Origin of the sequence: Streptomyces sp. NPDC052043 (assembly GCF_044548235.1) — a bacterium.
Classification (GTDB): domain Bacteria; phylum Actinomycetota; class Actinomycetes; order Streptomycetales; family Streptomycetaceae; genus Streptomyces.
Window position 1 is genome coordinate 115,344 of sequence record NZ_JBIUBT010000007.1, and the last position, 57,671, is coordinate 173,014.

The 57,671-nt window shown below is 74.0% G+C and carries 10 protein-coding genes and 1 pseudogene (2 of these 11 cut by a window edge); 6 read left to right on the forward strand and 5 right to left on the reverse strand.

The genetic code is table 11. The annotated features are described in order from the left end of the window. The 5 genes from ACIHCX_RS19580 to ACIHCX_RS19600 form a co-directional block, all read left to right on the forward strand. Positions 1–24,070: the 3' portion of a type I polyketide synthase gene (locus tag ACIHCX_RS19580; RefSeq protein ID WP_400031006.1), read on the forward strand. It extends 4,502 nt beyond the left edge of the window; the window shows 24,070 of its 28,572 coding nt (coding positions 4,503–28,572); the start codon falls outside the window, past its left edge; it ends in the stop codon at positions 24,068–24,070. Between the two features lie 21 nt (positions 24,071–24,091). Next, complete coding sequence (locus tag ACIHCX_RS19585) at positions 24,092–41,176, forward strand: SDR family NAD(P)-dependent oxidoreductase (protein WP_400031008.1); 17,085 nt, start codon at positions 24,092–24,094, stop codon at positions 41,174–41,176. Positions 41,177–41,229: 53 nt separating this feature from the next. After that, positions 41,230–47,346 carry a type I polyketide synthase gene (locus tag ACIHCX_RS19590; RefSeq protein WP_400031010.1) on the forward strand — a complete coding sequence of 2,039 codons (6,117 nt, stop codon included), beginning with the start codon at positions 41,230–41,232 and terminating at the stop codon, positions 47,344–47,346. 162 nt (positions 47,347–47,508) lie between these two features. Beyond that, on the forward strand, positions 47,509–48,699 hold the full coding sequence (locus ACIHCX_RS19595; protein ID WP_400031012.1) for a cytochrome P450: 1,191 nt from the start codon (positions 47,509–47,511) through the stop codon (positions 48,697–48,699). 117 nt (positions 48,700–48,816) lie between these two features. Next, on the forward strand, positions 48,817–49,326 hold the full coding sequence (locus tag ACIHCX_RS19600) for a DinB family protein (RefSeq protein ID WP_400031014.1): 510 nt from the start codon (positions 48,817–48,819) through the stop codon (positions 49,324–49,326). A 91-nt stretch (positions 49,327–49,417) separates the two neighbouring features. On the opposite strand, the gene ACIHCX_RS19605 is transcribed toward ACIHCX_RS19600, so the two are convergent. The 5 genes from ACIHCX_RS19605 to ACIHCX_RS19625 form a co-directional block, all read right to left on the reverse strand. Next, the gene (locus ACIHCX_RS19605) at positions 49,418–50,272 is read right to left on the reverse strand and encodes an aminotransferase class IV family protein (RefSeq protein WP_400031016.1); all 855 of its coding nucleotides are present in this window, start codon (positions 50,270–50,272) and stop codon (positions 49,418–49,420) included. Positions 50,273–50,479: 207 nt separating this feature from the next. After that, on the reverse strand, positions 50,480–50,680 hold the full coding sequence (locus ACIHCX_RS19610; RefSeq protein WP_400031018.1) for a ferredoxin: 201 nt from the start codon (positions 50,678–50,680) through the stop codon (positions 50,480–50,482). A 51-nt stretch (positions 50,681–50,731) separates the two neighbouring features. Beyond that, complete coding sequence (locus tag ACIHCX_RS19615) at positions 50,732–51,931, reverse strand: cytochrome P450 (protein WP_400031020.1); 1,200 nt, start codon at positions 51,929–51,931, stop codon at positions 50,732–50,734. After that, positions 51,928–52,989, reverse strand: coding sequence for a DegT/DnrJ/EryC1/StrS family aminotransferase (locus ACIHCX_RS19620; protein ID WP_400031022.1), 1,062 nt, complete (start codon positions 52,987–52,989; stop codon positions 51,928–51,930). Before ACIHCX_RS19620 ends, ACIHCX_RS19615 begins: the two co-directional genes overlap by 4 nt. Before the next feature lie 24 nt (positions 52,990–53,013). Beyond that, positions 53,014–54,405: a glycosyltransferase gene (locus ACIHCX_RS19625; protein WP_400031024.1), complete on the reverse strand. Its 1,392-nt coding sequence runs from the start codon at positions 54,403–54,405 to the stop codon at positions 53,014–53,016. A 378-nt stretch (positions 54,406–54,783) separates the two neighbouring features. Between ACIHCX_RS19625 and ACIHCX_RS19630 the strand changes: the two are divergent. After that, a pseudogene (locus ACIHCX_RS19630) lies at positions 54,784–57,671 on the forward strand (type I polyketide synthase) (its annotated part continues 1,225 nt past the right edge of the window); the annotation flags it as partial.

Sequence of the window (57,671 nt, forward strand, 5' to 3'; positions counted from 1 at the left end):
GGACGACGGCATGGTCGGCACGCTGACCCCCGAACGCCTCACCACGGTGCTCCGTCCCAAGGTGGACGCGGCCTGGAACCTCCATGAGGCCACCCGCGACCTGGACCTGAAGGCCTTTGTGCTGTTCTCGTCGGTCGCCGGCGTCCTGGGCAGCCCCGGTCAGGCCAACTACGCCGCAGGCAACGCCTTCCTGGACGCCCTCGCGGCCCACCGCCGGGCCGCGGGCCTGCCGGGTCTGTCGCTGGCCTGGGGCCCCTGGGAGCAGACCGGCGGCATGACCGGCGGCATCTCCGAGGACGACCTGCGCCGCATGGCCCGCGCCGGAACCCCGGCCCTCACCGTCGAGCAGGGCCTCGCCCTCCTCGACGCCGCCCTCGACGGCGACGACGCCGCCCTCGCCCCCGTCCGCCTGGACCTCTCCGTCCTGCGGGCCCAGGGCGAAGCGCCGCCGCTGCTGCGCTCCCTGATCCGCGGCCGCTCCCGCCGTGCCGCCGTCGCCGGGTCCGCCACCGCCGGCGGGCTCGCCCAGCGCCTGGCCCGACTGGACGCCGAGAGCCGCGACGAACTGGTCCTGGACCTCGTCCGCGGCCAGGTCGCCCTCGTCCTCGGTCACGCCACCGGCGCCGAGATCGACGCCGGCCGCGCCTTCCGTGAGCTGGGCTTCGACTCCCTCACCGCGGTCGAGCTGCGCAACCGCCTGAACACGGTCACCGGACTGCGCCTGCCCGCCACCCTGGTCTTCGACTACCCGACGGTCAGCCACCTCGCCTCCTATGTCCTGGACGAGCTCCTCGGCACCGAGGTCGAGGCGGAGGTCGTGCAGCGCGGCACGGCGGCCGTGGCGGACGACCCGATCGTGATCGTCGGCATGGCCTGCCGCTACCCGGGCGGGGTCACCTCGCCGGAGGACCTGTGGCGCCTGGTCACCGAGGGCACGGACGCCGTCTCCGGCTTCCCGGTCAACCGTGGCTGGGACGTGGAGAACCTCTACCACCCGGACCCCGACCACCCCGGCACCGCCTACACGCGCTCCGGTGGCTTCCTGCACGAGGCGGGGGAGTTCGACCCCGGCTTCTTCGGGATGAGCCCGCGTGAGGCGCTGGCGACGGACTCGCAGCAGCGTCTGCTGCTCGAGTCGTCGTGGGAGGCGATCGAGCGGGCCGGTATCGATCCGGTCGGTCTGCGTGGCAGTGCGACCGGTGTGTTCGCCGGTGTGATGTACAGCGACTACAGCGCGATGCTGGGAAGCCCCGAGTTCGAGGGCTTCCAGGGCAGCGGCAGCTCTCCGAGTCTCGCCTCGGGCCGAGTCTCCTACACGCTGGGCCTGGAGGGTCCGGCGGTCACGGTGGACACCGCGTGCTCCTCGTCGCTGGTGGCGATGCACTGGGCGATGCAGGCCCTGCGCTCGGGTGAGATCTCGCTCGCCCTGGCCGGCGGTGTGACCGTGATGTCCACACCCGCCGTGTTCGTGGACTTCGCGCGGCAGCGCGGTCTGTCGCCCGACGGCCGGTGCAAGGCGTTCTCGGACTCGGCCGATGGTGTGGGCTGGTCCGAGGGTGTCGGCATGCTGGTCCTGGAGCGCCAGTCCGACGCCATCCGCAACGGCCACCAGATCCTCGCGGTCGTCCGCGGTTCGGCCGTCAACCAGGACGGTGCCTCCAACGGCCTGACGGCTCCGAACGGTCCGTCCCAGCAGCGGGTCATCCGCCAGGCGCTCGCCAGCGGCGGGCTCTCGGCGAGCGATGTGGATGTCGTCGAGGCGCACGGCACCGGTACGACGCTTGGTGACCCGATCGAGGCGCAGGCGCTCCTGGCGACCTACGGCCGGGACCGTGACCCGGAGCAGCCGCTGCTGCTGGGTTCGGTGAAGTCGAACATCGGTCACACGCAGGCCGCGGCGGGTGTTGCCGGTGTGATCAAGATGGTCATGGCGATGCGCCACGGTGTGCTCCCGCAGACCCTGCACGTCGATGCCCCGTCCTCGCACGTCGACTGGACCGAAGGCGCGGTCGAGCTGCTCACCGAGCAGACCGCCTGGCCCGAGACCGGCCGTCCGCGTCGCGCCGCCGTGTCCTCCTTCGGCATCAGCGGCACCAATGTCCACACCGTCCTGGAGCAGGCGCCGGGCACCACCGTGCCCGCCCCGGCCGCCCCCGAGCGCACCGTCGGCGCCGTCCCGCTGCTGCTGTCCGGCCGCACCCGCGACGCCCTGCGCGCCCAGGCCGCCCGTCTGCTCACCCACCTCCGGAACCACCCCGAGCCGTCCCTCGCCGACCTCGGCCACTCCCTGGCCACCACCCGCTCCCGCTTCGAGCGCCGCGCCGCGGTGATCGCGCAGGACCGCGACGGACTGCTCGCCTCCCTCGGCGCCCTCGCCGCCGGCCGTCCCGACCCGGCCGTCGTCGAGGGTGAGGCCGCCGGGCGTGCCCGGGTCGCCGTGATGTTCTCCGGCCAGGGCAGCCAGCGCGCCGCCATGGGCCGCGAACTGTACGAGACCCAGCCCCGGTTCGCCGCCGCGTTCGACGAGGTGTGCGCCGCCCTCGACCCGCTGCTCGACCGGCCGCTGCGCGAGGTCGTGTTCGCCGCCGAGGGCAGCGAAGAGGCCGCGCTGCTCGACCGCACCGGCTGGACCCAGCCCGCGCTGTTCGCCGTCGAGGTCGCCCTCTACCGCCTCGTGGAGAGCTGGGGCGTCCGCGCCGACTCCGTCACCGGTCACTCCATCGGTGAGATCGCCGCCGCGCACATCGCCGGGGTGTTCACCCTCCAGGACGCCGCCCGCCTGGTCGCCGCCCGCGCCACCCTGATGGAGGCGCTGCCGTCCGGCGGCGCCATGATCGCCGTCCAGGCCACCGAGGACGAGGTCGCCCCGCTGCTCGGCGAGGGCCTGTCCGTCGCCGCCGTCAACGGCCCGACTTCCGTGGTCGTATCCGGCGACGAGGACGCCGCCGTGGAGCTCGCCGCCGAGTTCTCCGGGCGAGGGCGCCGCACCAAGCGTCTACGGGTGAGCCATGCCTTCCACTCGCCGCACATGGACGCCATGCTCGACGCGTTCCGCACGGTCGCCGAGACGCTGTCCTACGCCGCCCCCCGCATCCCGCTGGTCTCCGACCTGACGGGCCGCAGGGCCGACGACGCCGAGGTGCGCACCGGCGACTACTGGGTGCGCCATGTCCGCGAGGCCGTACGGTTCGCCGACTGCGTCCGCACCCTGCGCGACGCCGGCGCCACCCTCTTCCTCGAACTCGGCCCCGACGGACTGCTGACCGCCATGGCCGAGGACACCCTCGGCGACGAGCGTTACGATCACAACACTGCACTTGTCCCGCTGCTGCGCGCCGACCGCCCCGAGGAGAGCGCCGCCGCCACCGCCGCAGCCCGCCTCCAGATGCACGGCGTCGACCTCGACTGGACCGCGTACCTGGCCGGCACCGGCGCCCGCCGCGTCGACCTGCCGACCTATGCCTTCCAGCACGCCCACTACTGGCCGCAGCTGCCCTCCGCCGCGCCCTCCTCGGCCGGCGACCCGGCCGACCAGAAGCTGTGGGCCGCCGTCGAGCGCGGCGACGCCGCCGAACTCGCCGCCGTCCTCGGCCTCGACGAGGACAGCCTCACCCCGCTGGACTCCCTGCTGCCCGCGCTCAGCTCCTGGCGCCGCGGCAACCAGGAGAAGGCGCTCCTCGACACGCTGCGCTACCGCGTCGAGTGGACCCGGCTGAGCAAGCCCGCCGCACCCGTCCTCGACGGCACCTGGCTGCTCGTCTCCTCCGACGCCACCGCCGACGACGAGACCGAGCTGCTCGACGGCCTGGCCGAGGCGCTCGGCGCGCACGGTGCCCGGGTCCGCCGCCTCGTCCTGGACGCCGACTGCGCCGACCGGGCCGTGCTCGGCGCCCGCCTCGCCGACACCGAGAACGCCGACACCACCGCCACCACCGCTCAGGTGCTGTCCGTGCTGCCGCTCGACGAGCGTCCCACCGACGGCCCCGCCGGCTTCACCCAGGGCCTCGCCCTGACCATCGCCCTCGTCCAGGCCTTCGCCGACACCGGCGCCCGCGGCCGGCTGTGGACCGCCACCCGCGGCGCCGTCTCCACCGGACCCGCCGACCCGGTCACCCACCCCGCCCAGGCCACCGCCTGGGGCATGGGCCGCGGTGTCGCCCTGGAGCACCCCCGCCTGTGGGGCGGCCTCGTCGACCTCCCGGCCGACTTCGACCGCGGTGCCGGACAGCGCCTCGCCGAGGTCCTCGCGGTCAAGGACGCCCCCGACGGCGAGGACCAGGTCGCCCTGCGCGCCACCGGTGTGCACGGCCGCCGCCTGGTCCGCCACATCGTCGACGAGCTGCCCTCCGCCGACCAGTTCACCGCCTCCGGAAGCGTCCTGATCACCGGCGGTACCGGCGGCCTCGGCGCCGAGACCGCCCGCTGGCTGGCCCGCTCCGGCGCCGCCCATCTGGTTCTCACCAGCCGCCGTGGCCCCGACGCTCCCGGCGCCGCCGAACTCCGCGCCGAACTCGAGCAGTCGGGCGCAAGCGTCTCGATCGTGGCCTGCGACGTCGCCGACCGTGACGCCCTCGCCGCCGTCCTCGACGGACTGCCCGCCGACCAGCCCCTCACCGGTGTGGTGCACACCGCGGGCGTCGGCCACTACGGCCCGCTGGACGCGCTGACGCCCGCCGAGTTCGCCGGCCTCACCGCCGCCAAGCTGGCCGGCGCCGCCCACCTCGACGACCTCCTCGGCGACCGCGAACTGGACTTCTTCATCCTGTTCGGCTCCATCGCCGGCGTCTGGGGCAGCGGCGACCAGAGCGCCTACGGCGCCGCCAACGCCTACCTCGACGCCCTCGCCCTGGCCCGCCGCGCCCGCGGCCTCGCCGCGACCTCCATCGCCTGGGGTCCCTGGGGCGGCACCGGTATGGCCGCCGACGACGCCGTCTCCGGCACCCTGCGACGCCAGGGCCTCGGCCTGCTAGACCCCGCGCCCGCCCTCACCGAGATGCGCCGCGCCGTGGTCCGCCAGGACGTCACCGTCACCGTCGCGGACGTCGACTGGACCCGCTACGCCCCGCTGTTCACCTCCGCCCGGCCCAGCGCCCTCATCGGCGACCTGCCCGAGGTCCGCGCGCTGGCCGCCGAGAACACCCCCGCCGACACCGGCGACGCCTCCGAGATCGTCCAGCGGGTCCGCTCGCTGTCGGAGCCGGAGCAACTGCGCCTGCTCACCGACCTGGTGCGCACCGAGGCCGCGACCGTGCTCGGTCACTCCTCCGCCGGCGCCGTACCGGAGGACCGTGCCTTCCGCGAGATCGGCTTCGACTCGCTGACCGCCGTCGAACTGCGCAAGCACCTCGGCGCCGCCACCGGCCTCTCGCTGCCGAGCACCATGGTGTTCGACTACCCGACCCCGCTGGAGCTGGCCCAGTACCTGCGGGCCGAGATGGTCGGCTCCGTCCTGGAGGTCGCGGGCCCCGTCGCCACCGGCGGTACCGACGACGAACCCATCGCCATCATCGGCATGAGCTGCCGCTACCCCGGCGGAGTCAGCTCCCCCGAGCAGCTGTGGGACCTGGTGCTCTCCGGCACCGACGCGATCACCGACTTCCCGGTCAACCGCGGCTGGAACACCGCCGGGCTCTACGACCCCGACCCCGACCACCCCGGCACCACCTACTCCACGCAGGGCGGCTTCCTGCACGAGGCCGACGAGTTCGACCCCATGTTCTTCGGCATCTCGCCCCGCGAGGCGCTGGTCATGGACCCGCAGCAGCGGCTCCTCCTGGAGACCACCTGGGAGGCCTTCGAACGCGCCGGACTCACCCCCGACACCCTCCGGGGCAGCCTGACCGGCACCTTCATCGGCTCCAGCTACCAGGAGTACGGGATGGGCGCCGGCGACGGCGCCGAGGGCCACCTGGTCACCGGCACCAGCCCCAGCGTGCTCTCCGGCCGCCTCGCCTATGTCTTCGGCCTGGAGGGCCCGGCGGTCACCGTCGACACCGCCTGCTCGTCCTCGCTGGTCGCCCTGCACCTGGCCTGCCAGGCGCTGCGCAACGGCGAGAGCAACCTCGCGGTCGCGGGCGGCGCCACCGTCATGACCACCCCCAACGCGTTCGTGGCGTTCAGCCGGCAGCGCGCCCTCGCGCAGGACGGCCGGTGCAAGGCGTTCTCCGAGAGCGCCGACGGCATGACCCTCGCCGAAGGTGTCGGCATCGTCCTCGTCGAGCGGCTGTCCGACGCCCGCCGCAACGGCCACCCGGTGCTCGCCGTGATCCGCGGCTCCGCCATCAACCAGGACGGCGCCTCCAACGGCCTCAGCGCCCCCAACGGCCCCTCCCAGCAGCGCGTCATCCGCCAGGCCCTGGCCAACGCCCGGGTCGCCCCCGGCGAGATCGACCTCCTGGAGGCCCACGGCACCGGCACCCCGCTCGGCGACCCCATCGAGGCGCAGGCCCTGTTCGCCACCTACGGCCGCACCCGTACCCCCGAGACCGCGCTGCTGCTCGGCTCGGTGAAGTCGAACATCGGGCACTCCCAGTCCGCCGCCGGTGTCGCGAGCATCATCAAGATGGTCATGGCGCTGCGCCACGGGGTGATGCCCCAGACCCTGCACGCCGACGAGCCCTCCAGCCACGTCGACTGGAGCCCGGGCACCGTACGGCTGCTCGGCGAGAACACCGACTGGCCGCAGACGGGCCGTCCGCGCCGGGCCGCGGTGTCCTCGTTCGGCATCAGCGGTACCAACGCCCACGTCATCCTGGAGCAGGAGACCGAGGCGCCCGCCGCCGAGGACGAGCGGCTCGCCCCGGCGCCCGTGCCGGTCGCCGCGGGTGTGGTGCCGTGGCTGCTGTCCGCCCGTGGCGCCGCCGCGCTGCGCGAGCAGGCCGACCGCCTCCTCACTCACCTAGCGCCGCGTCAGGCGACGTTCGCCCCGTCGCGACGCCCAGCACGCACTCTCGCCGCACCGGGCGAAACCCCAAGTACGTCCAGTACGAGGGCTTCCGCCCGGCACGCCGAGAGCACGCACCGGACGCCACTCCTTCACGGGCAAACGTCACCAGACGCGGCGCTCGTGACCGCCGACCCGGCGGCCCGCCCGATCGACATCGGTCTGTCCCTCGCCACCTCCCGCGCGCTCTTCGAGCACCGCGCCGTGGTCGTGCCGCCCGCGGGCACCGACCCGCTGGAGGCGCTGCGCGCCGTCGCCGCCGACGGGCCCTCGGGCGTCGTCGCCCGCGGTGTCGCGGACGTCGCGGGCCGCACCGTCTTCGTCTTCCCCGGCCAGGGCTCCCAGTGGGCAGGGATGGGCGCCCAACTCCTCGACGAGTCGCCGGTGTTCGCCGAGCGGATCGCCGAATGCGCCGCCGCCCTCGCCGAGTTCACCGACTGGAACCTCCTCGACGTCCTGCGGGGCGCCGAGGGCGCCCCGACGCTGGAGCGCGTCGACGTCGTCCAGCCCGCCTCGTTCGCCGTGATGGTGTCCCTGGCCGCCGTGTGGCGGGCTCAGGGTGTCGAGCCCGACGCGGTGGTCGGCCACTCGCAGGGCGAGATCGCCGCCGCGGTGGTCTCCGGCGCCCTGTCGCTGCGCGACGGCGCCCGGGTCGTGGCGCTGCGCAGCCAGGCCATCGGCCGCAGCCTCGCCGGGCGCGGCGGCATGATGTCGGTGGCGCTTCCGGTCGCCGAGGTGGAGGCCCGTCTGGAGGCGTTCGAGGGACGGGTGTCCGTCGCCGCCGAGAACGGCCCCCGCTCCTCCGTCGTCGCGGGCGAGCCGGAGGCCCTGGACGAACTGCACGCACAGCTCACCGCCGAGGAGATCCGGGCCCGCCGGGTCGCCGTGGACTACGCCTCGCACTCCCCCCATGTCGAGGACCTGCACGACGAGATCCTCGAACTGCTGGCCGAGGTCGCGCCGCGGACGTCCGAGATCCCGTTCTTCTCGACCGTCACCGGCGACTGGCTCGACACCACCGTCATGGACGCCGGCTACTGGTACCGCAGCCTGCGCGGACGGGTGCTGTTCGCGGACGCCGTCCGCGACCTGATCGCCGCCGACCACCGTGCCTTCATCGAGGTCAGCTCCCACCCCGTGCTCGCCATGTCCGTCCAGGACATGATCGACGACGCCGGAGTGGCGGGTGTCGCCTCCGGCACCCTGCGCCGCGACAACGGTGGCCTGGACCGCTTCCTGCTGTCCGCCGCCGAGGTGTTCGTCCGCGGTGTCCAGGTCGACTGGGCCGCCGTGTTCGAGGGGACCGGTGCGTCCCGGGTCGACCTGCCCACCTATGCCTTCCAGCACGAGAACCTGTGGGCCATGGCCGCCGCCCCGGAGGCCGTCACCGCGGCCGACCCCGAGGACGCCGCGTTCTGGACCGCCGTCGAGGACGGGGACGTCTCCGCCCTGACCGCGGCCCTCGGCACGGACGAGGACTCCGTCGCCGCCGTGCTGCCCGCGCTGTCCTCCTGGCGCCGGGCCCGCAAGGAGCGCTCCACCGTCGACTCCTGGCGCTACCGCCCCACCTGGAAGCCCGTCACCAAGCTCCCGCAGCGCACCCTGGACGGCACCTGGCTGCTGGTGTCCGCCGACGGCGTCGACGACACCGACGTCGCCGAGGCGCTGGAGACGGGCGGCGTCCAGGTACGCCGGCTCCTCCTCGACGAGAGCTGCACCGACCGCGCCGTGCTGCGCGAGCGCCTCACCGACGCCGACGGTCTCACCGGCATCGTCTCAGTCCTCGCGGGCGCCGAGCGGACCGGTGCCGTCCCCGGCACCGGACTCGTCCTCGGGGTCGCCCTCACCGTCGCCCTCGTCCAGGCACTCGGCGACGCCGGCATCGACACCCCGCTGTGGGCCCTGACCCGCGGCGCCGTCTCCACCGGCCGCTCCGACAAGGTCACCGCGCCCGTCCAGGCCCAGGTCACCGGCATCGGCTGGACCGCCGCGCTGGAGTGCCCGGGACGCTGGGGCGGTGTCGTCGACCTGCCCGAGACACTGGACGCCCGCGCCGGCCAGCGGCTCGCGGCCGTCCTCGCCGGCGCGCTCGGCGACGACGACCAGATCGCCCTGCGCTCCTCCGGCGTCTTCACCCGCCGTATCGTCCGCGCCGACGCCGCCCCCGAGGGCTCCGCCCGCGACTGGAAGCCACGCGGCACCACCCTGGTCACCGGTGGCTCCGGCACCCTCGCCCCGCACCTGGCGCGCTGGCTCGCCGAGCAGGGCGCCGAACACCTGGTCCTGGTCAGCCGGCGCGGCCCCGAGGCGCCCGGCGCCGCCGAACTCCGCGCCGAGCTGGAGGAACGCGGCACCGAGACGACCCTCGCCGCCTGCGACATTACCGACCGCGACGCCGTTGCCGCCCTCCTCGAAACCCTGAAGGCCGAGGGCCGCACCGTCCGCACGGTGGTGCACACCGCGGCCACCATCGAACTGCACACCCTCGACGCCACCACGCTCGACGACTTCGACCGCGTCCTCGCGGCCAAGGTCACCGGCGCGCAGATCCTCGACGAACTCCTCGACGACGAGGAACTGGACGACTTCGTCCTGTACTCCTCCACCGCCGGCATGTGGGGCAGCGGCGCGCACGCCGCGTATGTCGCGGGCAACGCCTATCTGGCGGCCCTCGCCGAGCACCGGCGCGCCCGCGGCCTGACCGCCCTGTCGCTGTCCTGGGGCATCTGGGCCGACGACCTCCAGCTCGGCCGAGTCGACCCGCAGATGATCCGCCGCAGCGGCCTGGAGTTCATGGACCCGCAGCTCGCGCTGAGCGGCCTCAAGCGGGCCCTCGACGACGACGAGCAGGTCATCGCGGTCGCCGACGTCGACTGGGAGACGTACCACCCCGTCTACACCTCGGCCCGGCCCACCCCGCTGTTCGACGAGGTCCCCGAGGTGCAGCGGCTCACCGCCGCTGCTGCGCAGAGCGCCGGGGACCCCGCCCGGGGCGAGTTCGCCGCCGCGCTGCTGGCCCTGCCCGCCGCCGAACAGCACCGCAAGCTGCTGGAGACCGTCCGCACCGAGGCCGCCTCCGTGCTCGGCCTGTCCTCCGCGGAGGACCTCACCGACCAGCGCGCCTTCCGCGACGTCGGCTTCGACTCGCTGACCGCCGTCGGGCTGCGCAACCGGCTCGCGTCCGTCACCGGGCTGACGCTGCCGTCCACGATGGTCTTCGACTACCCGAACCCGGCCGCCCTGGCCGGCTTCCTCCACTCCGAACTGGCCGACGTCCACTCCGCGGGTGCCGTCGCCGTCACCGCCGGAGCGCCCGTCGACGACGACCCGATCGCCATCGTCGGCATGAGCTGCCGCTACCCCGGCGGCGTCACCTCCGCCGAGCAGCTGTGGCGGGTCTCGCTGGAGGAGGTCGACGCGGTCTCCGTCTTCCCGGCCGACCGCGGCTGGGACGCCGAGGCCCTCTACGACCCCGACCCGGACGCGTCCGGCCGCACCTACTCGGTCCAGGGCGGCTTCCTGCGCGACGTCGCCGACTTCGACCCCGGCTTCTTCGGCATCTCGCCCCGCGAGGCCCTCTCGATGGACCCGCAGCAGCGCCTGCTCCTCGAGACGGCCTGGGAGGTCTTCGAGAACGCCGGCCTCGACCCGGTCGGCCGGCGCGGCAGCCTCACCGGCACCTTCATCGGCGCCAGCTACCAGGACTACGGCGCCGCCGTGCCCGGCAGCGAGGGCTCCGAGGGCCATATGATCACCGGCTCGCTGCCCAGCGTGCTGTCCGGCCGAGTCTCCTACCTCTTCGGCCTCGAGGGCCCGGCCGTCACCCTCGACACCGCGTGCTCGTCCTCGCTGGTCGCGATCCACCTGGCCTGCCAGTCGCTGCGCAACGGCGAGAGCACCCTCGCCCTCGCCGGCGGTGCCAGCATCATGTCCACCCCCATGTCGTTCATCGGCTTCAGCCGGCAGCGGGCCCTCGCCGAGGACGGCCGCTGCAAGGCGTACGCCGAGGGGGCCGACGGCATGACTCTCGCCGAGGGTGTCGGCCTGATCCTGCTGGAGCGGCTGTCCGACGCCCGCCGCAACGGCCACGAGGTCCTCGCCGTCATCCGCGGCTCCGCCGTCAACCAGGACGGCGCCTCCAACGGTCTGACCGCCCCCAACGGCCCCTCCCAGCAGCGCGTCATCCGCCAGGCCCTCGCCAACGCGGGCGTCGAGGCGAACGACATCGACGTCCTGGAGGGCCACGGCACCGGCACCGCCCTCGGCGACCCGATCGAGGCGCAGGCCCTGTTCGCCACCTACGGCAAGGACCGCGACCCCGAGCGACCCGTGCTGCTCGGCTCGGTGAAGTCCAACATCGGCCACACCCAGATGGCCTCCGGCGTCGCCAGCATCATCAAGCTGGTCCACGCCCTTCGGGAGGGCGTCGCCCCCAAGTCGCTCCACATCGACCAGCCGTCCACCCATGTCGACTGGTCCTCCGGCACCATCCAGCTGCTCACCGAGCGCACCGAGTGGCCCGAGACCGGCCGTCCGCGCCGTGCCGCCGTGTCGTCCTTCGGACTCAGCGGCACCAATGTCCACACCGTCCTGGAGCAGGCCCCCGCCGCCGACGCCCCGGCCGCCGAGGACACCCCCGCACCGCGGGACGCCCTGGTGCCCGTCCTCGTCTCCGGACGCGGCGAGGCGGCCCTGCGCGCCCAGGCCGGAGCCCTGCTCGACCTGCTGGCCGAGCGCCCCGGCATCCACCCCACCGATCTGGCGTTCTCCCTCGCCACCTCCCGTGCCGCCCTCGAGCACCGCGCCGCGGTCGTCGCCGACGACCACGAGGCACTGGTGCGCGGTCTGACCGCACTGCGCGACGGACTGCCCGGCGCCGGACTCGTCCAGGGCCGAACCGGCCGCGGACGCACCGCCTTCCTGTTCACCGGACAGGGCAGCCAGCGCCTCGGCATGGGCCGCGAACTCTACGAGCGCCACCCGGTGTTCGCCGACGCCCTGGACGCGGTCCTCGCCCGGATCGACGGCACCACCGAACGCCCCCTGCGCGACGTGCTGTTCGCCGCCGAGGGCTCCGAGGACGCCGCCCTGCTCGACCGCACCGGCTACGCACAGCCCGCGCTGTTCGCCCTCGAAGTGGCGCTGTTCCGGCTGCTGGAGTCGTGGGGCGTCACCCCCGACTACCTGGCCGGGCACTCCGTCGGCGAGATCGCCGCCGCGCATGTCGCCGGCGTCCTCGACCTCGACGACGCGTGCGCCCTGGTGGCCGCCCGCGGCCGGCTGATGCAGGCACTGCCCGAGGGCGGCGCGATGGTCGCCCTGGAGGCCGCCGAGGACGAGGTGCTGCCGCACCTGGAGGGCCTCGCCGACCAGGTCTCCGTGGCCGCCGTCAACGGGCCCCGGTCCGTCGTCGTCGCCGGCGAGGAGGAGCCCGTGCTCGCCCTCGCCGCGCACTTCGCCGAACAGGGACGCCGCACCAAGCGTCTGCGGGTGAGCCATGCCTTCCACTCGCCGCTCATGGACCCGATGCTGGACGACTTCGCCGCCGTGGCCCGTGCTCTGACGTACCACGCGCCGTCGATCCCGTTCGTCTCCCATGTGACCGGCACCCTGGCCGCCCCCGAGCAGGTGTGCACCGCCGACTACTGGGTCTCCCACGTCCGCTCCGCCGTGCGCTTCGCCGACGGCATCGGCTGGCTGTCCACCCAGGGCGGCGTCCAGACCTTCCTGGAGCTCGGCCCCGACGGTGTGCTGAGCGGCATGGCCCGCGAGAGCCTCACCGACGCCTCCCGCACCGCGCTGCTGCCCACTCTGCGCGGCGACCGCCCGGAGGAGCAGGCCCTGGTCACCGCCGTCGCCGCGGCCCACGCCCATGGCTTCGACGTCGACTGGACCGCCTGGTTCCAGGGCAGCGGCGCCCGCCGGGTGGCCCTGCCCACCTACGCCTTCCAGCGTGAGCGGTACTGGCCCGACACCACCGCGGCCGGCATCACCGCCCCCGCCCCCGGCTCCGCACTGGACTCCGAGTTCTGGGCCGCGGTGGAACACGCCGACGTCGCCTCGCTCACCGCCTCCCTCGGCCTGGACGACGCGACCGTCACCGCGATGGTCCCGGCGCTCACCGCCTGGCGGCAGCGCCGCGGCGAACAGTCCGCGCTCGACTCCTGGCGCTACCGCGTCACCTGGAAGCCGCGCGGCGGCGCCCCCGGCGCCGCACCCACCGGACGCTGGCTCGTCCTGGTCCCGGCCGAGCACCGCGACGACGCCGCCGCCTGGGCCGCCGATGTCGAGGCCGCCCTCGCCACCGCCACCGTCCGCGTGGAGGTCACCGGCACCGACCGCGCCGCCCTCGCCGCCCGGCTCACCGAGGCCGCCGACGGCGACACCTTCCAGGGCGTGCTGTCGCTGCTGGCGCTCGCGCCCGGCGACGCCGGACACCCCGGCGCCCCGGCCGCGCTCACCCTCACCGCCACCGCCCTCCAGGCGCTCGGCGACGCCCGCATCGACGCCCCGCTGTGGAACATCACCCGCGGAGCCGTCGCCGTCGGCCGCTCCGAGCAGATCACGGCACCCGAACAGGCCGCCGTATGGGGCCTGTTCCGCGCCGCCGCCCTCGAACTGCCCGGCCGCGTCGGCGGCAGTGTCGACCTCCCCGAGGACCTCGACACCCAGGCCGCCCGACGGCTGCGCGGGATCCTGGCCGCCGGTGACGGCGAGGACGCCGTCGCCGTCCGCGCCAGCGGCGTCTTCCTGCGCCGGCTCGCCCACAGCCCCGCCGCCGACACCGTCGGCTCCGCCTTCGACCCGGCGGCCGGCACCGTCCTGATCACCGGCGGCACCGGCGGCATCGGCGGACACCTCGCCCGCCGCCTCGCCCGCGACGGCGCCGCCCATCTGCTGCTCACCAGCCGCCGCGGCCCCGACGCCCCCGGCGCCGACGAACTCCGCGCCGAACTGGAGGAGTCGGGCGCCCGCGTCACGATCGCCGCCTGCGACGCGGCCGACCGCGACGCGCTCGCCGCGCTCCTCGCGACGGTGCCCGAGGACGCGCCCCTCACCGCCGTCTTCCACACCGCGGGCGTCGTCGACGACCATGTGGTGGACGAGCTGACCCCGGAGAGCTTCGCCACCGTCCTGCATGCCAAGACGGTCGCCGCCCGCCATCTGCACGACCTCACCGCCGGCCACGACCTCGCCGCGTTCGTCCTGTTCTCCTCGACCGCCGGCCTGATCGGCGCCGCCGGACAGGGCAACTACGCCGCCGCCAACGCCCAGCTCGACGCCCTCGCCGAACAGCGCCGCGCCCAGGGCCTGCCCGCCCTGTCCGTGGCCTGGGGACCCTGGGCCGGCTCCGGCATGGTCGCCGACGCCGCCGAGATCGCCGCCCGGGTCCGCCGCGGCGGATTCGAACCGCTCGACCCCGCCTCCGGTGTCGCCGCGCTGCTGCGCGCCGTCGACAACGGCGACACCTCTGTCGCCGTCGCCGACATCGGCTGGGAACGCTTCCTGCGCGCCTTCGCGTCGGCCCGCCCGCTGCCGCTCGTCGCCGACCTCCCGGAGACGGCGGGCGCCAACGCCCCGGCGGCGGCCGCCGGCACCGGCTCAGGCCTGCGGGAGCAGCTCGCCGGCCTGCCCGCCGAGGAGCGCCCCGCACATGTCCTCGATCTTCTGCGCACCCAGGTGGCGGCCGTCCTCGGCCACTCCGACGCCCGCACCGTCGACGACGACCTGGCCTTCCGGGACCTCGGCTTCGACTCGCTCACCGTCCTGGAGCTGCGCAACGCGCTCAACGCCCTCACCGGCCTGAGCCTGCCCGCCTCCCTCGTCTACGACCACCCGACGCCGCGCGAGATGGCGGACTTCCTGCTCGCCGAACTCCTCGGCTCGCTCCAGGAGTCCACCGCCCAGGCGGTCGCCACCCGGGCCGTCGACGAGGACCCGATCGCGGTCGTCGGCCTCGCCTGCCGCTTCCCCGGCGGCGTGAGCACGCCCGAGGAGCTGTGGCAGCTGCTGGCGGAGGGCCGCGACGGCATCACCGGCTTCCCCGACGACCGCAACTGGGACATCGCGGCCCTCGGCGCCGGCGCCTCCGACACCCTGCACGGCGGATTCCTCGCCCAGGTCGCCGACTTCGACGCCCGCTTCTTCGGCATCTCGCCCCGCGAGGCGCTCGCCATGGACCCGCAGCAGCGACTGCTGCTCGAGACCACCTGGGAGGCCCTGGAGCGGGCCGGCATCGACCCGGCCGCGCTGCGCGGCTCCACCACCGGTGTGTTCGTCGGCACCAACGGCCAGGACTACCCGAACCTGCTGCGCCGCTCCACCTCGGACGTCTCCGGCTATGTCGCCACCGGCAACACCGCCAGCGTGATGTCCGGCCGCCTCTCCTACGCCCTCGGCCTGGAGGGACCCGCGGTCACCATCGACACCGCCTGCTCCTCCTCGCTGGTCGCCCTGCACTGGGCGGGCCGCGCGCTGAGCGCCGGCGAGTGCGACCTCGTCGTCGCGGGCGGCGTCTCGGTGATGTCGACCCCCGACTCCTTCGTCGAGTTCAGCACCCAGGGCGGCCTGGCCCCCGACGGCCACTGCAAGCCGTTCTCCGACGACGCCGACGGCACCGCCTGGTCCGAGGGCGTCGGCATCCTGGTCCTGGAGCGGCTCTCCGACGCGATCCGCAACGGCCACGAGGTCCGCGGCATCATCCGCGGCACCGCCGTCAACCAGGACGGCGCCTCCAACGGTCTGACCGCGCCCAACGGCCCGTCCCAGCAGCGCGTCATCCGCCAGGCCCTCGCGGACGCCCGTCTCGCGCCGTCCGAGATCGACGCGGTCGAGGCGCACGGCACCGGCACCACCCTCGGCGACCCGATCGAGGCGCAGGCCCTCCTCAACACCTACGGCCCGGGCCGGGACACCGACCAGCCGCTGCTGCTCGGCACCGTCAAGTCCAACATCGGCCACACCCAGGCCGCCGCGGGCGTCGCCGGCGTCATCAAGATGCTGCTGGCGATGCAGCACGGCACCCTGCCGCGCACCCTGCACGTCACCAGCCCCACCAGCCATGTCGACTGGAGCAGCGGCGCGGTGTCGCTGCTCACCGAGGAGCGCGACTGGCCCGAGACCGGACGGCCGAGGCGCGCCGGTGTCTCCGCCTTCGGCGTCAGCGGCACCAATGCGCATGTCATCGTGGAGCAGGCTCCCATCGACGAGCCCGTGGTCGCGCCCACCGACGAGCCCGCCCCCGCCGCCGAGGTCACCACCGTCCCGTGGATCGTCTCCGGCCGCAGCCGCGAGGCCCTTCAGGACCAGGTCGACCGGCTCACCGCGTACGCCGCCGCCCAGCCGGAGCTCTCCCCGCTGGACGTCGGCCGCTCCCTGGCCACCGACCGCACCCTCTTCCCGCACCGCGCCGTACTCCTCGCCGGCCCCGACGGGGTGCGCGAGACGGCCCGTTCGCTCGCGTCCCGCACCCGGGGCCGTACCGCCTTCCTGTTCTCCGGCCAGGGCGCCCAGCGCGCCCTGATGGGCCGCGAACTCTACGAGCGGTACCCGGCGTTCGCCGACGCCCTGGACACGGTCCTCGCGCAGTTCGACACCGCGCTGGCCTTCTCGCTGCGGGACGTTCTGTTCGCCGAGCCGGGCACGCCCGAGGCCGAGCGGCTGAACGAGACCGGCTGGACCCAGCCCGCGCTGTTCGCCGTCGAGGTCGCCCTCCACCGCCTCCTGGAGTCCTGGGGCCTGACCCCCGACCAGGTCGCCGGTCACTCCATCGGTGAGATCGCCGCCGCGCATGTGGCGGGGGTGTTCTCGCTGGAGGACGCCTGCCGACTGGTCGCCGCCCGCGCCTCCCTGATGCAGGAGCTGCCGCGGGGCGGTGCGATGCTCGCGGTGCGCGCCACCGAGGAGGAGGTGCTCCCGCATCTGACGGAGCGGGTGTCGATCGCGGCGGTCAACGGTCCTTCGGCGGTGGTCGTCGCCGGTGACGAGGACGAAGTCGCCGCGTTCGCCGCGCACTTCGAGGCGCAGGACCGCAAGACCACCCGGCTGCGGGTGAGCCATGCCTTCCACTCGCCGCTCATGGACCCGATGCTCGCCGACTTCGCCCGGGTCGCGGAGTCCCTCACCTACCACGAGCCCGTCATCCCGCTGGTCTCCACGGTGACCGGCGCCCCCGCCGGAGCCGAACTCCTCACCCCCGGCTACTGGGTGCGGCACGTCCGCGAGACCGTACGGTTCGCCGACGGCGTCCGGGCGCTGCACGAGGACGGTGTCACCACCTTCGTCGAGATCGGCCCGGACGGACAGCTCACCGCCGCCGCCCAGCAGACCCTGGACGCGTCCGCCGACGAGGCACCCGCCACCGTCGTCGCGCTCCAGCGCCGCGACCGCTCCGAGGAGACCACCCTCCTGGAGGGCCTGGCCACCCTGCACACCCAGGGCGCCGGACCCGACTGGACCGCCTGGTTCGCCGGCACCGGCGGGCACCGCGTGGAACTGCCGACGTACGCCTTCCAGCGCGAGCGCTACTGGCCCGAGCCCGCCGCGCCCGGCGCCACCGGCGTCCAGGACCCCGTCGACGCCGCCTTCTGGGCCGCCGTCGAGCGGGAGGACCTGGAGAGCCTCACGGCCTCCCTGGGCCTGGACGGCGACACCGTCACCACGATGGTGCCCGCGCTGTCCGCCTGGCGCCGCCGCACCGACGCCCGCTCCACCGCCCGCGACTGGCGCTACCACGAGAGCTGGACCGTGCTCGGCACCCCGGCGCACCCCGCGGGGGCCGGCCGCGTCCTGGCCCTGGTGCCCGCCGAACACGCCGGCACGGACTGGGCGGAGACCCTGGTCGCCGCCCTGGGCGCCGACCCGCTCGTCGTCGACGGGACCTCCGGCTCCCTCGCCAGGGAACTCGCCGCTCTCGACCCGGCCGGCTGGACCCTGGTGGTCTCGCTGCTCGCCGCGGGCACCGGCACCCTGCCGGCCCCCGACGCCGCACCGGCCGCCGTCCTGGAGGCCCTCGAGGCCGCCGGCGTCGACGCCCCGCTGTGGTGCGTCACCCGCGGCGCCGTCTCCGTCGCCGGAGAGGCACCCGCCGCCGTCGGTCAGGCCGCCCTCTGGGGCATGGGCCGGGTCGCCGCCCTTGAGCACCCCGAGCGCTTCGGCGGCCTCGCCGACCTCGCGCCCGACGCCGACGCCGCCACCGCGGCCCTGCTCGTCGCCCACCTGGCCGAGCCCGGCAGCGAGGACCAGATCGCCGTCCGCGCCGCCGGTCTCTTCGGCCGCCGCCTGGTGCGCACCGCCGTCGCCCCCGGCGACTCCGGATGGCGCCCGCACGGCACCGTCCTGGTCGTCGGCGGCACCCGCACCATGGGCGCCCGCGCCGCCCGCTGGCTCGCCCGCGAGGGCGCCGCCCGCCTGGTGCTGACCACCTCCCCGGCCGACAGTGCCACCGACACCGAGGAGCTGAGGGCCGAACTCGGCCGGCTCGGCGCCGAGGTCACCGTCGCCCCGTACGACGGCGGCGACCGGGACGCGGCCCGCGCCCTCCTGGACGGACTGACCGGCCTCACCGCGGTCGTGTACGCCGACGACACCCCGGCGGACGGCCCGGCCGCCGCCCTCGCCCCGGTGGACACCCTCGCCGAGGCCGTCACTGGCCGCTCCCTGGACGCGTTCGTGCTCTTCGGCTCCGTCGCCGGGGTCTGGGGCGTGCGCGGCCGGACCGACGAGGCCGCGGGCGGCGCCTATGTGGACGCCCTCGCCCGCGCCCTGCGCGCCGAGGGGACGCCCGCGCTGGCCGTCTCCTGGAACGCCTGGGCCGAGCTGACCGACCCGTCGACCACCGCCCATCTGCGGATGAACGGCCTTCCGGTGATGGACGCCGACGCCGCCCTGACCGCCCTCGCCGGTGCCGTCGCCGACGGCTCCGCCGCGGTCACCGTCGCCGACGTCCGCTGGGACACCTTCGCCCCGGCGCACCACGAGACCCGGCCGACCGCGCTCTTCGACGGCCTGCCCGAGGCCAGGACCGCCCTCGCCGGCGCGGCCCGCGACCGTGCCGAAGGGGCCACCGCCTCCGACGGCTACGGCCGGTGGCTCCTGGAGCAGCCCGCCGCCGACCGGGACGACATCCTGCTCGCCCTGGTCAGCGAGAAGGCCGCCCTGGTCCTCGGCCACGCGGACACCACGCTCGTCGAACCCGACCTGCCCTTCCGGGACCTCGGCTTCGACTCGCTGACCGCCGTGGACCTGCGCAACCAGCTCACCGCCGCCACCGGCATCACACTGCCCGCGACCCTGGTCTTCGACCACGCCAACCCCGCGGCGCTCGCCGCACACCTGCGCACCGAACTCCTCGGCGGCGCCACGGACACCGCCGCCCCGGTGGCCGCGCCCGCCGCCACCGGCGACGACCCGATCGTCATCGTCGGCATGGCCTGCCGCTTCCCCGGCGGCGTCAACTCGCCCGAGGACCTGTGGCAGCTCGTCCTCGACGAGGTGGACGCCGTCGGCGACTTCCCGGCCGACCGCGGCTGGGACCTCGACGCCCTGGCCGGCGACGGACCGGGCCGCAGCGCCACCGACCAGGGCGGATTCCTCTACGACGCCACCGACTTCGACCCCGGTCTGTTCGGTGTCTCGCCACGCGAGGCCATGGTGATGGACCCGCAGCAGCGGATCTTGCTCGAGGCGTCCTGGGAGGCCCTGGAGCGGGCCGGCATCGACCCCGGCACCCTGCGCGGCAGCGGCACCACCGGCGTCTTCGTCGGCGGCGGCTCCGGCGACTACCGGCCGCCCGCCGAGTACGGCCAGTGGCAGACCGCCCAGTCCGCCAGCCTGCTGTCCGGCCGCCTCGCCTACACCTTCGGCATCCAGGGCCCCACGGTGTCCGTCGACACCGCCTGCTCCTCCTCCCTGGTCGCCCTGCACCTGGCCGCCCAGGCCCTGCGCTCCGGCGAGTGCTCGATCGCCCTGGCCGGCGGTGTCACCGTGATGGCCACCCCGGTCGGCTTCGTGGAGTTCAGCGCCCAGGGCGCGCTGTCGCCCGACGGCCGCTGCCGCGCCTTCTCCGAGGACGCGGGCGGCACCGGCTGGTCGGAGGGTGTCGGCATGCTCGTCGTCGAGCGCCTGTCCGACGCCCGCCGCAACGGCCACCGGGTGCTCGCCGTGCTGCGCGGCTCCGCCATCAACCAGGACGGCGCCTCCAACGGACTGACCGCGCCCAGCGGCCCCGCCCAGCAGCGCGTCATCCGCCAGGCCCTCGCCAACGCCCGCCTGGAGGCCGCCGACGTCGACGCCGTCGAGGCGCACGGCACCGGCACCAAGCTCGGCGACCCGATCGAGGCACAGGCCCTGCTCGCCACCTACGGACAGGACCGCGAGCGGCCCGTGCTCGTCGGCTCGCTGAAGGCCAACATCGGTCACACGCAGGCCGCGTCCGGTGTCGGCGGCGTCATCAAGATGGTGCTCGCCATGCAGCACGGTCTGCTGCCGCGCTCGCTGTACACCGAGAACCCCTCCTCGCACGTCGACTGGACCGCGGGCAACGCCCGCCTGCTCACCGAGCTGACCCCCTGGCCCGAGTCGGAGCGGGTGCGCCGAGCCGCCGTCTCCTCCTTCGGGGCCAGCGGCACCAACGCCCACCTGATCCTGGAGCAGCCGGAGCCCGTCAAGCAGCCCGTGGAGAGCGCCCGGCCCGCCGAGGACGGCACGCCCGTCCCGGTCCTGCTGTCCGGCCGCTCGCAGAACGCGCTGCGCGCCCAGGCCCGCAAGCTCCTGGCCCATGTGGCGGGACACCCCGAGGAGACGGTCACCGATCTGGCCCGCACCCTGGCCACCACCCGCGCCGTCTTCGAGCACCGGGCCGCGGTGACCGCCGCCGACCGGGACGCCCTGATCGCCGGACTCACCGCCGTCGCGGAGGGCACCACCGCCGCGCACATCGTCGAGCACCAGGTGGAGCGCACCGGCAAGCACGCCGTGCTCTTCTCCGGACAGGGCTCCCAGCAACTCGGCATGGGCCGGGACCTGTACGAGCGGTTCCCGGCGTTCGCCGAGGCGTTCGACGCGGTCCTCGCCCGGCTCGACGGCCACCTCGGCGCCTCGCTGCGGGACGTCGTCTGGCACGGCGACCAGGAGACCCTGAACGAGACCGGGCACACCCAGCCCGCGCTGTTCGCCTTCGAGGTCGCCCTGTACCGCCTGATGGAGTCCTGGGGAGTGACGCCGGACTTCGTCGCAGGACACTCCGTCGGCGAGATCGCCGCCGCCCATGTCGCGGGCGTCCTCTCCCTGGACGACGCCTGCCGGCTGGTCGCCGCCCGGGCCCGCCTGATGCAGGACCTGCCGCGCGGCGGCGCCATGGTCGCGGTCGAGGCCACCGAGCAGGAGGTCGCCGCCGAACTCACCGAGGCGGTGTCGATCGCCGCGGTCAACGGCCCCACCTCCGTGGTGCTCGCCGGTGCGGAGGACGCGGTGCTCGCCGTGGCCGCCGTCCTCGCCGAGCGGGGCCGCCGCACCTCCCGCCTCAAGGTCAGCCACGCCTTCCACTCGGTGCTGATGGACCCGATGCTCGCCGAGTTCCGCAAGGTCGCCGAGAGCCTGCGCTACGAGGCACCCCGCATCGCCGTCGTGTCCAACGTGAGCGGCGACGTGGCGGGCGCCGACGAACTGTGCGACGCCGACTACTGGGTGCGCCATGTGCGCGGCACCGTCCGGTTCGCCGACGGCGTCACCGCACTGGCCGGCCGTGGCGTCCGGGTCTTCCTCGAACTCGGCCCCGACGCGGTGCTGTCCGCGCTGGCCGAGCAGAGCGCCCCGGACACCGTGAGCATCCCCGCGCAGCGCCGCAACCGCGACGAGGTGGAGACCCTGGTCGCCGCCCTCGGCCGGCTGCACGTGCACGCCGCCGGACCCCGCTGGGACGCCTTCTTCGACGCCGCCCCCGGCTTCTGGCTGGACCTGCCGACCTACGCCTTCCAGCGCGGCCGGTTCTGGCCGGACACCCTGCCCACCGCCCCGCAGGGCGGCGCGACCGCCGGGGAGGCCGACGGCACCGACAGCGCCTTCTGGGACGCCGTCGCGCAGGAGGACTTCGGCTCGCTGGAGTCCGTCCTCGACGTCGAGGGCGACGCCCTGTCCAAGGTGCTGCCGGCGCTGCTCGACTGGCGTCGCCGCACCTCCGAGGAGACCCGGCTCGACCGCTGGCGCCACCGCATCGTGTGGAAGCGTCTGACCGGCGCGGCGATGGCCCACCGCAAGCCGCTCACCGGCACCTGGCTGGCCGTCGTCCCCGAGGGCCTCGGCGAGGACCCGTGGGTGACGACCGCGCTGGATGCCCTGGGCACCCGGGTGGTGCGCGCCGAGGTCGGCGCCGACGGCCGGGAGGCCATGGCCGCCACCCTGCGGGAGGCCGCCGGGGAGGGCACCGGCTTCGGCGGCGTCGTCTCCCTGCTGGCCCTGCGCGAGACCGTGCACGGCGACGTGCCGGAGGGCGTCGCCCTCACCGGCACGCTGCTCCAGGCGCTCGGCGACGCCGGGATCGAGGCCCCGCTGTGGTGCGTCACCCGCAGCGCCGTGTCCGCCAACCGCTCCGACCGTCCGCGCCGGCCGCTGCAGGCCGCCGTGTGGGGCCTGGGCCGGGTGGCCGCGCTGGAGTACCCGAACCGCTGGGGCGGTCTGGTGGACCTGCCGGAGCGCGCCGACGAACGGGCCGCCGCCGGACTGGCCGCCGTCCTCGCCGGACTCGACGGGGAGGACCAGGTCGCCGTGCGCGGCTCCGCCGTCCTCGCCCGCCGCCTGGTGCCGGCCCCGGACCGCGGACAGAGCGGCGCCTGGGACCCGACCGGGACCGTGCTGATCACCGGCGGCACCGGAGCCATCGGCGCCCATGTGGCCCGCCGACTGGCCAAGGACGGCGTCCAGCACCTGGTGCTGCTGAGCCGCCGCGGAGCCGAGGCGCCCGGCGCCACCGCCCTGCGTGACGAACTCCAGGCGCTCGGCACCGGCGTCACCCTCACCGCCTGCGACGCCTCCGACCGGGGCCAGCTGGCCGCGGTGCTCGACGCGATCCCGGCCGACCGGCCGCTGACCGCGGTGCTGCACGCGGCGGGCGTGCTCGACGACGGTGTCATCGACCGGCTCACCCCGGAGCGGTACCAGAAGGTGTTCCGCGCGAAGGTGACCTCGGCGCTGCTGCTCGACGAGCTGACCCGCGACCTCGACCTGACCGCGTTCGTCCTGTTCTCGTCCGCCTCCTCCGCGGTCGGCAACCCCGGCCAGGCCAACTACGCGGCGGCCAACGCGGTCCTGGACGCCCTCGCCGAGGCCCGCCGGGTGCGGAAACTGCCCGCGACCTCCGTGTCCTGGGGCGCCTGGGGCGGCGGCGGCATGGCCGACGGCCACGGCGCGGACGACGCGGCCCGCCGGGCCGGCGTCGCCGCCATGGACCCGGACCTCGCCGTGGAGTCGCTGCTGCGGCTGGTCACCGGCAAGGAGCCGACCGCGGTGGTCGCCGAGGTCGACCTCGACCGGTTCGCCTCCGCCTTCGGCGGCGCCCGGCCGAGCGCCCTGCTGCGGGAGTTCCCCGGCTACCGGGAGACCGTCGCCGCCGCGGCGCCCGCGTCCCCGGAGGGCGCCCTCGCCGACCGGCTGGCGGGCATGGCGCCGGCCCGCCGCCTGGACACCGTCGTGGACCTGGTGCGCACCCGTGCCGCGCAGGTCCTCGGCTATCCGGACATCGACGCCGTCGGAGCCGAACGGTCCTTCCGGGACCTCGGGGTGGACTCGCTCGGCGCGGTCGAGCTGCGCAACCAGCTCGGCGCCGAGACCGGTCTGAGCCTGCCCGCGACGCTGGTCTTCGACCACCCGACGCCGCTGGCGCTGGGCGAGTTCGTCCTCGCCCGGCTCGCCCCCGACGAGGCCGGGCCGGCCGTGTCCGACGAGGAGACCGAGATCAGGGCCGTACTGGCCTCCGTCCCGCTCGACCAACTGCGTGAGATCGGGGTCCTGGAGCCGCTGCTCCAGCTCGCCGGACGCGGCGGTGGGGGCGGCGACGAAGACGGCGAGTCCGTCGACTCGATGACAGTGGCAGACCTGGTGCGGGCCGCGCTCGGCGGCCAGTCCGACCTGTAGCGCGAAGTGATGGAGCAGACGATGAACGCCCCCGCTGAGAACGTGGTCGCGGCACTGCGCGCCGCGGTCAAGGAGACCGAGCGGCTGCGACGCCGCAACCGGACGATCGTGGCCGCGGCCCGGGAGCCGATCGCCGTGGTCGGCATGGGCTGCCGCTTCCCCGGCGGCGTCGACTCCCCGCAGGCCCTGTGGGAGATGGTCGCCGACGGCACCGATGTGATCTCCGAGTTCCCGGACGACCGCGGCTGGGACCTGGAGGCGCTGCGCACCAGCGGCATCGACGACCGGGACACCTCCGTCAGCCAGCGGGGCGGATTCCTGGACTCCATCGCCGACTTCGACCCCGGCTTCTTCGGGATCTCGCCGCGCGAGGCCGTCACCATGGACCCGCAGCAGCGACTGCTCCTGGAGACCTCCTGGGAGGCGATCGAGCGCGCCCGCATCGACGCCACCCGGCTGCGCGGCACCCGCACCGGCACGTTCATCGGCACCAACGGGCAGGACTACGCCTATCTGCTGGTGCGGTCCCTGGACGACGCCACCGGAGACGTCGGCACCGGCATCGCCGCCAGTGCCGTCTCCGGCCGGCTGTCGTACACCTTCGGCCTGGAGGGGCCGGCGATCACTGTCGACACCGCCTGCTCCTCCTCGCTCGTGGCGCTGCACCTCGCTGTGCAGTCGCTGCGCAACGGCGAGTGCAGCCTGGCACTGGCCGGCGGCGTCAATGTGATGTCGACGCCGGGCTCCCTGGTCGAGTTCAGCCGGCAGGGCGGTCTCGCCGGCGACGGCCGGTGCAAGGCGTTCTCCGACTCCGCCGACGGCACCGGCTGGTCCGAGGGCGCGGCCGTGCTCGCCCTGGAGCGTCTCTCCGACGCCCAGCGCAACGGCCACCCCGTGCTCGCCGTCATCCGCGGCTCCGCCGTCAACCAGGACGGCGCCTCCAACGGCTTCACCGCCCCCAACGGCCCCTCCCAGCAGCGCGTCATCCGGCAGGCCCTCTCCAACGCGGGCCTGAACCCCGCCGATGTCGACGTGGTCGAGGCGCACGGCACCGGCACCCCGCTCGGCGACCCCATCGAGGCCCAGAGCATCCTCGCCACCTACGGCCAGGACCGTGAACAGCCCCTGCTGCTCGGCTCGATCAAGTCGAACATGGGCCACACCCAGGCCGCGTCCGGCGTCGCCGGGATCACGAAGATGATCATGGCGATGCGCAACGGGGTGCTGCCGAAGACCCTGCACGTCGACCGGCCCTCCACCCATGTCGACTGGACGGCGGGCAAGGTCGAGCTGCTCACCGAGAACCGCCCCTGGCCCACCGCGCCCGACCGCCCCCGCCGCTCCGGCGTCTCCTCCTTCGGCGTCAGCGGCACCAACGCCCATGTCATCGTCGAGCAGGCGCCTCAGGCCCCCGCCCATCAGCCGGAAGAGGCGTCGGCCGACCCGTCGGAAGAGGCACCGGCCGCGCCCCGCACCGCCGGTGTCCTGCCCTGGGTGCTCTCGGCGCGCTCCGCCGCCGCCCTGCGCGAGCAGGCCGCCGCCCTCCTCGCCCACCTGGACGCCCCCGGCGCCGCCGGCGCACTGGACACCGCGTACTCGCTGGCCACCACCCGCGCGGCCCTGGAGCACCGGCTCTCGGTCGTCACCGACGCGGACGGCACCACCGGTCGTCAGGCGCTCACCTCCTGGCTGGCGGGGGACCCCGCCCCGGACGCCCACGAGGGTCGGCCCGTCGGCCGCACCCGCAGCGCCTTCCTGTTCTCCGGTCAGGGCGCCCAGCGCCTCGGCATGGGTCGTGAACTGCACGCTCGCTTCCCGGTGTTCGCCGAAGCCCTGGACCGCGTCCTGGTCCTGCTCGACGAGGAACTCGGCGCGAGCCTCGGCGACATCATCTGGGGCGACGAGGAAGCCCCGCTGAACGAGACGGGCTTCACCCAGCCTGCCCTCTTCGCCGTCGAGGTCGCCCTCTACCGCCTGGTGGAGTCCTGGGGCGTCACCCCCGACTTCGTCGCCGGCCACTCCATCGGTGAGATCGCGGCCGCGCATGTGGCGGGGGTGTTCTCACTGGAGGACGCTTGCCGACTGGTGGCCGCGCGTGCCGGGTTGATGCAGGCGCTGCCGAGTGGGGGTGCCATGGTCGCCGTGGAGGCGACCGAGGACGAGGTGCTGCCGCTGCTGACCGAGGGTGTCGCTGTCGCCGCGGTGAACGGCCCGACCTCCGTGGTCGTTTCGGGTGAGGAGCAGGCCACCCTCGCGGTCGCCGAGCAGCTCGCCGCGCAGGGCCGCCGCACCACCCGTCTGCGCGTCAGCCATGCCTTCCACTCGCCGCTGATGGACCCCATGCTCGACGACTTCCGCGCGGTCGCCGAGACGCTCTCCTACGACGAGCCACAGATCCCGGTCGTCTCCAACCTGACCGGTACGCTCGCCGCCGACGGGCAGTTGACCAGCCCGGAGTACTGGGTGCGTCATGTCCGCGAGGCCGTCCGGTTCGCCGACGGCGTCCGCGCGCTCGCCGAGGCCGGCGCCGACGTCCTGCTCGAACTCGGCCCCGACGGTGTGCTCGCCGCCCTGGCCCAGCAGTCCGCCACCGCCCTCACCGTTCCGTTCCTGCGCAAGGACCGTCCCGAGGAGCACAGCGTCGTCACCGCGCTGGCCCGGCTGCACACGGCCGGCGTCACGGTCGACTGGGCCGCGTTCCACGACGGCACCGGCGCCCGCACCGCCGAACTGCCCACCTACGCCTTCCAACACGAGCGTTACTGGCCCAAGGCGACCGCGACCGCCGTGGACGCCACCGGTCTCGGCCTCGCCTCCGCCGACCACCCTCTGCTGGGCGCCGCCATGTCGGTGGCCGGTTCCGACGAACTCCTGCTCACCGGAACCCTGTCGCTCGCCACCCATCCCTGGCTCGCCGACCACAGCGTCGGCGGCATGGTCTGCTTCCCCGGCTCCGGTTTCCTGGAGCTGGCGGTGCGCGCCGCCGACCAGGCCGGCTGCGACCGGGTCCAGGAACTGACCATCGCCACCCCGCTCGTGCTGCCCGCCACGGGCGCCGTGCAGATGCAGATCTCCGTCGGCGCCGCCGGCGAGGACGGCTCCCGTGAGCTGCGCTTCTTCACCCGGCCCGGTGAGGACTTCGACGCCGAGTGGACCCAGCACGCCACCGGCCGCATCGCCTCCGGCGAGCACGTCCGCGGCTTCGACACCACGGTGTGGCCCCCGCGCGACGCCGAGGCCGTCGACATCGAGGAGCTGTTCGACCGCTTTGCCTCAGACGGTCTGGAGTACGGCCCGGTCTTCCGTGGACTGCGTGCCGTCTGGCGCCAGGACGACACGGTCTACGCCGAGGTCGAACTGCCCGACTCCGTCGAGGATGCCGGTGCCTTCGGTCTGCACCCGGCCCTGCTGCACGCCGCCCTGCACGGCACCGCCTTCCTCTCCGACGACAGCGGACTGCTGCCGTTCGCCTGGGAGGGCGTGTCCCTGCACGCGGACGGGGCGAGCATCCTGCGGGTGCGGATCGCCTCCTGCGGCGAGGACACGGTGGAGATCGCGGCGGTCGACCCGGCGGGTCAGCCGGTCCTCTCCGTGGAGTCGCTGACGCTGCGTGCCGCGGACTCGGGAGCCGGTACGGCGTCGCGCCGTGACGACTCCAACTCGCTGTTCCGCGTCGACTGGACGCCTCGTACGGTGGGGGCGCCGGCTGCGCCCGCCACCTGGGCCGTACTGGGCGAGGACCCGTTCGGCCTGACGGCCGCGCTGGCCGCGGACTCCGAGGCGGTGGCGGGGGTGCATGCTCCGGCCGCGACGCTCGAGGAGTTGGCCGCCCGGTCCGGGGGCGTGCCCGACATGGTCGCTGTGACGGTGCGCGGTGACGTCGACGCGGGACCGGAAGCGGCTCGCGAGCTGACGTGTGAGGTGCTGGCCCTGGTGCAGGGGTGGCTGGCCGAGCCCGCCTTCGCCTCCTCCCGGCTTGTGGTGGTCACCCGGGATGCGGTCGCCGACGGTGAGCGCGGCCCGCTCGACCTGGCCGCCGCTCCCGTGTGGGGTCTGGTGCGTTCCGCCCAGTCCGAGAACCCGGGCCGGCTGCTGCTGGCGGATGTCGATGACACCGCCGACTCGCTCGCCCGACTGCCGCTGCTGGCGGGGCTGTTCGACGCGGAGGAGCCGCAGGCCCTCGTCCGTGAGGGCACGGTCCGGGTCGGTCGGCTCGCCCGGCTGGAGTCCGGTGATTCTTCCGCCCGCGCCCTGGACCCCGAGGGGACCGTCCTGGTCACCGGTGGTACCGGTGGCCTTGCTTCCGCGCTGGCCCGCCACCTGGTCGCCGAGTACGGCATCAGGCGTCTGCTGCTGACCAGCCGTCGGGGGCCCGACGCCCCGGGTGCCGCCGACCTCGTCCAGGCGCTGGCCGACCTGGGTGCCGAGGCCAGGGTCGCCGCGTGTGATGTCGCCGACCGTGACGCTCTGGCGGCGCTGCTCGCCTCCGTTCCGGCCGAGCATCCGCTGACCGCGGTGGTGCACACGGCGGGTGTCCTGGACGACGGCATCCTCTCGTCCCTCACCCTGGACCGTCTCGACACCGTCATGCGGCCGAAGGTCGATGCCGCCTGGCATCTGCACGACCTGACCCGCGATCTCGACCTGGCCGCCTTCGTCCTGTACTCCTCGACGGCCGGTGTCATGGGCAGCCCCGGTCAGGCCAACTACGCGGCGGGCAACACCTTCCTGGACGCGCTCGCCGCGCACCGTCAGGCCCTCGGCCTGCCCGCCACCTCCCTCGCCTGGGGAGCCTGGGAACAAGGCGTCGGCATGACCGGCCAGTTGAGCGGTCAGGACGCACGCCGCATCAGCGACGCCGGTGGGATGCCGCTGCTGTCCGTCGAGCGGGGCCTGGCCCTGTACGACGCCGCCATGCTCGCCGACGAGCCGCTGGTGGTGCCCCTCGGTCTGGGCGGCAGTGGCCCGTTGCCCGCCGGTGCCGGCGTCCCCGCGATCCTGCGCGGACTGGTCCGCACCGGTGGACGCCGCGCCCGGGCGGCCACCGCCGCGGTCGCCCGTGCCGGTGTGGCCGAGCGTCTGGCCGTCCTGCCCGAGGAGCAGCGTCGGCCGTTCGTCGTGGACCTGGTGCGTGCGGAGGCCGCCGCGGTCCTCGGGCACGGTTCCGCCGACGCCGTGGACGCCCGCCGTGAGTTCCGTGCTCTGGGCTTCGACTCGCTCACCGCGATCGAGCTGCGCAACCGACTCGGCAAGGCGACCGGTCTCACCCTCCCCGCCACGCTCGTCTTCGACTACCCGACGCCCGAGCAGCTCGCCGACCATCTCCTGGACGAACTGCTCGGCGCCGACGCCATCGAGATCTTCGCCGCCCCGCGGACCGCTGCTGAGGCGGCCGACGATCCGGTCGTCATCGTGGGGATGGGCTGCCGCTTCCCGGGCGGTGTCGGATCGCCCGAGGAACTGTGGGACCTCCTGGCGTCCGGTTCCGACGCCATCACCGGCTTCCCCGCCGACCGTGAGTGGGAGTCGTCGAGGCTCGTCGCCGGTGAGGCCGGCGGCGTGTCCGCGCAGGGCGGGTTCCTGAGCGACATCGCCGGTTTCGACGCGGACTTCTTCGGGATCTCGCCGCGCGAGGCCCTGGCCATGGACCCGCAGCAGCGCATCCTGCTCGAAGTGACCTGGGAGGCCATCGAGCGCGCCGGGGTCGACCCGGCCGGCCTGCGCGGCAGCCGTACGGGTGTCTTCATGGGCGTCAACGGCCAGGACTACTCCAGCCTGGTCATGGGGTCCCGTGACGACGTCGCGGGCCACGCCACCGCCGGTCTGGCCGTCAGTGTGGTCTCCGGCCGCCTCTCCTACGCGCTCGGCCTGGAGGGCCCCGCCCTCTCGGTCGACACGGCCTGCTCCTCCTCGCTGGTCTCGCTGCACCTCGCCGCGCAGGCGCTGCGGTCGGGGGAGTGCAGCATGGCTCTGGTGGGTGGTGTCACCGTGATGACCACTCCCGCCAACTTCGCCGGGTTCTCCCGGATGGGCGGTCTCGCCCAGGACGGCCGCTGCAAGGCATTCTCCGACTCCGCCGACGGCACCGGCTGGTCCGAGGGCGCGGCGGTGCTCGTGGTGGAGCGCCTCTCCGACGCCCGCCGCGCGGGGCACCGGGTGCTTGCCGTGGTGCGTGGCTCCGCGGTGAACCAGGACGGTGCCTCCAACGGTCTGACCGCCCCCAACGGCCCCTCCCAGCAGCGGGTCATCCGGCAGGCGCTGGTCAACGCGGGCCTGAACACGAGTGATGTCGACGCCGTCGAGGCGCATGGCACCGGAACTCCGCTCGGTGACCCGATCGAGGCCCAGGCCCTGCTGGCCACCTATGGCTCCGACCGTGACCCGCAGCAGCCGCTGCTGCTCAGCTCGGTGAAGTCCAACATCGGCCACACGCAGGCCGCCGCCGGTGTCGCCGGGCTCGTCAAGATGGTCATGGCGATGCGCAACGGCGTCCTGCCGCGCACCCTGCATGTCACCGAGCCGTCCACCCATGTCGACTGGTCGCTGGGCGCCGTACAGGTGCTCACCGAGGAGACCGCCTGGCCCGAGACGGGCCGGGTCCGCAGGGCCGGTGTGTCCTCGTTCGGTATCAGCGGCACCAACGCCCATGTCATCCTCGAGGGCGCCCCCGACGAGCCGGTGCCCGCGCCTGTCGCCGACCGGCCCGTGCCCGGCGCCGTCGCCTGGCCCGTCTCGGCGAAGTCCGAGGGTGCGCTCGACGCCCAGGTGGAGCGGCTGCGGGAGTCCGCCGACGCGCTGCCCGCCCTCGACACCGCCTACACCCTGGCCACCGGCCGAGCAGGCTTCGAGCACCGGGCCGTCCTGATCGCCGCCGACGGCACCCTCACCGAAGTCGCCCGGGGCGTCGCCGAACCGCACCGCAATGCCTTCCTGTTCTCAGGTCAGGGCGCCCAGCGCCTCGGCATGGGTCGTGAACTGCACGCCCGCTTCCCGGTGTTCGCCGAAGCCTTCGACTCCGTCACCGCCCTGCTGGAAAGCGAACTCAACGCATCCGTCCGTGAGGTGATGTGGGGCACCGACGAAGGCGCCCTGAACGCCACCGCCTTCACCCAGCCCGCGCTGTTCGCGGTCGAGGTCGCTCTGTTCCGTCTGGTGGAGTCCTGGGGTGTCACCCCGGACTTCGTGGCCGGTCACTCGGTCGGTGAGATCGCGGCGGCGCATGTGGCGGGGGTGTTCTCGCTGGAGGACGCCTGCCGGCTGGTGGCCACGCGTGCCGGGTTGATGCAGGCGCTGCCGAGTGGGGGTGCCATGGTCGCCGTGGAGGCGGCTGAGGACGAGGTGCTGCCGCTGCTGACCGAGGGCGTGGACGTGGCCGCGGTCAACGGTCCGACCTCTGTTGTCGTTTCGGGTGAGGAGCAGGCCACCCTTGCGGTCGCCGAGCAGCTCGCCGCGCTGGGCCGCCGCACCACCCGTCTGCGCGTCAGCCATGCCTTCCACTCGCCCTTGATGGACCCGATGCTGGAGGACTTCCGGGCGGTCGCGGAGACGCTCTCGTACCACGAGCCGCGGATCCCGGTCGTGTCCAACCTGACCGGTGAGGTCGCCTCCACAGGCGTACACACCCACGCCGACTACTGGGTGCGCCATGTCCGTGAGGCCGTGCGGTTCGCCGACGGTGTCCGCGCGCTCGCCGACCGGGGCGTGACCGCCTTCCTGGAGATCGGCCCCGACGGAGTGCTCTCCGCGCTCGCCGCCGCCTCCCTGCCGGACACCGGCACGGTCGTCGTGCCGGCGCTGCGCAAGGACCGCGACGAGACCGTGTCCGTCCTCAGCGGTGTCGCCCGGCTGTACGTCGCCGGTGTCGACGTCGACTGGTCGGCCCCGCTGTCCGGCTCCGGCGCCCGCATCGCCGACGTGCCCACCTACGCCTTCCAACACGAGCGTTACTGGCCCAAGGCGGCCCCCGCCGCCCTGGACGCCACCGGCCTCGGTCTGGCCTCGGCCGACCACCCGCTGCTCGGTGCCGCCATGTCGGTGGCGGGCTCCGACGAACTCCTGCTGACCGGCTCCCTGTCGGCCGCCACCCATCCCTGGCTGGCCGACCATGTCGTCGGCGGCATGATCTTCTTCCCCGGTACCGGGTTCCTGGAGCTGGCGGTGCGCGCCGCCGACCAGGCCGGCTGTGACCGGGTCGAGGAACTGATGATCGCCGCGCCGCTGGTGCTGCCCGCCACGGGCGCGGTCCAGGTGCAGATCTCCGTGGGCGCCGCCGACGAGGAGGGCTCTCGCGAGCTGCGTTTCTTCACCCGGCCCGGTGAGGACTTCGACGCCGAGTGGACCCAGCACGCCACCGGCCGTATCGGCTCGGGCGAGCAGGTCATCGATTTCGACGCCACCGTGTGGCCGCCGCGCGACGCCGAGGCGATCGACATCGACGGCATGTTCGAACGCTATGCCGCGGACGGTCTGGAGTACGGCCCGGTCTTCCGCGGACTGCGTGCCGTGTGGCGGCAGGACGACACGGTCTACGCCGAGGTCGCGCTGCCCGAGTCGGTCGAGGACGCCGACGCGTTCGGTCTGCACCCGGCGCTCTTCGACGCCGCCCTGCACAGCACTGTCTTCCTCTCCGCCGAGGGCGACAACCGCAGCCTGCTGCCGTTCGCCTGGGAGGGCGCGTCCCTGCACGCGGACGGGGCGAGCACCCTGCGGGTGCGGATCGCCTCCTGCGGCGAGGACGCGGTGCAGATCGCCGCGGTCGACCCGGGCGGTCAGCCCGTAGTCTCCGTGGAGTCGCTGACGCTGCGTGCCGCGGGCCCGGGAGACGCTGCCGAGTCGCGCCGTGACGAGGCCAACTCCCTGCTCCGTGTCGACTGGACCGCCCGTACGCTCGGGGCGCCCGCCGCCCCTGCCACCTGGGCGGTGCTGGGTGACGACCCGTTCGGCCTGACCGCCGCGCTCGGCGCGGACTCCGAGGCGGTGGCGGGAGTGCACGCTCCGGCCGCGACGCTCGAGGAGCTGGCCGCCCGGACCGGGGCCGTGCCCGACATGGTCGCCGTGACGGTGCGGGGCGACGCCGACGCGGGACCCGAAGCCGCTCATGAGCTGGCCCACGAGGTGCTGGCCCTGGTGCAGGGCTGGCTGGCCGAGCCTGCCTTCGCCTCCTCCCGGCTTGTGGTGGTCACCCGGAACGCGGTTGCCGACGGTGAGCGTGGTGCGGTCGATCTGGCCGCCGCCCCTGTGTGGGGTCTGGTGCGTTCCGCCCAGTCCGAGAACCCGGGCCGGCTGCTGCTGGCCGATGTCGACGACACCGCCGAGTCCATGGCCCGACTGCCGCTGCTGGCGGGGCTGTTCGACGCGGAGGAGCCGCAGGCCGTCGTCCGTGAGGGCGTGGTCCGGGTCGGCCGGCTCGCCCGGCTGGAGTCCGGCACCTCCCTCGTTCCGCCGGCCGGGACGCCGTGGCGGTTGGGCTGCCGCGCCAAGGGCAGCCTCGACGGTCTCGCCCTGCTGCCGTACCCGGAGGCGGTGGCACCGCTCACCGGCCGCGAGGTGCGCATCGGTATCCGTGCCGCGGGCCTCAACTTCCGCGACGTCCTCAACGCGCTCGGCATGTATCCCGGTGAGGCGGGCCTGTTCGGCTCCGAGGGCGCGGGCGTAGTCACCGAGGTCGGCCCGGATGTCACCGCGCTCGCCCCCGGCGACCGCGTCATGGGCATGGTGTTCGGCGGTTTCGGCCCGCTGGGCGTCGCCGACGAGCGTCTGCTGACCCGGGTCCCCGACGACTGGTCCTGGGAGACCGCGTCGTCCGTGCCGCTGGTGTTCCTCACCGCTTACCACGCGCTGAAGGACCTCGCCGGGCTGCGGCCGGGGGAGAAGATACTGATCCACGCCGGCGCCGGTGGTGTCGGTATGGCGGCCATCCAGATCGCCCACCACCTCGGTGCGGAGGTCTTCGCGACGGCCAGCGAGGGCAAGTGGGACGTGCTGCGCTCCCTCGGGGTCGCCGACGACCACATCGCCTCCTCGCGCACCCTCGACTTCGAGACGGCCTTCGCCGAGGTCGCGGGGGACCAGGGCCTCGATGTCGTCCTGAACGCGCTGGCCGGGGAGTTCGTCGACGCGTCGATGCGGCTGCTCGGCACGGGTGGCCGGTTCCTGGAGATGGGCAAGACCGATATCCGGGACGCCGACTCCGCCTCGGACGGCATCACCTACCGGTTCTTCGACCTGGGCATGGTCGACCCCGACCACATCCAGCAGATGCTGCTCGACCTGGTCGACCTCTTCGAGCGGGACGTACTGTCCCCGCTGCCGGTCCGTGCCTGGGACGTCCGCCGCTCCCGTGAGGCGTTCCGCTTCATGAGCATGGCCCAGCACATCGGCAAGATCGTGCTGACCATGCCCCGGGCCATGGACCCCGAGGGCACCGTCCTGGTCACCGGCGGTACCGGCGGCCTCGCCTCCGCGCTGGCCCGCCACCTGGTCGCCGAGCACGGCATCAAGCACCTGCTGCTGACCAGCCGCCGCGGACCCGACGCCCCCGGTGCCGCCGACCTCGTCCAGACGCTGACTGATCTCGGTGCCGAGGCCAGGGTCGCCGCGTGTGACGTCGCCGACCGTGACGCCCTCGCCGCGCTGCTCGCCTCCGTTCCGGCCGAGCACCCGCTGACCGCGGTGGTGCACACGGCGGGTGTCCTGGACGACGGCATCCTCGCCTCCCTCACCCCCGATCGTCTCGACACCGTCATGCGGCCGAAGGTCGATGCCGCCTGGCATCTGCACGACCTCACCCGCGACCTCGACCTGGCCGCCTTCGTCCTCTACTCCTCGACCTCCGGCGTCTTCGGCAGCCCAGGTCAGGCCAACTACGCGGCGGGCAACACCTTCCTGGACGCGCTGGCCGCGCACCGTCAGGCCCTCGGCCTGCCCGCCACCTCGCTCGCCTGGAACGCCTGGGAGCAGGGCAGCGGCATGACGAGCGGACTGAGCGACGAGGACATGCGCCGCATCAACGACAACAGCGGCATGCCGCTGCTGTCCGTCGAGCGGGGCCTTGCCCTGTACGACGCGGCCACCCTCGCCGACGAACCGCTCGTGGTGCCGCTGGGTCTCGGCGGTGGCGGCTCGCTGCCGCCCGGCATGAGCGTCCCCGCGATCCTGCGTGGACTGGTCCGCACCGGCGGACGCCGGGCCAAGGCCGGCGCCGCCGCGGTCGCCCGCGCCGGACTCGCCGAGCGCCTGGCCGTCCTGCCCGAGGAGCAGCGCCTGCCGTTCGTGGTCGACCTGGTGCGGGCCGAGGCCGCCACGGTGCTCGGGCACGGTTCCGCCGACGCCGTAGACGCCCGCCGTGAGTTCCGTGGCCTGGGCTTCGACTCGCTCACTGCGATCGAACTGCGCAACCGGCTCGGCAAGGCCTCAGGACTCACCCTGACCGCCACCCTGGTCTTCGACTACCCGACGCCCCAGCAGCTTGCCGAGCACCTCCTGGACGAACTGCTCGGCGCCGACGCCGCGGAGGCCTTCGCCGCCCCGCAGACCGCCGCCGCGTCCGACGACGACCCCGTGGTCATCGTCGGGATGGGCTGCCGCTTCCCGGGCGGCGTCGGATCGCCCGAGGAACTGTGGGACCTGGTGGCCTCCGGCACCGACGCCATCACCGGCTTCCCCGCCGACCGGGAGTGGGAGTCGTCGACCATCGGCGGCGAGCTGGGCGACCTGTCCGGGCAGGGCGGATTCCTCAGCGACATCGCCGAGTTCGACGCCGACTTCTTCGGCATCGCACCGCGCGAGGCCCTCGCCATGGACCCGCAGCAGCGCATCCTGCTCGAAGTCACCTGGGAGGCCGTGGAGCGCGCCGGACTGGACCCGACCGCCCTGCGCGGCAGCCGTACCGGTGTCTTCATGGGCGTCAGCGGCCAGGACTACTCCGGTCTGGTCATGCGCTCCCGCGACGACATCGCCAGCCACGCCACCACCGGCCTCGCGGTGAGCGTGGTCTCCGGCCGCCTCTCCTACACGCTCGGCCTGGAGGGCCCCGCCCTCTCGGTCGACACCGCCTGCTCTTCCTCCCTGGTCTCGCTGCACCTCGCCGCGCAGGCACTGCGGTCGGGGGAGTGCACCATGGCACTGGCCGGCGGTGTCACCGTGATGACCACTCCCGCCAACTTCGCCGGGTTCTCGAAGATGGGCGGTCTCGCCCACGACGGACGCTGCAAGGCGTTCTCCGACTCCGCCGACGGCACCGGCTGGTCCGAGGGCGCGGCCGTGCTCGTCCTGGAGCGCCTCTCCGACGCCCGCCGCGCCGGACACCGGGTGCTCGCCGTGGTCCGAGGCTCCGCCGTCAACCAGGACGGCGCCTCCAACGGACTGACCGCCCCCAACGGCCCCTCCCAGCAGCGCGTGATCCGCCAGGCGCTGGCCAACGCGGGCCTGAACGCGAGTGAGGTCGACGCCGTCGAGGCGCACGGCACCGGCACTCCGCTGGGCGACCCGATCGAGGCCCAGGCCCTGATCGCCACCTACGGTTCCGACCGCGACCCCCAGCAGCCGCTGCTGCTCGGCTCGGTGAAGTCCAACATCGGCCACACCCAGTCCGCGGCCGGTGCGGCCGGACTCGTCAAGATAGTCATGGCGATGCACCGGGGCACGCTGCCGCGCACCCTGCATGTCACCGAGCCGTCCTCGCACGTCGACTGGTCCCTCGGCGCCGTCCGGCTGCTCACCGAGGAGACCGCCTGGCCGGAGACGGGCCGGGTCCGCAGGGCCGGTGTGTCCTCGTTCGGCATCAGCGGCACCAACGCCCATGTCATCCTCGAGGGCGCCCCCGAGCCCACCGCGGACGATCGCTCCGCCGAGGACACCGTGACGCCCGCCGTCACCCCGTGGGTCGTCTCGACCCGCTCCGAGCAGGCGCTCGACGCCCAGCTGGAGCGGCTTCGCGCCCATGCCGCCGCACACCCGGAGCTGTCCGGCGCCGACATCGGACTGTCCCTGGTGACGAGTCGGCCCTCCTTCGAGCACCGGGCCGTCCTGCTGGCGGGCCCCGACGGCATCACCGAGGCCGCGCGCGCCGAGTCCGGCACCGCCCGTACACCGGCGTTCCTGTTCTCCGGTCAGGGCGCCCAGCGCCTCGGCATGGGCCGTGAACTGCACGCCCGGTTCCCGGTGTTCGCCGAGGCCTTCGACTCCGTCACCGCCCTGCTGGAGACCGAACTCGGCACCTCCGTCCGTGAGGTGATGTGGGGCACCGACGAGGCCGCCCTGAACTCCACCGTGTTCACCCAGCCCGCGCTGTTCGCGGTCGAGGTCGCCCTCTACCGTCTGGTGGAGTCCTGGGGAGTGACCCCCGACTTCGTGGCCGGTCACTCGGTCGGTGAGATCGCGGCCGCGCAGGTCGCCGGGGTGTTCTCGCTGGAGGACGCCTGCCGGCTGGTCGCCGCCCGCGCCCGGCTCATGGACGCGCTGCCCGGGGGCGGCGCCATGGCCGCCGTCGAGGCCGCCGAGGACGAGGTGCTGCCGCTGCTCGACGACGGGGTCGCCGTCGCCGCCGTCAACGGCCCCACTTCCGTCGTCGTCTCCGGCCCCGAGGACGGCGTCGACCAGCTGGTCGCCCTCCTGAAGTCGGACGGCCGCCGCACCACCCGGCTGCGCGTCAGCCACGCGTTCCACTCGTCGCTGATGGACCCGATGCTGGAGGACTTCCGGGCGGTCGCGGAGACGCTCTCGTACCACGAGCCGCGGATCCCGGTCGTGTCCAACGTGACCGGTGAGGTCCCCTCCGCGGGCACCCACACCCACGCCGACTACTGGGTGCGTCATGTCCGTGAGGCCGTGCGGTTCGCCGACGGTGTCCGCGCGCTCGCCGACCGGGGCGTGACCGCCTTCCTGGAGATCGGCCCCGACGGAGTGCTCTCCGCGCTCGCCGCCGCCTCCCTGCCGGACACCGGCACGGTCGTCGTGCCGGCGCTGCGCAAGGACCGCGACGAGACCGCGTCCGTCCTGACCGCCCTGGCCCGGCTGCACACCGCGGGCCTGGACACCGACTGGAGCGCCCTCTTCGCCGGCACCGGCGCCCGCACCGTCGAACTGCCTACCTACGCCTTCCAGGGCACCCGCTTCTGGCCCGACACCACCGCCGCTCCCGGCGACGCGGGCGGACTGGGCCTGGACGCCGGAGGGCACCCGCTGCTCACCGCCGCCACATCGGTCGCCGGCTCGGACGAGACGCTGCTCAGCGGGCGCCTGTCCGCCGCCGCACAGCCCTGGCTCACCGGCCGCACGGAGGACGGCACCACCACCCTGCCCACCGCGGTCCTCGCCGAACTCGCGCTGCACGCCGCCGAGGCGTGCGACCGCACCACCGTCGAGAACCTCATCGTCGGCGCACCCCTGGCGCTCACCGGGAACCGCCCCCAGCGCCTCCAGGTACTGGTGGGCGTCCCCGACGAGACCGGCCGGCGCACCCTCACCGTGCACACCCGCGTCGACGGCGACGACGCCCCATGGGTCGAGCGGGCCACCGCCACGCTCACCGACGCGCCCGCCGCCCCAGCCACGGTCGACACCGTATGGCCGCCCGCCGACGCCACCCCGGTCGATGAGCTGCCCGAACCCACCGGCCCGTCCGTGCTGCGTGCCGCCTGGCGGCGCGGCGGGGACGTCTTCGCCGAGGTCGAGATCACCGAACAGAGCCCGGCCGAGCAGGCGTTCGCCCTGCACCCGGCGCTCCTGGACACCGCGGTCCGCGCCGCCGTCCTCCTCGACGGAGACGGGGGCGGATCCGGAGACGACACCCTCGACGCCGTCGCCTGGGACGGGCTCGTCCTGCACGCCGCGCACCCCGTCCTCCTGCGGGTACGGCTCACCGCCACCGGCGACGACACCTGGGCGCTGGAGGCGACCGACCTACAGGGCGGCCCGGTGCTCTCGGTGGCCTCGCTCACCCTGGGCGCCACCGTCGCCGCACCCGTCACCGGCGCCCCCGCCACGGACGACGCCGCGCTGCTCGCCCTGGACTGGGTCGCTCCCGCCCCGGCCCCGCGCTCCGGCGACAGCGGCCCCTGGACGGTGCTAGCGCCCCGACAGGCGACGTCTGCCCTGTCGCGACGCCCGGCACGCCCTCTCGCCGCACCGGCCGAAAGCCCGAGTACATCCAGTACGAGGACTTCCGGCCGGCACGCCGAGAGCACGCACCGGACGCCGCTCCTTGACGGGCAAACGTTGCCTGCCGCGGCACTGGGCGACGCGCTGCCCGACCTGGACACCGCGCTCGCCGCGGTGGACAACGTCCTCGTCACCCGCGCGGACTCGCTCGCCGAACTGCTGGACAGCGGGGCGCCCCTGCCGTCGCTGATGCTGCTGCCGGTCGAGGGCGGCCCCACCGCCGGGCACGATCTGCCCGCCGCGGTCCGCGCCGCCACCACGAGGGTGCTCGACCTGCTGCGCCGCTGGACCTCCGACCCCCGCACCGCGGACTCCCGCCTCGCGATCGTCACCCGGGGCGCCGTCGCGGCCGGCCGGGAGGACGTGACCGACCTGGCGGCGGCAGCCGTCTGGGGCCTGGTCCGCTCCGCCCAGTCCGAGAACCCGGGGGGCTTCCTGCTCCTCGACCTCGACCCGGCCGACGCAGCCGAGGCGACCGCCGCCGCCGTCCTGGCCTCGCTGCCCGCCCTGTTCGACGCGGGCGAGACCCAGGCCGCCGTCCGCGGCGGCGCGCTCACCGTCGCCCGCCTCACCCGCACCGAGTCCACGTCCGCCCCGGCCGCCGACCAGGTCCGTGCCTGGGACCGCGACGGCACCGTACTGATCACCGGCGGCACCGGCGGCCTCGGCGCCGTCCTCGCCCGCCACCTGGTCACCGGCCACGGCATCAAGCACCTGCTGCTGGCCGGCCGCCGCGGACCCGACGCACCCGGGGCCACCGCCCTGAGCGAGGAACTCTCCGCGCTCGGCGCCGAGGTCACCGTACGGGCCTGCGACGTCTCCGACCGGTCCGCCGTCGACGCGCTGCTCGCCGGGCTGCCGCCCGAGCACCCGCTGACCGCGGTCGTGCACACGGCGGGTGTGCTCGACGACGCCACGATCGGCACCCTCACCGCCGGGCAACTCGACACCGTGCTGCGGCCCAAGGCGGACGCCGCCTGGCATCTGCACGAGGCGACCCGGGCCCTGCCGCTCGCCGGATTCGTCCTGTACTCCTCCGTGGCCGGCGTCACCGGCGGCCCCGGACAGGGCAACTACGCCGCCGCCAACACGTTCCTCGACGCGCTCGCCGCGCACCGTGCGGCCCAGGGCCTGCCGGCCCTGTCGCTCGCCTGGGGACCGTGGGGCCAGGGCGCCGGCATGACCGGCACGCTCAGCGACGCCGACCTCGAGCGCATGGAACGCTCCGGGATGCCGCCGCTCACCGAACGCCAGGGCCTCGCCCTGTTCGACGCGGCGAACGGCCACGACGAGGCCCTGGCCGTGGCGATCCGGGTCTCCCGGTCCGCCGCGGCCCCCGACGCCGGCGAGGTGCCCGCGGTGCTGCGCTCCCTGGTCCGCGCCCGGCGCCGCGCGGCGGCCACGGCCGGCGCCGACGGGCTCGCCCGCCGACTGGCCGGCCTCGGCGCCGAGCAGCGGCACGAAACCCTCGTCGGCCTGGTCCGCCAGGAGACGGCCGCGGTGCTCGGTCACTCCGGGGCCGACGCGGTCCCCGCCGACCGGGACTTCAGCCGGCTGGGCTTCGACTCGCTGATGGCGGTCGAACTGCGCACCCGGCTCTCCGCGGCCACCGGTGTGCGGCTGCCGTCCACGCTGGTCTTCGACCACCCGACGCCCGCCGCCGTGGCCCGGCACCTGGCCGACTCCCTGACGGGCGGGGACCGGAGCGGCACGGCCGCGTCCCCGCTGGCGGCGCTCGACCGGCTGGAGGCGGAACTGTCCGCCGACGGCGTGGACGAGGCCGTACGCCGCGGGGTCGAGGGACGGCTGCGGCGGCTGCTGGCCGCCTGGGACGGCACCGGCCCGGACGGGAACGGACCGGCCGTCGAGGAGCGGATCGAGGCGGCGAGCGCCGAGGAGATCTTCGCCTTCATCGACAACGAACTCGGCCGGTCGTCGGATTCCTGACCCGGGCCCACCCCCACCTACGTGCGAAACATCTGAGGAAGGTTCAACGGACGATGCCGGACGAAAGAAAGCTCGTCGATTACCTGAAGTGGGTCACGGCGGATCTCCACCAGACCCGCAGGCGCCTCCAGGAAGCCGAGGCGGGCCGCCACGAGCCCGTGGCGATCGTCGGCATGGCGTGCCGCTTCCCCGGCGGTGTGCGTTCCCCGGAGGACCTCTGGGAGATGCTCGCCGACGGCCGCGACGCCATCTCCGGGTTCCCGGCCGACCGCGGCTGGGACCTTCAGACGCTCGCCGGTGACGGAGAGGACGGCAGCAGCACGCAGGAGGGAGGTTTCCTGCACGACGTGGCCGACTTCGACCCGGGCTTCTTCGACATCTCGCCCCGCGAGGCGCTGGCCATGGACCCGCAGCAGCGGCTGCTCCTGGAGACCGCCTGGGAGGCCGTCGAGCGTGCCGGGATCGCCCCCGGCAGCCTGCGCGGCAGCCGCACCGGCGTGTTCGTCGGCACCAACTCGCAGGACTACGCCCACCTCGTCCTCGCCTCCGACGACGACATGGGCGGCTACGCGGGCAACGGCCTGGCCGCCAGCGTGATGTCCGGCCGGCTGTCCTTCGCGCTCGGCTTCGAAGGACCCGCCGTCACCCTCGACACCGCCTGCTCCTCGGCCCTGGTCGCCCTGCACCTGGCCGCCCAGTCGGTGCGCTCCGGCGAGGCCGACCTCGCGCTGGCCGGCGGTGTCACCGTCATGACCACCTCGTCCAGCTTCGTCGGCTTCAGCCTTCAGGGCGGCCTCGCCACGGACGGCCGCTGCAAGGCGTTCGCCGACTCCGCCGACGGCACCGGCTGGTCCGAGGGCGTCGGCATGATCCTCGTCGAGCGGCTCTCCGAGGCCCGGCGCAAGGGCCACCCGGTGCTCGCCGTGCTGCGCGGCTCCGCCGTGAACCAGGACGGCGCCTCCAACGGCCTCAGCGCCCCCAACGGGCCCGCCCAGCAGCGCGTCATCCGCGACGCGCTGGCCTCCGCCGGGCTCTCGCCCGCCGACGTCGACGCCGTCGAAGCGCACGGCACCGGCACCACCCTCGGCGACCCCATCGAGGCGCAGGCCCTGCTCGCCACCTACGGCCAGGACCGCGACGCGAGCCGTCCGCTGCGCCTCGGCACGGTGAAGTCCAACATCGGCCACACCCAGGCCGCCGCCGGCGCCGCGGGCGTCATCAAGATGGTCCTGGCCCTGCGCCACGGGCTGCTGCCCCGCACCCTGCACGTCGACGCGCCGTCCACGCACGTCGACTGGGACGCCGGCCACGTCAGCCTGCTCACCGAGGCCACCCCCTGGCCCGAGGGCGAGCAGACGCGCCGGGCCGGTGTGTCGTCCTTCGGCATCAGCGGCACCAACGCCCATGTCATCCTCGAAGAGGCCCCCGCGGCCGAGGAGGACACCGACGCCGAACCGCAGCCCGAGCCGGTCGTTCCTGGTGCCGTGCCGTGGCCCGTGTCGGCCCGTACCGCCGACGCCCTCGACGCCCAGCTGGAGAAGGTCCGGCCGCTCGCCGCGTCCGGCGCCGATCCCGTCGCCGTCGGCCACGCCCTCGCCGTCACCCGCACCCCCTTCGAACACCGGGCGCTGCTCGTCGCCGCGGACGGCAAGCACACCGAGGCCGCACGCGGCACCGTCCCCTCCGGCGACCGCCCCGGACTGGCCGTCCTGTTCTCCGGGCAGGGTGCCCAACGCCTCGGCATGGGCCGTGAACTCCACGCCCGCTTCCCGGTGTTCGCCGCCGCCCTGGACGAGACCCTCGCCCTCCTCGACGAGCGCCTCGGCCACTCGCTGCGCGACGTCATCTGGGGCGAGGACCCCGCGGCCCTCGACGACACCGGCCACACCCAGCCCGCGCTGTTCGCCGTGGAGGTCGCCCTCTACCGCCTGTTCGCTTCCTGGGGTCTGCGCCCCGACCACCTCGCCGGACACTCCGTCGGAGAGATCGCCGCCGTGCACGTTGCCGGCGCACTGTCCCTGGAGGACGCCTGCACCCTGGTCGCCGCCCGCGCCGGCCTGATGCGGGACCTGCCGGCCGGCGGAGCCATGGTCGCGCTGCGCGCCACCGAGGCCGAGGTGCGGCCGCTGTTCGACGAGCGGGTCTCGCTCGCCGCGGTCAACGGCCCCGATTCCGTGGTGGTCTCCGGCGCCGAGGACGCCGTCCTCGCCGTCGCCGAGCACTTCCGGAAGCAGGACCGGCGCACCACGCGGCTCTCCGTCAGCCACGCCTTCCACTCGCCGCTCGTCGACCCGATGCTCGACGCCTTCCGGGACGTCGTCGCGAAGCTCACCTTCGGCGAGCCGTCGGTGCCCGTCGTCTCCACCCTCACCGGCGACGTCGTCGCCGCCGAGGAACTGGCCACGCCGCACTACTGGGTGTGCCACGCCCGGCAGGCCGTCCGCTTCGCCGACGCCGTGCGCACCCTCGTCGACGAGGGCGCCCGGACCTTCCTGGAGGTCGGCCCGGGCGGCGTGCTGTCCGCGCTCGTCGGTGAGAACACCCAGGAGGCCGGGGTCTTTGCCGTGCCCGCGCTGCGCAAGGACCAGCCGGAGGAGGCCTCCGTGCTCGCCGCGCTCGGCACCCTGTGGACCCGGGGTCAGGCGGCCGACTGGGACGCCGTGTTCGAGGGCACCCTGCCCGGCCGCCCGGAGCCCGTGGACCTGCCGACGTACGCCTTCCAGCGCAGCCGGTACTGGCCCATCGTGCGCGCCCGCTCCGGCGACCCCGCCGGACTGGGCCTCGGCGCCGCCGGGCACCCGCTGCTCGGCGCCACCGTCACCCTCGCCGAGGCCGACGAGTCCGTCCTCACCGGACGCCTCTCGCCGCTGACCCACCCCTGGCTCACCGAGCACCGCGTCGACGGCCGGATCACCGTCCCCGGCACGGCCCTCGTGGAGATCGCGGTCCGCGCGGGCGACGAGAACGGCACCCCCCGTCTGGACCGGCTCGACCTGCTCGCCCCGCTGACCCTCGGCGACCGCGACGCGGTGCTGCTCCAGGTGCGCGTCGGCCCCGAGGACGCCTCCGGCCGGCGGACGCTCTCCGTGCACGCCCGCCCGGCGACCGTGGACGACGCCCCCTGGACCACGTACGCCCGTGGTGTCCTCGCCCCCGACGAGGGCGCCGAGGACACCGCCGCGGACCTCGTGGAGTGGCCGCCCGCCGACGCCCGTCAGGTCCCGCTCACGGAGCTGGAGTCCGAAGGACGCACCCTCGGCCCGCTCTTCGGCGGCCTCACCGGGGTGTGGCGGCACGAGGGCGAGGTGTTCGCCGAGGCCGAGCTGCCCGCAGGACCCGACAGCGGCTTCGGACTGCACCCCGCGCTGCTGTCCACCGCCCTGCGCGCCGCTGCCGCCTTCGACGGCATCACGGCCGGTGAGCCGGCCGGCTTCGACGGGCTCACCCTGCACGCCACCGGCGCCACCGCGCTGCGCGTACGGCTGACCGCCACCGGGCCCGACACCGTCGCCCTCACCGCCGTCGACCCTGCGGGCAACCTCGTCCTGACCGCCGAGAGCGTGCGCCTCGGCACCCCGGACGGCACCGCCGACACCCCGGCCGCCACCGGCCGGGGCGACCTGTTCGGGCTGAAGTGGGTGCCCGTCAGGGCCGCGGAGCGCGCCACCAGCACCCGCTGGGCCGTCGTCGGCTCCGACGAACTCGACCTCGGCTACGCCATGCACCGCGCCGACGAGACCGTCACCGCCTACGCGGAGTCCCTGGGCGGCGCCATCGGCGACAGCGGGGTCGCCCCCGATGTGTTCCTGATCCCGCTGGCAGGGGACGTCCCGGGGCACAAGGACGCCGGGGCGGACGGCGTGCACGCCCTCACCACCCGGGTCCTCGGCTACCTCCAGGAGTGGCTGTCCGAGCCCCGGCTCGCGGGCACCCGCCTGGTCTTCGTCACCCGCCGCGCCGTCGCCCTCGACGACGAGGACGTCCTGGACCCGGCCGGTGCGGCCGTCTGGGGCCTGGTGCGCTCCGCGCAGACCGAGAACCCCGGCAGCCTGCTGCTCGTCGACCTCGACGACACCTTCCTGTCCGCCGGCGTGCTGCCCGACGTGCTGACGCTCGACGAGCAGCAACTCGCGGTCCGCGACTACCAGGTGCGTGCCGCCCGGCTCGCCCGGCTGCCGCGCCCGGCCGACGACGCCCCCGCCGCCGACTGGAACCCCGACGGCACCGTCCTGATCACCGGCGGCACCGGCGGCCTCGGCGCCGCGCTCGCCCGGCACCTGGTCACCACCCGGGGCGCCCGGCACCTGCTGCTGGCAAGTCGCCGCGGCCCGCAGGCGCCCGGCGCGGCCGAACTGGTCGCCGAGCTGACCGGCCTGGGGGCCCAGGTGACTGTCTCCGCCTGCGACGTCGGCGACCGCGACGCGGTCGACACGCTCGTCGCGTCGGTGCCGGCCGAGCACCCGCTGACCGCCGTGGTCCACACCGCCGGTGTCCTGGACGACGCCCTGATCGGCTCGCTCACCCCGGAACAACTGACCGGTGTGCTGCGCCCCAAGGCCGACGCGGCCCTGCACCTGCACGAGGCGACCCTCGGCCAGGGCCTCGCCGCGTTCGTGCTGTACTCCTCGATCTCCGGCGTCATCGGCGGCCCCGGCCAGGCCAACTACGCCGCCGCCAACGCCTCCCTGGACGCGCTCGCCCACCGGCGCAGGGCGGCCGGGCTGCCCGGCCTGTCCCTCGCCTGGGGCCCCTGGGGCCGCGGTAGCGGCATGACCAGCCAGGTCAGCGACACCGACCTGGGGCGGATGGACCGCGGCGGCACCCCGCCGATGAGCATCGAGGACGGCCTCGCCCTGTTCGACGCCGCCCTGGCCCGCACCGAGCCGATGGTCGTGCCCACCCGGATCAATGTCACCGGACTCCAGGTCCAGCAGACGCTGCCCGCGCTCTGGCGCGACCTGGTGCCGCGCCCCCGGCGCACCGCCACCGCGGACCGCTCGCCCAAGACCGTGCTCGACGGGCTGCGCACGCTCGACACCGCGGGCCGGGAGAAGCTGCTCACCGAGCTGGTCGTCGGCTTCACCGCGGGCCTGCTCGGCCACGCCGACCCCGCCGCCGTCGACCCCGAGCGCGGCTTCCTGGAGCTGGGCTTCGACTCGCTGGTCTCGGTCAGCCTGCGCAACCAGCTCGGCGAACTCCTCGGGCTGCGCCTGCCGACGTCGGTGGTCTTCGACAGCAAGACACCGGTGAAGCTGGCCCGCCACCTCAACGAGGAACTGGGCGACCTGTCCGCTCCCGGCAAGACGTCCGGCACCGCCACCGCAGGCACCACGGTGCACCCCGACGACACGCTGGTCGGCCTGTTCCACAACGCGGTGCGCGGCGGCAAGCTCGTCGAGGCGATGCGGATGCTGAAGGCGGTCGCCAACACCCGGCCCACCTTCGAGACGCCCGCGGACCTGGAGGAGCTGTCCGAGGCCGTCACCCTGGCCACGGGGCCCGGCTCCCCGCGGCTGATCTTCGTCAGCGCGCCCGGCGCCACCGGCGGTGTCCACCAGTACGCGCGCATCGCCGCCCACTTCCGCGGCAAGCGCCACGTCTCGGCGCTGCCGCTGATGGGCTTCGCCCCCGGCGAGCTGCTGCCCGCCACCAGCGACGCGGCGGCCCGGATCGTCGCCGAGAGCGTCCTGATGGCCAGCGACGGCGAACCGTTCGTGATGGTCGGCCACTCCACCGGTGGCTCCCTCTCCTACCTCGCGGCCGGCGTCCTGGAGGACACCTGGGGCGTGAAGCCGGAGGCGGTCGTCCTGCTCGACACGGCGTCCATCCGGTACGACCCCTCGGAGGGCAACAACCTCGACCAGACCACCCGCTTCTACCTCGCCGACATCGACTCGCCGTCCGTGACGCTCAACAGCGCCCGGATGTCGGCGATGGCGCACTGGTTCATGCTGATGACGGACATCGACGCGCCCGCCACGACCGCCCCCACCCTGCTCCTGCGCGCCACACAGGCCAACAACGGCTTCATGCTCGACACCTCCGCGGTGCCCGCCGACGCGGTGATCGACATCGAGGCCGACCACCTGTCCCTGGCCATGGAGCACTCGACCCTGACCGCCGAGGCCATAGAGAACTGGCTCGCCGAGCTTCCGGCCGACGAGACCTGAGGAGCCGGATCCGGCCGGTGCACGCCACCCCGGCCGGATCCTCCCTGTCCCCCCACCGCATCCGGGGACCCGCCCACTCGTACGGCGCAACCCCGGACGCGACAGCGGTCCCGCAGCCGGTGACCCGCGCACACCACCACTGTTCCAAGGAGTAGCAGTCCCATGCCCAACCCCACCCCGCCGCCCTCCCTCGAGGACGCCGCACCCTCGGTGCTCCGCCTCAGCCCGCTGCTGCGCGAGCTCCAGATGCGTGCCCCCGTCACCAAGATCACCACTCCGGCCGGCGACGAGGGCTGGCTGGTGACCCGGCACGCCGAGCTGAAGCAGCTGCTGCACGACGAACGCCTGGCCCGCGCGCACGCCGACCCGGCCAACGCGCCCCGCTACGTCAAGAACCCCTTGATGGACCTGCTCATCATGGACGACGTCGAGGCGGCCCGCGCCGCGCACGCCGAGCTGCGCACCCTGCTCACCCCGCAGTTCTCCGCCCGCCGGGTGCTCAACATGATGCCCATGGTGGAGGGGATCGCGGAGCAGCTCCTGAACGGCTTCGCCGCCCAGGAGCGCCCCGCCGACCTGCGGGGCACCTTCTCGCTGCCGTACTCGCTGACCGTGCTGTGCGCCCTGATCGGCATCCCGATGCAGGAGCAGGGCCAACTGCTCGCGGTGCTGGGCGAGATGGCCACGCTGAACGACGCGGAGAGCGTCGCCAGGAGCCAGGCGAAGCTGTTCGGGCTGCTGACCGACCTGGCCGGCCGCAAGCGGGCCGAGCCCGGGGACGACGTGATCTCCCGGCTGTGTGAGACGGTCCCGGAGGACGAGCGCATCGGCCCTATCGCCGCGAGCCTGCTCTTCGCCGGCCTCGACAGCGTCGCCACCCATGTCGACCTGGGCGTCGTGCTGTTCACGCAGTACCCGGACCAGCTGCGGGAGGCACTCGCCGACGAGAAGGTGATGAGGAGCGGAGTCGAGGAGATCCTGCGGGCCGCGAAGGCCGGCGGCTCGGGTGCCGCGCTGCCGCGCTACGCCACCGACGACATCGAGATCGCCGGCGTCACCATGTGCACCGGCGACCTGGTGCTGCTCGACTTCACCCTGGTCAACTTCGACGAGGCGGTCTTCGACGAACCGGAGGTCTTCGACATCCGCCGCTCGCCCAACGAGCACCTGACGTTCGGGCACGGCATGTGGCACTGCATCGGAGCCCCGCTGGCCCGGATGATGCTGAAGACCGCCTACACCCAGCTGTTCACCCGACTCCCCGGCCTGAAGCTGGCCCGCCCGGTCGAGGAACTCCAGGTCACGTCCGGCCAACTCAACGGCGGCCTCACCGAACTCCCCGTCACCTGGTGACACCCCGCCACCCGGCACCCGCGGCCCTCACTCCTCGACGAGTGGGGGCCGCAGCTTTTTCCGCGGTTGGCGGGAGGATACTGGCCCGCACGCAGCCACGGATGAGGAGCACCGACGGTGACCAGCGACAACCGCACAGGACCGCCCAGTTTCGGCAGCGAACGCGAGATGCTGCGGGCCTTCCTCGACTACCACCGCGCGACCCTCGCCATGAAGTGTGAAGGGCTCACCGACGAGGAGCTGCGGCAGCGGTCGATGCCGCCGTCCACGCTTTCGCTGCTCGGTCTGGTGCGGCACATGGCGGAGGTGGAGCGTGCCTGGTTCCGCCGCGTGTTCGAGGACAACGACGCACCCATGGTCTGGTCCGACAAGATCGACTTCCAGGCCGCGTACGACGCGAGCGCGTCGACCCGACAGGAGGCGTTCGCGGCCTGGGAGGCCGAGGTGGCGAACTCGCGCCGCATCGAGCGGGAGAGCGAGTCCCTGGACCGGGCCGGCCATCAGCCGAGGTGGCGCGAGGAGGTGTCGCTGCGGATGGTGATGGTGCACGTCCTCCTGGAATACGGCCGGCACAACGGACACGCGGACCTTCTGCGCGAGGGCATCGACGGAACCGTCGGCGCCTGATCCCGTGGCGGCCTCGCCGCCCGCCAGGACTGCGACCGCGCTGGTCGCAGTCCTCAACAAGCGACTGTGACCAGCGCTTTCCCCAGCACCCCTAGACGGCTTGCCAGGGATTGCTCTCGTAGCAGTCCACGAGCAGGTCCGTGACGGTCGAGTCGACGGCCAGCGCTGCCCCGTCGATGCTCGCAACCGGCACGGCCGGCGAGATCGAGTTCGTCAGGAAGGCAGCGAGGACCGGGGAGCCGGAGGCACGGGACACGATGTCATCCAGCCGGACCTCACGCCGCTCGGAGGGGACGCCCTTGGCCTCCAGCCCCCGCTGCAGCAGCTGCATCGTGATGCCCGGCAGCACCGCGGCCTCGGGCCAGATCACCCGCTCCCCGTCGTAGAAGCCGATGTTCCAGACCGACGCCTCGCTGATCCGGCCGTACTGATCGGTGAACAGTACGTCGTCGTACCCGGCGAGCACCGCCTGCCGTCGGCCGTGAATCAGACCGAACGTCCCCGCGTGCTTGACATGAGGCAGGTCCCGCTCGTACTCCACCGTCCGCAGTCGCATCGGCTCGCTCTGCGCCTCAGCCGGGGCGCTCGTCGCCACCGCCAGCTCCGGCTCCACGGCCTCGCCGCGCAGCACGGCATCCAGCCTCCGGGAGAAGACGGTCACCCGGACCGATACCGCGTCCGGACCCCCTTCGAGGGCGTGCCGCACACATCCCCGCACCCGCTCTGCGTCCAGTCCCCTGCCGAACAACCCGCGCGCGCTCTCGTCCAACCGTCTCAGGTGCAGATTCAGCCCCCGGACCGCACCGCCCCGCACCTGCATCGAGGTGAAATGCGCGTAGCTGACCCGCGTGAGCACCTTGAGGTCCTCACTGTCCGCCTCGACACCGTTGACTTCCACCCGGTCGATGACGACCCCTCCCTCACCCACACCCAGCCCGGCTGCCACGTCCCGACCACCTTAGGCACACGCCCGTCCGGAAGTTCCGGGCGAGCTCGTCGATCACCTCACCGTGGCCCCGCCACCGCCCACCCCGCTTCGTCAGGCGATTTCGACGGAGAGAACTCGCCCCGGACTGACGCCGCAGCCGAACGCGGTACGGGCCGTACCCACCGATCGGCAGGTACGGCCCGTTGAACTCCCGCTCCGCCTGGGCTAGTCCTCCACCACCGTGATCGCCATTGACGGGCAGACCACCGCGGCCTCGCGGACCACCCCCACCGTGGCCGGGTCCGACGGCTGTGCGACGACGGTCACCAGGCCGTCGTCGTCCTGGTCGAACACGTCCGACGCGGTCAGGACGCACTGTCCGGCGCCGACGCAGCGATCGACGTCCACGTTGACGTGCACCATCATTCCTCCAGGGTCGTTCCAGCGGGCCCGCCGCCGCGGCGGCGGGCCCGTCGCTCAGTTCCAGGTGACGGGCAGCTCGTGCAGACCGAACAGCACGCCGTCGTACTTCAGGGGCAACTCCTCGACCGGCACAGCCAGTTCGAGGGTCGGGATGCGCTCGAACAGGGTGCGGTAGGCGAGCTCCATCTCCACCCGCACCAGGTTCTGCCCGAGACACTGGTGGACGCCGTACCCGAACGCCACGTGCGAGCGCGCGGAGCGCTCCGGGTTGAACTCCTCGGGCTTGTCGAAGACCGAACCGTCGTGATTGGCCGCGGCGATCAGCGGGACGATGCCCTCACCGGCCTTGATCAGCTGGCCGCCGATCTCCACGTCCTGCACGGCCACCCGGAAGGACACCAGGTCGGCGACCGAGTAGTAGCGCAGCATCTCCTCGACGATGCGGTCGTCGCCGATCCACTGCGGGTTGGTCAGCAGCTGGACGACGCCCAGGCCGATGTTGTTCGCCGTGGTCTCGTGCCCCGCGATGAGCAGCAGCATCGACACCCCGGACAGCTCCTGCCGGGACAGGGTGCCGGCCCGCTGCAGCCGGCTGATCAGGTCGTCGCCGGGGCGGCGCTCCTTGATCTGGATGAGCCGGTTCAGGTAGCGCAGCAGCACCTTGGACGCCGCGTCGCGTTCCTCGTCGGTGGAGGACAAGGTCACCAGGACCCTCGTCTTCGCCTCGAAGAAGTCCCGGTCCGCCTTGGGCACCCCGAGCAGGTCGGAGATGACCAGCGACGGCACGGACAGCGCGAAGTCCGCGATCAGGTCGGCCGAGTTGCCCGCGGCGAGCATCGCGTCGATCCGCTCGTCCACGATCTGCTGGATCGCCGGACGCAGCTCCCGCACCTTGCGCACGGTGAACTCCGGGATCAGCGTCTTGCGGAACCGGTCGTGCTCCGGCGGATCCAGCGCCACGAACCAGCCCGGGATCTCCGACTGCGAGGGGGCGCCACCGGTGCGCCTGGCCCGCGGGAAGCCGGGGCGGGAGGGGTCCGCGCTGATCCGGGGGTCGGTCAGCACGGTCCGCACGTCCTCGTGCCGCGTCACCAGCCACACCGGGCCGCTGGCGGGCAGTTCGGAGCGGACCAGGCCCTCGCCCGCCCGGTAGTCGGCGTACTCCGGCGGCGGGAACGGACGGCCCGGCCGGCGCAGCGGGAAGGCGACCGGGCAGCCCGGCGCGTACGTCGTCGCCCCGGTGTCGGCGGTCATCGCCCGACTCCGTAGAAGTCGCGGATCCGGTCGGTGATGAACTCCTGGTCCTGCGCGGTCAGTCCGGTGTGCGTCGGCAGGTAGAAGCCGTCCTCGCTGAACCGGGAGGCGTTCAACGACGGCCAGTCGGCGTCGTAGTAGCCCGGCTGACGGCTCATCGGCTTGAAGAACACCCGGGTCTCGACGCCCTGGTCGGCCAGGTACGCGCGCAGCTCCTCGCTGCGCTCGGCCCGCAGGTCGTACATCCACAGCACGTCACGGGCCGGCATCAGCGTGATGCCGGGCACGTCCCGCAGCGCCTCGTCGTAGCGCTTCTCGATGTCGCGGCGGGTCGCGAGGATGGTGTCCAGCTGCTCGGTCTGCGCGAGCGCCACCGCGGCCTGCATGTTCGTCATGCGGTAGTTGTAGGCCAGCTTCTTGTGCAGGAAGCTGTGGTCCTTGGTGAACGCCATCGCCCGCAGATGCGCCATCTGCTCGGCCAGACGGGCGTCCCGGGTCAGGCACACCCCGCCCTCACCCGCCGTGATGATCTTGTTGGCGAACAGCGAGAAGCAGGCGATGTCGCCCACCGGGCGCACCCCGTGCGCCTCCGCCGAGTCCTCGACGACCCGCAGGTTGTACTCGTACGCCAGGTTCATGATGGCGTCCATGTCGCACTGCCGGCCGTAGATGTGCACCGGCATGATCACCTTGGTGCGCGGGGTGATCTTCTCCTCGATGCGCGAGACGTCGATGTTCAGGTCGTCGCCGCAGTCCACGAACACCGGGGTCGCCCCCGTGTAGGTGACCGCCCACGCGGTCGCGATCATCGTGAACTCCGGGACGATCACCTCGTCGCCGCGGCCGACGCCCAGCGCCCGCAGCGCCAGCGTCAGCGCGGTGGTGCCCGACGAACAGGCGACACCGTGGGGCATGTCGTTCCAGGCGGCGAACGCCTCCTCGAACCGCCGGACGTAGGGGCCCTGCGACGAGATCCAGCCGCCGCCGACGGCCTCCGTCACGTACTCCAGCTCGCGGCCCTTCAGCCACGGCATGGAGACCGGATACGTATAGGACATCCTTGACCTCCTCGAATTCCTCGGTCAGTCGTTGGCCAGGACGGGCAGGCCGAGCAGCAGGTCGGCGGCGGCGGTACGACCGCCCGCGGCCTTCAGCAACCCGGCGTAGTACTCGGCGCGTTCGGTGAAGGACGGCTCGTTCAGCACCCGGGTGACCTTGTCGAGGACATCGTCCGTGTCCACGGTCTCGGGACGGTCGACGGTCAGGCTCACGCCGAAGTCCTGGCCGCGCGCGGCCTGGTCGTCGCAGTCCACCCACAACGGCCGCACCACCAGCGGCTTTCCGAAGTACAGGCCCTCGTGGTAGCCGTTGCCTCCGGCGTGCGTGAAGAACACCTTGACGTTCGGGTGCGCCAGCACGTCCAGCTGCGAGGGTACCCAGCTCTCGATCCGCAGGTTCGCGGGCAGTTCCTCGGCCGGGGGCAGCAGATGCTGCTGCTCGCTCGGCAGCTTCCACAGCACCTGGTGGCCCTCGCACTCAAGCCGGCGGGCCACCTCCACCAGCGAGGCGACCTGCTCCCGGGTGAGCCGGGTGATGGTGCCGAAGCCCATGAAGACCACGGACTTCTGCTCACCCAGCCAGTCCGACAGGCCCTCGTCGTCCGGCGCCTGCGGCAGCGGCGGCACCAGCGTGCCCACCAGCCGCACCTTCTCGTGCATCGGGAACGGGTAGTCCAGCTCGGTCACCGAGTAGCACAGCACCTGCTCGGCGTGGTCGATGCGCGCCATCATCTGCCGCGCCTCGGGGGAGATGCCCAGCTCGCCGCGAATACGGTTGTCCTCCTCGACGACCTCGCGCATCTCCTTCGACATGAACATCCCGAGCGTGCGCACCCGGAACAGCTCGTTCTCCACCCGCTGGGCGATCGACATCTTCCCCGGCAGACCCGAGTGCGGCACCGGGAACCCGGACGGCGTGTACGACTTGGCGAACGGCACGTGCGAGGTCAGTACGTTGCTCGGCAGGAACGGCACCCCGAGCACGAACGGGATCTTCTTGGTGATCGCCAGCTCGTACCCGAACTGGCACATGCTCTCGATCACCATGAGGGCGGGCTGGACCTCCTCGACGACCTTCTCCAGCGCCCGGTACTTCTCCACCCGGGTCTCGGGCGCGAAGGAGTGCCGGATGACCGCGCGGTGCGCCTTGAACCGGGACCGCTGCGTCACCTCGGCATACGTCTCGTCGTCCCAGGTGACCGCCGACATCTGCGACACGGTGTCGCCGAGCGAGGCGAACCGCAGCTCACTGTCCGCCGACGCCGACTTGATCTGGTCGCGCGCCTTCTCGTCCGTGGCGAACCACAGATCCTCCACACCCCGCCGGGACAATTCCTCGGCCAGTACGAGCAGCGGATTGAGAAGTCCGCTTTCCGCATAACTCACGAACAGGATCGGCCGCCTGTGCGCGCCCATGACAACACCCTCCGGAAAGTGGCGGACCGCGCGGCCCGCACGCCTCGCGCCCACCCACCGAATGTCGCCGGATGACCGCTTTCGCCGACGCCGCCGCCTGTCGCGCACGCCGTCACAGGACACCGCCGACCCCGCCGCGCGGAGCGCTGTGCCGCGCGGGAGAAGCGTGCCGCTGACTTCTTCTCACGCCAGGGTCCGGGGAATCCCTAGTCTTCGCGCGCAAGAGGGGGTTTTCGCGCCGTCCGGGCGCGGCCGGGCGCCCAACCCCGTGATTTCTTAGGGAAAAGTACAGGCTTCGCGCGCTTACGATCCCGCAGCCAGAGGTGGCCACAGGACCGACTTTTCCGCAGGGGTGAGCGACGCATGACGATCGGAGCCGACGAGGACCCGGTGGTGGTCGTCGGAATGGCCTGCCGCTATCCGGGAGGCGTCGAGGGGCCCGAGGACCTGTGGGACCTGATCCGCTCCGGCCGCGACGCCACCGGGCCGTTCCCCGGCGACCGCGGCTGGGACCTGGCCGCCCTGACCGGCGACGGGCCCGGCCGCAGCGTGACCCACCGCGGCGGATTCCTCGCCGCGGCCGCCGACTTCGACGCCGGCTTCTTCGGGATGTCGCCCCGCGAGGCCGTCTCCACCGACCCGCAGCAGCGGCTCGTCCTGGAGACCTCCTGGCAGGCCCTGGAACACGCCGGCATCGACCCACACACCCTGCGCGGCACCCGCACCGGGGTCTTCGTCGGCACCAACGGCCAGGACTACGCGACCATCACCAACGCCTCCCGCGAGGACCTCACCGGGCACGCCCTCACCGGCCTGTCGCCGAGCCTCGCCTCCGGCAGGCTCGCCCACTGCCTCGGCCTCGAAGGACCCGCCGTCACCCTCGACACGGCGTCCTCCTCGTCCCTGGTCGCCCTCCACTACGCGCTGCGCTCGCTGCGGTCGGGGGAGTGCAGCACCGCGCTGGCCGGCGGCGTCGCCGTGATGTCCACACCGGTCGGGTTCGTCGCCTACACCCGGCAGGGCGGACTCGCCGCCGACGGCCGCTGCAAGGTCTTCTCCGACGACGCCGACGGCACCACCTGGGCGGAGGGCGCCGGCCTGGTCGTGCTGGAGCGCCTGTCCACCGCCCGCGCCGCCGGGCACCGGGTGCTCGCCGTGCTGCGCGGCTCCGCCGTCAACCAGGACGGCGCCTCCGACGGTCTCACCGCCCCCAGCGGACCGGCCCAGGAGCGCGTCATCCGCGAGGCCCTCACCGACGCCGGACTCGGTCCCGCCGACATCGACCTCGTCGAGGCCCACGGCACCGGCACCCGGCTCGGCGACCCCGTCGAGGCCCGCGCCCTGCTCGCCACCTACGGCCAGGACCGCGACGGCGGACAGCCGCTGCGCCTCGGCTCCCTGAAGTCGAACATCGGGCACGCGCAGGCCGCCGCCGGCATCGGCGGACTCGTCAAGGCCGTCCAGGCGATGCGCCACGGCCTGCTGCCGGAAACCCTGAACGTCTCCGCCCCCACCCGGCAGGTCGACTGGTCGGCCGGCGCCGTCGAACTCCTCACCGAGCCCCTGCCCTGGCCCGCCACCGGCCGCCCGCGCCGGGCCGCCGTGTCCTCCTTCGGCATCAGCGGCACCAACGCGCACGTCATCGTCGAGGAGGCACCCGCCGACGAGCCCGCCCCCGCCCCCGCCGCCGTCGTGCCCGCGGCGGACGCCGTGGCCTGGCCGGTGTCCGCGGCCTCGCCGCAGGCGCTCGACGCGCAGATCGAGCGGCTCACCTCCTTCGTCCGCGCCCGCCCCGGCCTCGACCCGCTGGACGTCGGCCAGTCGCTGGCCGTCGGCCGGGCCGCGCTGCGCCACCGCGCCGTGCTGACGCCGACCGGCGACGGCGCCGTGGAGCGCGCCCGCGGCGAGGCCGCCCCCCGCACCACCGCCGCCCTCTTCTCCGGACAGGGCTCCCAGCGGCTCGGCATGGGCCGTGAACTCGCCGCCCGTTTCCCGGTGTTCGCCGAGGCCCTGGACACTGTCCTGGCTGCCCTGGACCCCGAACTGGAGCGTCCGGTGCGGTCCGTGATGTGGGGCGAGGACCCCGCCGCACTCGACCGCACCGGATGGACCCAGCCCGCGCTGTTCGCCTTCGAGGTCGCCCTCCACCGGCTCGCCGAGTCCTTCGGGCTGCGCCCCGGCGCCGTCGGCGGTCACTCCGTCGGCGAGATCGCCGCCGCGCACGTCGCCGGGGTGTTCTCGCTGGAGGACGCCGCGCGTCTGGTCGCCGCCCGCGCCACCCTGATGCAGGCACTGCCCGCCGGCGGCGCCATGTCCGCCGTCGAGGCCTCCGAGGACGAGGTGCTCCCGCTGCTCGGCGACGACGTCTCGCTCGCCGCCGTCAACGGCCCCACCGCGGTCGTCGTCTCCGGCGCCGAGGACGCCGTGGAGCGGATCGCCGCCCACTTCGCGGAACAGGGCCGCCGCACCAGCCGCCTCGCGGTCTCGCACGCCTTCCACTCGCCGTTGATGGAGCCGATGCTCGACGCCTTCCGGGACGTCGTCGCCCAGCTCACCTTCCACGAGCCGACGCTGCCGGTCATCTCCAACCTCACCGGCGCACTCGCCGGTGCCGAGATCGCCACCCCCGAATACTGGGTGCGGCACGTGCGCGGCACCGTACGCTTCGCCGACGGCGTGACGGCCCTGCGCGAGCACGGCACCGACCTGCTGGTCGAGCTCGGTCCCGGCAGCGTCCTGACCGCCCTCGCCCGCACCGTCCTCGGCCCGGACAGCCCGGACAGCCCGGACAGCCCGGACAGCCCGGACAGCCCGGGCACCCCGGTCGATGTTGTCCCCACCCTCCGCAAGGACCAGCCCGAGGAGACCGCCCTCACCGCCGCGCTCGCCCGGCTCTACGTCCTCGGCGTACCCGTCGACTGGTCCGCCCTCTACACTGGCACCGGAGCCCGCCGCGCCGACCTGCCGACGTACGCCTTCCAGCGTGCCCGGCACTGGCCCGCCCCGGCCCGGCCCGGCACCCCCCATGCCACGGGCGGCGGGCATCCGCTGCTCGGCCCGGCCGTCGAACTCGCCGACGGCGGCACGGTGTCGGGCGCGACGCTCTCCCTCGCCACCCACCCCTGGCTCGCCGACCACGCCGTCGCCGGACGCGTCCTGCTGCCCGCCGCCGTACTGGTGGAACTCGCCGTCCGCGCGGGTGACGACACCGGATGCGACGTCCTGCACGAACTCGCCCTGGTCGAGGCGCCGGTCCTGCAGGGCGA

What these genes read in the sequence shown, in the direction of transcription:
- ACIHCX_RS19585 (WP_400031008.1), top strand. Translation starts at nt 24,092, where the DNA reads ATGAACGCCCCCGCTGAGAACGTGGTCGCGGCACTGCGCGCCGCGGTC.
- ACIHCX_RS19590 (WP_400031010.1), top strand. Translation starts at nt 41,230, where the DNA reads ATGCCGGACGAAAGAAAGCTCGTCGATTACCTGAAGTGGGTCACGGCG.
- ACIHCX_RS19595 (WP_400031012.1), top strand. Translation starts at nt 47,509, where the DNA reads ATGCCCAACCCCACCCCGCCGCCCTCCCTCGAGGACGCCGCACCCTCG.
- ACIHCX_RS19610 (WP_400031018.1), bottom strand. Translation starts at nt 50,680, where the DNA reads ATGATGGTGCACGTCAACGTGGACGTCGATCGCTGCGTCGGCGCCGGA.
- ACIHCX_RS19615 (WP_400031020.1), bottom strand. Translation starts at nt 51,931, where the DNA reads ATGACCGCCGACACCGGGGCGACGACGTACGCGCCGGGCTGCCCGGTC.
- ACIHCX_RS19620 (WP_400031022.1), bottom strand. Translation starts at nt 52,989, where the DNA reads ATGTCCTATACGTATCCGGTCTCCATGCCGTGGCTGAAGGGCCGCGAG.
- ACIHCX_RS19625 (WP_400031024.1), bottom strand. Translation starts at nt 54,405, where the DNA reads ATGGGCGCGCACAGGCGGCCGATCCTGTTCGTGAGTTATGCGGAAAGC.